This window comes from Streptomyces sp. NPDC003011 (assembly GCF_053591515.1).
The window spans coordinates 57071-114741 of record NZ_JBSFTY010000003.1 but is presented as its reverse complement, the minus strand read 5'-3'; the positions used below and the strand labels follow the sequence as shown (position 1 = coordinate 114741).

The following is a 57671-nucleotide window of genomic DNA, read 5'->3' as shown; positions in this document are numbered from 1 at the left end:
TCGAATCGTGGGTCCACCGCATCGAAGGCGACTTCAGCGCGGCTGCCGCGCAGCAGGCCCTGACCGGCATCGTGCGCCGGCACGAATCCCTGCGCAGCCGACTCCACATCGACGGGGACCGGGCCCGCCAGGAAGTCCTGCCCCCCATGCCGGTGCCCCTCACCCGGCGCCGGGTGTCCCCCGCGGACCTGCGGGCAGCGATACGTGAGGTGGTGTCCCGGCCCCTCCCACTGGACCGGCCTCCGCTGCTGCGCGCCTGCCTGCTGGAGGTCGGAGAACGAGACGCCGTACTGGCGGTGACCGTCCACCACGCGGTCGTCGACGGATGGGCACTGCACCTGCTCGACCAGGAGTTCAGCGACCTCTACCGCGCGGCACTGACCGGGCGCGCACCCGGCCTCCCCCGGCCACCGCTTCAGTTCGGCCCCTGGGCACTGCGGCAGCGAACGACCGCTGGCCTGCGGGACGTTGTCGACGCCTACTGGAAACCCGCCCTCGCCGACGCGCCGTCGGAGTCGACCTTCCCCCTCGATCACCCCCGCCCCGACGTTCCCAGCCACCGCGGCGGCCTGGTCGAGTTCACTCTCGACACGGAGCTCACACGCCGGCTGCGCGGCCTGGGCCGGCAGTTCAAGGCCACACCGTTCGTCGTGTACGCCGCCGCCGTCACCGCCCTGCTCGCCAGACACGGTCAGCAGGACGTCGTCCTGGGCACCCCGGTGTCGCGACGCGACGGCCCCGAGCTGGAACCGATGATCGCCTGCCTGACGGACGTCATGCCGCTGCGGCAGACCGTCGAGCCGGCCCGGTCGTTCGGTGAACTCGTGCTCCGCACGAAGGAGACGGTCCGCTCCGCCACCGCGCACAAGCACGTGCCCTACACCCTGCTGGTCCGGCGGACGGGAGCACCGCGCAGCCGTTCTCGCCTCCCCCTCTTCCAAGTGGTCCTGACCGTGGACGACGCACCCGCTCCGGGACTGTCCCTGCCCGGCGCACAGGCCGAGCGGCTGCACCCGCACAACGGGACGGCGAAGTTCGACGTCTTCTTCCATCTGATCCCGGAAGGCGACGGCTGGCGCGGGCGGCTGGAGTACGCCGAGGACCTCTTCACCCCCGCGACCGCCCGTCAACTGGCCGATCGTCTGCGGCTCTTGCTGGTCGACGCGGCGCACGACCCGGCTCGCGCGGTGGGAGACCTCACGGTGACCACCGCCGCCGACCGGTCGCTGCTCGGCGCCTGGGCGGACGGGCCGTCCCCGACGGGGACGCCGCTGCCGGCGCACCTGGCCGTGGCCCGGTCCGCCCGGTCGGCACCCGATCTGCCGGCGGTCGTCCACGGCCGCGAACACCTCACCTACGCACAGCTGGACGCCGCATCCGACGCGCTGGCCGCGCACCTGCTGACCGTGGCGCGCCCCGGCGACCGCGTCGGCATCCTGCTGGAACGGACGGTCCGACTGCCGGTCGCGGTCCTGGCCGTGCTGAAGGCCGGCTGCTGCTGCGTGCCCCTCGACGCGGCCTATCCCGCCGAGCGGATCGCGTTCATGCTCCGCGACAGCCGCCCCGGCGCCGTGCTGACCAGCCGCCGGCTCCAGCACCACATCACCCGGCTGCCGGACGTGCCCCCGCTGTTGCTGGACGAAGGCCGGCCGACGGCACCCGGCCACCGGCCGAGCCTGCCGGACGTTCGCCCACAGGACCCGGCCTACCTGCTGTACACCTCGGGGTCGACGGGCCGGCCCAAGGGCGTCGTGATGCCCCACCGGTCGCTGGCCCATCTCGTCCACTGGCAGTCCCGCCGGTCCGCGCGGGGAGCCACCACCGCCCAGTTCGCGCCGCTCAGCTTCGACGTCGCCTTCCAGGAACTGTTCAGTACCTGGGCGGCACGCGGCACCCTCGTGCTCGTCGACGACGGGGTACGGCGCGACCCGGCCCGACTGCTCGCACTGATCCGGACAGCGGCGGTCGAACGCCTCTTCCTTCCCTACGTGGCCCTCCAGCAGATCGCCGAGTACGCCGCCGTCGACGACTGGCACGGCCCCTCCCTCCGCGAAGTCATCAGCGCCGGCGAGCCGTTGTTCATCACCCCGGCGATCAGGGACTTCTTCGCGCACCGCACCAGCGCCTCGCTGGAGAACCAGTACGGTCCCACCGAGACCCACGTGGTCACCGCCGAACGCCTCCTGGGCGACCCCTCGGCATGGCCGGACCGCCCGAGCATCGGCCGCCCCGTGCCCGGGGCTCGGATCCGCATCCTCGACGACCGGCTTCGGCTCCTTCCCCCCGGAACGGTGGGCGAGATCTGCATCGGCGGAGAAAGCGTCGCCACCGGATACCTGGAACGTCCCGACACCACTCGCCAACGGTTCGTCCAGGACCCCCACGGCCCCGGCGCGGGCCGTCTGTACCGCAGCGGCGACCTGGGGAGGTTCCGGCCCGACGGCACGATCGAATGCGCGGGACGGCTGGACGGCCAGGTGAAGATCCGCGGGCACCGAGTGGAATGCGGCGAAGTCGAGGCCGCGGTGAAGTCCGTCCCCGGGGTCGCCGACGCCGTCGTGACGGTCGATGCCACCGTCGTCCACGACCAACGGCTGATAGCCCACTACATACCCGCCGGCGGTGCCGCCCCCGACACACGGGAACTGCGCCGCATCCTGCGCGGCCGGCTTCCCGAACACCTGGTTCCCTCCGTGTGCGTCGCGGTGCCCGCCTTCCCCCTGACTCCCAGCGGCAAAGTGGACCGCGCCGCCCTGCGCCCTCCGCCGGCACACCACCCGCGGTCCGCCGCGGTGGCTGCCGCACCCGGCCTCCAGGGCACGGAGCGTCGAGTGGCAGCGCTCTGGAGCGAGCTCCTGGGCACCACCCGGATCGGGCTGGACGACGACTTCTTCGCGCTGGGCGGCAATTCGGTCCTGGCCGTACGGCTGCTGCTCAGGATCCGGGAGGAGTGGGGGACCCAGCTCACCCTCGCGTCGGTGTTCGCCGCTCCGACGGTCGCGCGCTTGGCGGGACTGCTCGGCGACGACGCGCCACCGGTCGCGCCCGATCCGCTGACCGACACCGAACTCGACCTCAGGATCGCCCCCGCGGCCACCGTCACCCGGGTCGTACGCGATCCCGAACACGTGCTCCTGACCGGGGCGACGGGTTTCCTGGGTGCCTTCCTGCTCCGCCGGCTGCTCACCGCCACCCGGGCCACCGTGCACTGCCTGGTGCGGGCGAGCGGAACCGGCTCGGGAACGAAGCGGATCCGCGCGGCGCTCGAGCACTACCAGTTGTGGGACGACGCCTTCACCGAGCGCGTCGTGGCGGTCCCCGGCGACCTGGCACAGCGCCGGCTGGGCCTGTCCGAGGACACCTTCGCCCGCCTGAGCGGTCTCATGGACGCGGTCTACCACGCCGGAGCGAACGTCAACCTGACCCGGTCGTACCGGCAGCTGAAGAACGCGAACGTGCGCGGCACGGCCGAGGTGCTGCGCCTCGCCGCCTCCCACCGGTCGGTGCCCCTGCACCACATCTCCACCGTGGGCGTGTACGCGGGCGACCTGGCCGGCCGCACGCACATCCGCCCGGAGGACCCCCTGCCTGCCGCAGCCACCCTGTGGAACGGGTACGCGCAGAGCAAATGGGCTGCCGAGGTCGTGCTGGACCAGGCGAGGAAACGCGGGCTGCCGGTCTCGGTCTACCGTCCGACCCGCATCGCCGGAGACACCGCCGGCGGTCTGTGCCAGCCCTCCGACTATCTCTGGCTGCTGCTGAAAGGGTGCGTCGAGGCCGAACTGGCACCGGCCGACCCGGAGTCCGGCTTCGATCTCGTCCCGGTCGACCTCGTCTGCGACGCCGTGGTCGAACTGTCACTCATGCCGGAGGCGGCGTCCGGCACCTTCCATCTGGCCGGCGGCCGGAATCTCAAGCTGGCGACAGCGGTGGACTGGCTGCGCGGCATCGGCTACCGGATCACGGAGACCTCGTCGACCGCTTGGCGGGACACGCTGGCGCAGGACGAGACCAACGCGGCCTTTACGCTGCTCTCCCTCATCTCGCCGGAGGAGACGCTCGGGAGGAGGGATGCCGCCCCCTCGTTCGACGCGGAAAGCACCTGGGAGACGCTGCGGAAACGCGGAATCGGCCCGCCGGAGATGAACAGGGAGTACTTCGCCGCGCAGGTGCACGCGTTCGTGAGGGAGGGGTTCCTCCCGCCCCCCGCTCCGAGGGAGCGCTGAGCGTACGACGCCTCCGAGGGAGCGCTGAGCGTACGGCGCCGGTGGCGACGGAGCGTACGACGGCCGTGGCGGTCGAGGGCGCCCGGGGCCGGTTCAACCAGCCCCGGACCCGCCGCCGTCCGGCTGGAACGGGGCTTGGGACACCGCCCACACGCCGAGTGCCAGATCCGCCGTGCAGGAGGCCAGCCGCCAGCCTTCGAACCAGGTCCGGCCGAGCCACTGCGCCCAGGTGGCGGCGGCCAGTTTCTCGGCCTCCAGCAGGTTGGCGGCCATCACGAAGGTCATGGCCACCAACAAGGGCGGACTGGGGACGAGGCTGACGTGTTCCACCCCCGGCTGTGCGTCACGCCGGATCCGTTCGGTTGCCATGTCACAGAGCTGCTGAGCAGTTCCAGAGGCGGCCTGCCGGTCCGGCTGGAGGACAACCTTAATGGCGTACATGCGAAGAACATACGCACCTGTGAGCCCGTCGGCAGGCCATGGGCTCGGCCGCTTGCGGACATGACATTGAGATGCCACCGCACCGTTACAACCGCGGGGACCACCACGGCGTCCCGTGCGGCGCCACCCGAGGTGCCACATGGAGTGGCACACCGGGTGCCACATCGGGTGCCGCCTGGGGTGCCACGTCGGCGCCATGGACGAAGAACCGATCACTCATGTTGATCAGAACATGACTGTCAGTATGATGCGGCAGAATCGCGGCACTCGACCCGCCGCGAGAACGGGGGGGTACCGTCATGCTTGAAAGCGTCGGGCTGGCCATGAGGGATCAGAACGTCTACCGCACACTTCTCCTGCACCCGAGTTGGGACATAGACGACATACAGCAGCATCTCGGCCTGCCGCAGGAAGAGATCCGCGCGGCACTCGACCGGCTCGCCTCGCTGTCCCTGCTGCGCCCCTGTACGGACGCCGACCGCTTCGTCACCACCAACCCCGAGATCGAACTCAAGCCCGTCTTCGAGCGCATGGAGGCCGAGCTCGACGAGCAGCGGGCCAAACTCTCCCGCGACCGGGCGATGGTGGCGACGCTGGCCGCCGAGTACACCGCGCTGCGTCTCCAGGCGGGAGCACAGGGCCTGGAACGCCTTGAGGGCCTGGACAACGTCCGCATCCGTCTCCAGGAACTCGCCCAGAGCGCCACCTCCGAGGTCCGGGCCTTCATGCCCGGCGGCGCGCTGAGCCCGGGAGCGCTGGAGGCGGCTCGTCCCCTGGACGAGAACACCCTGGCACGTGGTGTGCGCATGCAGACGGTCCACCTGGACAGCGTGCGCAACGACCATTCCACGGTGGAGTACGCCGCGTGGTTCACGGCGCGGGGAGGCCGGACGCGTACGGTTCCCTCGCTGCCCATGCGCCTCATCCTGTGTGACCGCTCCATCGCCGTCATTCCGGTGAACCGGGAATCCAGCCAGGAGGGCGCGTTCGTCATCCACCTCTCCAGCGTGGTCGGGGCCCTCAACGACCTGTTCGACCTCGTCTGGGACCGCGCCACCCCGCTCGGCGACGTCCCGGTCCTCGACTGCGAGGGGCCCAGCGACCGCGATCTGACGATCCTGAAGATGCTGCAGGACGGTTTCACCGACGAGGGCATCGCACGCAAGCTGGGCGTCTCCATCCGCACGGTCCGCCGGCTGATGGCGGACCTGCTCAAGAGGCTCAACGCCCAGAGCCGCTTCCAGGCCGGCGTCGAAGCCGTACGCCTGGGCTGGCTCTGACGCCCCGCGGCCGAGGCCGGCTCAGCAGCGAGCCTCGGCCGGCCGGGAAGGTGACGACGGACATGCCCTACGCCCAGGACACGCTCGCCCTCGTCGCTGCATCAGTGACACCAGGCACCGATCGGGAGTCGTCACCTCATCAACCTCCGTACGGGCTGCGAACTACGCGGCCAGCGTCTCATCCTCCTGGGAGATGCCCACACGGCTCGCGCTGTACTGCTCCAGCAGCGCGTCGGCCGCGAGCAGCGCCTGTTCGGCGGTGCGGGCTCCGGTCATCACGCACAGCGTGTACGTGGAGTCCTCAAGATCCCGGCTGGTGCGACCGGTGGGGCGCACGTCGTGTTCGATACGCGCCTGAGCGAACCGGGCCAGTACAGCACGCAGTTCCTTCTCCGCCGGAATGATCACGGTGATACCTCTCCCTCAAAGCCCCTCCCGCGCGGCGGCCGACCGCACCGCGAGGAACTGGCTGCATCCACTCTGCCGCCACGGCTCACCACCGGGCACGTCAAGCAGGCTTTCAGGTGCCCCGCATCGAGAGGTCTATGCCATCGTGCCCGCTGACTTGTGGGCGCCCATCCGGGCCTGCCAGGCCGGCCGCCGTACGAGACCTCTGTTCGCCTTCCGACGTCACAAAACAAGGTGCGTGCCTGTCTCCCATTCCGGGGAAATCCGCTGCGGCGTCCGAAGCTCCGGCACATGCCAGCGTAAGAGTCCGTTTCGTCTACCTGCGATCACGAGGGCATGGCACGCGCTCGACACCCTCGCCCTGTGGCAACCTGCGGTTCAGCACAGTGACTTGGAGCCGGAGGTGTACCGAGCGTGGTGGCGAAACCCAATCCCACGGTCAGGAGACGTCGTCTGGGGGCTGAGCTTCGCCGACTCCGTGTGGCCAGCGGGCTCAAGAGCACAGAGGTGGCCAGGCAGCTCATGGTCTCCCAGCCCAAGATCAGTCACCTGGAGAACGGCAACCGTGCGGTCAGCCCGCGCGACGTCCGTGACCTGTGCGCCCTCTACGGCGTGACGGACCAGCCGGTCATCGACTCGCTGATGGAGATGGCCAGGGAGTCCGGCCAGCGAGGCTGGTGGCATCCCTACGGGGATCTGGCCGACAGCGTCTACATCGGCCTGGAGACGGACGCTGCGTCCCTCCACGCGTACGCGCCCATGATGATCCCCGGACTGCTGCAGACTCCCGCCTACGCCCAGGCCGTCATCGGGCAGACGATCCCTCCGCCCACCGCCGAACAGGCCGCCACGCGCCTCAAGGTGCAGCTGCGCCGCCAACACCGGATCTACGACCCGGCCCGCCCGCTGCGCCTGTGGGCCGTCGTGGACGAAGCGGCGCTACGGCGCGTGGTCGGCGGCCCGGACATCATGCGTGAACAGCTGGAGCACCTGAACGCACTGAGCGCCGAAGCGCACATCACGGTGCAGGTCCTCCCCTACTCCGTGGGCGCCCATCCGGGCCTGCCAGGACAGTTCTCCCTGCTGAGGTTCGCCGACAGCCCCGGGGCGGGGGTGGTGTACCTGGAACGCTTCACCAGCGACCTGTACCTGGAAAGGCCATCCGACGTGCAGCACTACACCGTGAGGTACGACCACCTCCAGGCCCAGGCCCTCGACCCCGCCGCCAGCGGCGACTTCATCACCGACATCGCCAAGACTTACATCGACGCGACCATGTCCACGGGCAGAGGCGACCGTTCCGCGCGGGTGTCCCCGTAACGGTGCAGACGCAGGCGGTACGTCCGCAGAACCGGTCCTGGTGGCCGCGGAGCCGCCGGACGCGGACCGCACACCACCAGTGGTGAGGTCACACCGTGGTGGAGATGACGACCATCTGCGTCACCGTGCCGTCCTCGCCGACCACGTCGCGCACGTGCCGGAAGCCCAGTCGTCGGCTCAGGGCGAGGCTCGCCGTGTTGCCGGCGCCCACCATGCCGTAGACCTCCTTCAGGCCGAGGTTGTCGGCCGCGTGACGCAGCAGGCCGCGCACGACCTCGGTGCCCATGCCCTGGCCCCAGTGGTCGGGTGCGAGGGCGAGGATGAGTTCGTGGCCGTCGACGTTGCCGGTCTTCTTCACCTCGGCGTGGCCGATGTAGGTGTCCTGCCGCCACACGCCCCACACGTCGAAGCGGTGCGTGGGGTAGACGTCGGTGAGGATGGCGCGGAACACCGCCCGCAGGTCGGCCTCCGGCGCCTGGTCCTGCCCCATCCAGCGGCACACCTCCTCGTTGCGCAGCAGGGTGACGAAGTGGTCCTCGTCCTCGGGGCGGTAGGGCGTGAACTCCAGTCGTTCGGTTCTCAGCGTGGGTGTCGTCCGGGTCATCGGCGGGCTCCTGGGGTGAGGCGGGACGAGGGCGCCGCGGACGGCGAGGCGTGGCTGTCCGCGGAGGCCGCCCTCGAAGGGTGATGCCGGCGCACGGGGCGGCGGTGTGCGCCGCCGCCCCGTGCCCGCGGCTCATGTCGGCGGGACGGTCACGCCTGCGCGTTCTCCATCCGCTCGCGCAGGCTGCGCGGACGCATGTCGGTCCAGACCTCGTCGACGTAGGCGGAGCACTCCTCCTCGGTGCCCTCCTTGCCGACGGGCTGCCAGCCCGCGGGCACCGCGATGTCGGCCGGCCAGAGCGAGTACTGGTCCTCGTCGTTGCGCAGCACCTGGTAGCGGGTGTTCTCGTCCATGTCGTGTTCTCCAGTCCTGGGTGGGATTCGTCCGGCCGGCCGCCGTCGGCGGCCGGGTCTGCTGAAGGCGCTCGAGGGGCGCAGGGTGCCCGGGCCGGCCGGGCGCCGGCGGAGCACGGTCCCCTCGGTCCGCCGTGGGCTCGCGGTGCCGGGGCACCGGGGCGGGATGTGGTCACACGCTCCCCCTCGCCTGCCGGGCGATGTGGCGCAGCGCTTCGGCGAAGTCCTCGGCGACGCGCCGCACGGTCGCCGTGCCGTACGTCCCGGAACGGTGGTGCCAGGTGAACGCGAGGCGCCCGTCCCGCACCGCGCCGACCACCTCCAGCGGATGCGATCCGCTGTCCCGGGGATCGTGGTCCTGGCCGAAGGAGCCGTGCTCGGCGCGGACCAGGCCGCCGCCGGAGGCCGCGGGGCGGGCGTCCCACTGACCGAGGTAGTTGAAGACCACCTGGCCGTGGGCCGCGGCGCCGAGCCGCTCGCGGGCCTCGGGCGGCCCGAAGGTGCGCAGGGCCCCGAAGCCCAGCCCGTTGCCGGGCACGGAACGCAGCTGGCGGCGCACCGACTTCACCAGGGAACGCCAGTTCCGGTCGGGGCCGAGGTGGTCCGGTTCGGGTACGTGGAGGGCGACCGGGTGGATGGTGGTGAACCAGCCGACCGTGCGGGAGAGATCCACGTCGTCGAGCAGGTCCTCGCGGCCGTGCCCTTCGAGGTCGAGGCGGACCCGGTCGCTGCCGGTCCAGCGGGCCAGCGCCAGCGCCAGCGCGGCCAGGAGGACGTCGTTGACGCGGGTGCGGTAGGCGGCCGGCGCGGCCCGCAGCAGTGCCGCTGTGTCGTCCTCCCCCAGTTCGACGGTGAGCGTGCCCGCCTCCCGCGCGGTCGGATCGGGTTCGGCGGCGACCGGGAGCCGCCCGGCGGCCACGGCCTCCTCCCAGTACGGCAGTTCGTGGTCCAGGCCGCCCTCGGCGACGTGCGCCGCGAGGGCGCGGGCCCACGCACGGAAGGAGGTGGTGCGCTCCCCCAGGCTGACGGGTTCGCCGCGCACGGCCTGCCCGTAGGCGGCCTCCAGGTCGTCGGCGAGGATCCGCCAGGAGACGGCGTCCACCACCAGGTGATGGGCGACCAGGAGGACGAAGGCCGAGCCGCCGTCGGCCTGTTCGTCCGCGCCCGGGGCTTCACCTGCGGCCGCGCCGGTGAACAGGGCCGCCTTCAGCAGCGGGCCCCGGCCGAGGTCGAAGCCGGTGTGCAGGTCATCGGCGGCTCTCTCCATGGCCGTGTGGGCGTCCTTCGCCGACAGGCCCGTCAGGTCGTGGCGGGCGAGGAACCCCTGGGTCTCTCCTGGCGGCGGGTTGAACTGGTGCCAGCCGTCGGCGTCCCTGGTGAAGCGCATACGCAGCGCGTCATGGTGTTCCAGCAGGGCGTTCAGGGCCCTTTCCAGGGCGGCGGTGTCGGGGGTGCCGTCGAGTTCCAGCAGCGCCGACTGGTTGAAGTGGGTGTGGTCGGCGCGCGGTGTGGTGAGGAACCACTCCTGGATCGGGGTGAGGGGGACCGTGCCGGTCGCCGGTCCGTCACCGGTGTGCTGGGGTGCGGCGCCGACCACGGTGGCCAGTTCGGCGACGGTCTGGTGGGTGAACAGGTCCCGGGTGGCCAGGTGCAGGCCCTCGCGCCGCAGCCGGGACACCACCTGCATGCTCAGGATGGAGTCGCCGCCGAGGTGGAAGAAGTTGTCGTCCACGCCGATGTCCTCCACGCCGAGGACGTCCGTCCAGACACGGGCGATACGGCGTTCGGTGTCCGTACGGGGTGCGGTGCGCGGGCCGGCGGCGGTGTGCGCGGGGCCGGGCGCGGGCAGGGCGCGCCGGTCCGTCTTGCCGTTGGGGGTCAGCGGCAGCCGCTGAAGCGGCACGAACACGGCCGGGACCATGTGCGGCGGCAGCAGCCCGGCGAGGTGCTCGCGCAGCGCGGCGACGGGCAGCCCGCCGAGGCTCTCCTCCCCGCCCTTCTCGCCGCTTTCGTCGGCGCTCTCGTCAGCGCTCTCGTCGGCGGGGACCACGTACGCCACCAGCCGTCCGGGACCCTCGGACGGCTGTCCGCCGGGACCGTCGGTGCGTACCACGACGACCGCGTCACGCACGTGCGGGCTGCGGCGCAGCGCGCTCTCGGTCTCCCCCGGCTCGATCCGGAAGCCGCGCAGCTTGATCTGGTCGTCCGCGCGCCCGACGAAGCGCAGGTCGCCCCCGGCACCCCAGCGCACCAGGTCGCCGGTGCGGTACATGCGGTCTCCCGCCGCGCCGAACGGGTCCGCGACGAAGCGCCGGGCGGTCAGGCCCGGCCGGCCGAGGTAGCCGCGGGCCAGGCCCGGCCCCGCCACGTACAGCTCCCCCGTCACGCCGGGCGGGACGGGCCGCAGGGCCGCGTCGAGGACGTACACGCGGGTGGCGCCGGCCGGACGGCCGATCGGCGGGGCCTCGCCCCCGGGGCTCAGCGGGCCGGTCCAGGTGGCGACCACGGTGGCCTCGGTGGGCCCGTAGGAGTTGATCATGCGGCGGCCGGGCGCCCACCGTTCCACGAGGTCGGACGGGCAGGCCTCGGCGCCGACGATCAGGGTTCGCAGGTGGGGCAGGGTGCCGGAGGTCTCCGGCGCCAGGGTGGCCAGCGCGGCCGGCGGGATCAGGGTGTGGCTGATGCGGCGTTCGGCGAGCACCTCGGCCAGCCGTTCGCCGACCAGCGGCCCCTCCTCCCCCGTCACCAGGGCGGCACCGCTGAGCAGGGAGACGCACAGTTCGAGGACGGAGGCGTCGAAGCTGGGCGAGGCGAACTGGAGCACCCGGTCGCCGGGGCCCGCCGCGTACCGCTCGGCGGCGGCCGTGGCGAAGCCCGCCAGGCCGCAGTGGGTCACCACCACGCCCTTGGGGGTGCCGGTGGATCCGGAGGTGTAGATGACGTACGCGGGATGGTCGGCGGTGAGGGCGGTGGTGCGGTCGGTGTCGGTGGGCGCGGTGTCGGGGCCGTCCGCCACCCAGACGTCCGCCGGATCCGCGAGAACCACCCGGGCGCCCGCGTCGCGCACCATGAACTCCCGCCGCTGTTCGGGGTAGTCGGGGTCGACGGGCAGGAAGGCGCCGCCCGCCTTGGCGACGGCGAGCTGCGCCACCACCGTCTCCGCGGCGCGGGGCAGGGCGACGGCGACGATCTCCTCGGGTCCGACGCCGCGGGCGATCAGCCGGTGGGCGAGCCGGTTGGCGGCGCGGTCGAGTTCGGCGTACGACAGCTGCCGTCGCGCGTCCTCCAGCGCCACGGCGTCGGGGGTGTCCGCCGCCTGCCGTTCGAACAGCTCGGGCAGCGTCGCCGCCGGGACCGGCCGGGCGGTGCCCCGTCCCTGGTCCAGCAAGGCCTTGAGGTCCTCGTCGGAGGCGAGCGGCAGGGCGCCGAGGGGGCGGTGCGGGTCGTCGGCCACGGCGGTCAGCAGGGTGGTGAGCTGGTCGGCCAGGTGCCCGGCGGTGGCCGCGTCGAACAGGTCGGTGTTGTAGGTGAGCAGGCCGTGCAGTGCGCCGGATTCCGTCTCGGCGAACTCCAGGGTGAGGTCGAACGCGGCGTGCTGGAGCTCCGTCTCGACGCCGGACACCTCCAGGCCTGGCAGATCGAGAGCGGCGGCCGGGGTGTTCTGGAGGACGACCATCACCTGGAAGAGCGGGGTGCGGCTGGTGTCGCGCACCGGTCGCACCTCGTCCACCACCTGCTCGAACGGCACCTCCTGGTGGGCGAAGGCGTCCAGCACGGTCCGCCGGACGTCGTCGAGGAACTCGGGGAAGGGACGGTCGGCGTCGACGTGCGAGCGCAGCACCAACGTGTTGACGAAGAACCCGATCAGCTGCTGGATCTCGGCCTGCTCGCGTCCCGAGGTGACGGTGCCGACGGTGATGTCCCGCCCGCCGCTCAGCCGGGCGAGGAAGGTCTGCGCGGCGGCGACCAGCGTGGTGAAGAGGGTGGCTCCGCGGTCCCGGCCGACCTGCGCGAGGCGGCGGGCGGTGCGGGGCGGCAGGGCGAGCGGGGCGGTCGCACCGGACCGGGTGCGGATCGGCGGGCGGGGCCGGTCGGTGGGCAGGTCCAACGGTTCGATGCCGGCCAACTGCTCTTTCCAGTAGGCCAGTTGTCGCTCGCTGCCGCTGGTGGTGCGCTGCCACTGGGCGTAGTCGGCGTACTGGACCGGCAGTGCCGGCAGTGGCCCGGTGGCCGGGTCCAGCTCGGCCCGGTACAGGTGGGCGAGGTCGCCGGTGAGGACGGCGGTCGACCAGCCGTCGGTGACGATGTGGTGCAGCGTGAGGGTCAGGACGTGCTCGTCGTCGGCCAGTCGGATCAGGCCGGTCCGCAGCAGGGGGCCCTCGCGCAGGTCGAACGGGCGGGCGCGGTCGGCCGCGAGCAGCTCCTCCAGGCGGGCTGTGCGGTCGCCCTCGGGCAGCTGGGACAGGTCGTCGAGCGGCAGCGGCACCTGCCGCGGCGGATGGACGATCTGCACGCCCTGGCCGTCCACCGTGTCGAAGGTGGTACGCAGCGACTCGTGCCGGGCCACCAGCTCGCCCAGCGCCGCCGCGAGGGCCCGGGGGTCGAGCCGGCCGCGCAGGCGCAGTGCCAGGGCGGTGACGTACTCGGTGCCGCCGGGCGCGAACTCCTCCAGGAACCACAGGCGTTGCTGCGCGTACGACATCGGTGCCGTCGCGTCCCGGTCCACCGGCACGATGGCGGGACGGGTCTCCTCGGCGGTCCGGTCCCCGGTGAGCAGCGCGGCGAGTGCGGCGGGCGTGGGATGGGTGAACACGGCGCGTGGGGAGAGGGTGGTGCCGAACTCCTCGGCCAGGCGGGAGGCGAGGCGGATGCTGAGGATGGAATCACCGCCCAGCGCGAAGAAGTCGTCGCTCACGCCGAGGGGTTGTCCGCCGAGCACCTCCGCGAAGACGTCCACGGTACGGCGTTCGGCCTCGGTGCGCGGTGCGCGGTGTGTGCCCCGTCCCGCGCCGGCGTCCGGCTCCGGTGCCGGGAGGGCCGCCTGGTCCACCTTGCCGTTGCCGCTCAGCGGGAGCGCCGTCAGCGCGACGAACGCGGAGGGCACCAGGTAGTCGGGGAGCGTGCGGCGGGCGTGTGCGCGCAGCTCCTTTGGGTGGTCCGCGGCCGGGCCGACGACGTAGGCGACCAGGCGGCGGGCGCCGGGCCGGTCCTCGCGGGCCACCACCGCCACGTCCACGACACCGGCGTGGGCCGCCAGGGCGGCCGCCACCTCGCCGGGCTCCACCCGGAAGCCGCGGATCTTCACCTGGTCGTCGGCGCGGCCCAGGAACTCGGCCGTGCCGTCCGGGCGGCGCCGGGCCAGGTCACCGGTGCGGTACATCCGGGCTCCGGGCGGGCCGGACGGGTCCGCGAGGAAGCGGCGGGCGCTCTCGCCCGGACGGCCCAGGTAGCCGCGTGCCACGCCCTCGCCGGCGACGTACAGCTCGCCCGCGCAGCCCGGCGGGACGGGACGCATCCGGGCGTCCAGGACGTGGACCCGCTTGTCGTCCAGGGGCCGGCCGATGGGCACGGTCTCGGGTACGGCCGTCGCATCGCCGAGCGCGTGGGCGGTGGCGAAGGTCGTGGTCTCGGTCGGGCCGTAGCCGTCCACGACGGTCAGGCCGGGGCAGGCGGCCAGCACCCGGCGCACGGCCGCCGCGGGGACCACGTCGCCGCCGGTCCACACCTGGCGCAGGCCCGCGAAGCAGTCCGGCGCGTCCTGGGCCAGGAGGCGGAAGAGGCCCGCCGTCAGCCACAGGGCGGTCAGCCCCGTGCCGCCGGTCAGCCGCCGCAGCAGGGCCGCGTCCACCGTCTCCCCGGGGGCCACGACCACGCAGCCGCCGGTGAGCAGGGGCGCCCACACCTCGAAGGTGGCGGCGTCGAAGGCGACCGGCGAGTGCAGCAGCACGCGGGCGCACACCCCGTCGGCGAACCGGCTGTCGGTGGCCAGGGACGCCACATCGCGGTGGCGTACCGCCACGGCCTTGGGCACTCCGGTGGATCCGGAGGTGAACATGACGTAGGCCAGCCGGTCGGGATCCGCCGGTACGGCGGCGGGGCCCGGCCAGGGAGCGTGGCGCGCCGCGGTGACGTCCTCGGCGGTGAGGCGGGCCCTGACGCCCGCCTGCGTGAGCATCGCCCGGCGCCGCTCCTCGGGGGCGCGGGTGTCGATCGGCACGTAGGCGCCGCCCGCCTTGAGGACCGCGAGCTGGGCGGCGACGAGTTCGGCGCCGCGGTCCATGAGCAGGGCCACCCCGTCCTCGGCGGCCAGACCGTCCGCGAGCAGGCGGGACGCCACGCGGTCGGACCAGTCGGCGAGTTCGCGGTAGGTCACCCGCCGGTCGCCGTCGTCCAGCGCGAGGGCGTGGGGGGTGCGGCGGGCCTGCTCGGCGAACAGGTCCACCGGGCTGCGCGGCTCCGCCCGGCGGGCGGTGGTGTGCCACTCCGCCAGCAGCCGCCGGTCCTCGGCGGTGAGCGGTTCGAGGTCGCCGACGTCACCGTCGAGGCCGTCGGCGAACCGTGTGAGCAGGACGGCCAGGCGAGCCGTCGCTTGTTCCACCGTGGCGCGGTCGAAGAAGGCGGGGTCGTAGGCCAGGTCGAAGCCGAGCCGGTCGGTCAGGTGGGCGCGCAGGCACAGCGGGAAGGTGGTGGCGTCGTCGGCCCGCACCTCCGCCACGCCCACGCCGGTCCGGGCGGCGGCCGACTCGTCGACCGGGTAGTTCTCGAACACCACCATGCTGTCGAACAGGGCTTCTCTGGGCGGGACGCCGGTGAGCGCCTGGACGCGGGCGAGGGAGAGGAAGTCGAAGCGCCGGTCCTCGCTCTGCCGCTCCTGAAGGCCGCGCAGCCAGGGCAGGACGCCGTCGCCCCGGACCCGTACCCGGGTGGGCACGGTGTTGATGAACATGCCGATCATGGTGTCGACGCCGGGCAGTTCGGCGGGACGGCCGGAGACGGTCGTGCCGAACACGACGTCGTCGCGTCCGCTGTAGCGGGCCAGGAGCAGCGCCCAGGCGGCCTGCACCACGGTGTTGACGGTCAGTCCGCCGCGGGCCGCCGTCTCCCGCAGCCGCCGTGACACGTCCGCGTCCAGCTCGTGGTGGACGGACTCGGCGGAGCGGGCCCGGTGTGCCTCGGCGGGGGTGCGGTCGTACGGCAGCGGGGTGCGCTCGGTGAAGCCGGCGAGGGCGTCGGCCCAGTGGCGTTCGGCCGTCCCTCCGTCGGCGTCCTGCTCGCGCAGCCAGTGCAGGAAGTCCGCGAACGGCCGCCGCGCGGGCGGTGCGGTGTCCTGGCCGCCGGTGAGCGCGGCGTACCGCTCGCACACTTCGGTGAGCAGCTGCCCGGAGCTCCAGCCGTCCAGGATCAGGTGGTGGGACGACCACAGCAGCAGGATCTCGTCGTCGGGCAGGGCGGCCAGTGAGATCCGGGTGAGCGGCGCGGCGGTCAGCTCCATGCCCGCCGCGCGGTCCTCGGCGAGCAGCTGGTCGGTCGCCTCCGCCCGCTGTCCGGGCGTCAGCCCGCGCCAGTCCAGGTGGGTGACGGGCAGCTCCACGCGGTGGTGGACGACCTGGACGGGGTGCGGCAGGCCCTGCCAGTGGACGCTGGTGCGCAGGGCCGGGGTGCGGTCGGCGACCTGCTGCCAGGCCGTCGCGAACGCCCTGGGATCGGCCACTCCGGTCAGCCGGACCGCCGTACGGTCGAAGTAGGCGCCGGCCGTGTCGACGAGGCCGTGGAAGAGCATGCCGGACTGCAGGGGCGTCAGCGGCAGGACGTCCGCCACCTGCCGTCCGTCGCCCACCAGCCGGTCGAGCTGCTCCTGGGTGAGGCCGGCGAGGGGGAAGTCGGAGGGGGTGCGGCCGCCCGCGTCCGGGTCGGCGCAGTGCGCCACGATGTCGCGGAGCGCCGCGCACATCTGTTCGGCCAGCTGCCGCACGGTGGACTCGTCGTAGACGGCGCTCGGGTAGGTCCAGCCGAGTTCGAGCCGGCCGTCCTGGACCACGCCCGTGATGTCCAGGAGGTAGGGGCGGGTCTCGTCCGGGTCGGTGTCGCGGCCGGCCGGCGGGAGCGCGGCCCTGAACAGGCCGTCCCCGGTGCCGCTGCCGGCGTCCCAGCGGCCGTGGTAGTTGAAGCCGACCTGCGGCGGCGGGGTGTCGGCGAGCGGGCTGCCGGGCAGCAGGTGGCGCAGGGCGCCGTGACTGAGGCCGTGCAGCGGCACCGCGCGCAGCTGCTCCTTCACCGACCGCAGGGTGGCGCGCCAGCCGGCGTCGGGCACGGTGGTCAGGGCGAGGGGGAACTCCGCGGTGAACCAGCCCACGGTCCGCGACAGGTCCAGGTCGTCGAAGAGGTCTTCCCGGCCGTGCCCTTCCACCCCGACGAGGACCGTGTCGCGCTCGCACCAGCGGGCCAGGGTGCGGCCGAGAGCGCTGAGCAGGACGTCGTTGACCTGGGTGCGGTAGACGTCGGGGACCTGGCGCAGCAGCGCCTGTGTCTCCTCGGGCGCCAGCGACACGGTGACGGTGGCGGCGGTGCCGTGGGTGTTGGCGCCGGGCCGGCCGGCGGGCAGGGCGGCCGGGGCGGCGGCGGTGCGGGTCCAGTGGGCCAGGTCGGCGTCCAGGGCGCCGGATCGCGTGTGCTGTTCCAGCCGCGCCGCCCAGTGGCCGAACGCGGTGCTCACCGGCGGGAGTTCGGCGGGCCGCCCGGCCGCGGCGGCGCAGTGGGCGGTCTCCAGGTCGCCGAGCAGGATGCGCCAGGAGACGCCGTCGACGACCAGGTGATGCACGGTGATCAGCAGCTGCGCGGGGTGTTCCGGGCCCCGGTCGAAGAGCAGGACGCGGACGACGCGGCCCGCGGTGGGGTCGAGTGAGCCCTGTGCCGCGTCCGCGGCTCGCTGCACCTCCGCCTCCAGTGCCGGGGCGTCGGGGTGGGCCACGGTGTGGCGGGTGAACACGCCGTCCGGCGCCTGCGGCAGCACCTCCTGGCGCCAGCCGTCGCCGGTCTGCCGGAACCGGGTGCGCAGGGCCGGATGGTGGCGGACGAGGGCGTCGACCGCCTGTTCCAACGCCGACAGGTCGGTGGCGGCGGCCAGTTCGAGGCGCTGGGTCATGGTGAAGCGCAGCGCGTCGCCGGGGCGGCGGCCGTCGAGGTACCAGCGCTGGATGGGCGTCAACGGTGCCTCGGCGGGCGGGCTGTCGTCCGTGCCGACCGCCGGCCGTGGCGCCGACTCGGCGACCCGCAGGGCGAGTTCGGCGATCGTCTGGTGGCGGAAGACGTCCTTCGTGGTCAGTGCGAGGCCCGCCCGGCGGGCGCGGGAGACGATCTGGATGCTGAGGATCGAATCACCGCCCAGCGCGAAGAAGTTGTCCCGGGCGCCCACCCGTTCCACGCCCAGCACCTCGGCCCAGATGGCGGCCAGTCGCTCCTCGGCTCCGGGCCGGGGTGCCACGTACGGTGTGCTGCTGTCGGGCTGGACGGGCGGGGCGGGCAGGGCGCGGCGGTCGGTCTTGCCGCTGCTGGTGCGCGGTATCCGCGTCAGCGGCACGAACGCGGCGGGCACCATGTGGTCCGGCAGGGTCCGCCGCAGCCGCACCCGCAGTTCGTCGGCGGAAGGAGGCCGCTCACCGACGGGCACCACGTACGCCACCAGCATGGCGCGCCCGGCGTGTTCGCGGGCGGCCACGGCGGCGTCGGTGACCTCCGGCAGGGCGAGCAGGGCCGCCTCCACCTCACCGGGCTCGATGCGGAAACCGCGGATCTTGATCTGCTCGTCGGCCCGGCCCAGGAACTCCAGCAGCCCGGACGTGTCCCAGCGGGCGCGGTCGCCGGTGCGGTACATCCGCTCCCCCGGCGCCCCGAACGGATCGGCGAGGAAACGGGCGGCGGTCAGGCCAGGCCGGTTCAGGTAGCCGCGGGCGACCTGCGCCCCGGCGAGGTACAGCTCGCCGGGCACACCGGGCGGGACCGGGCGCAGCGCGCCGTCGAGGACGTAGGCGCGCAGGTTGCGGCCGGGGCGGCCGATGACGGGGCGGCCGGGCCGGTCGGCGCAGCGGCCGTAGACGGCGTCGACGGTGGTCTCGGTGGGGCCGTACATGTTGTACGCGGTGACACCGAAGTCGGCCTGCGCCGCGCAGAGTTCGGCCCAGGTGTCGGGGCCGACCGCCTCGCCGCCCACCAGCAGCAGGCGCGGGTGGTGACGGCCGGGGGCGAGGAGTCCGGCGGCGGTGAGTTCGCGCAGGAAGGACGGGGTGACGTTCACCAGGTCCAGTTCCCGCCGGTCCACCTGGGCGCAGAACGCCTCCGGGTCCAGGCGTACGTCCTCGTCGACGAGGTGGACCTCCTGGCCGAGGGCGAGCAGCAGCGGCCCCTCCCAGGAGGTGTCGAAGGAGAACGAGGCGCTGAGCGCGGCCTTGAGCCGGCGCCCGTCGGCGGTGTGCGGGGCGACGAGTCCTTCCCGGTGGTCGTGGCAGAGGTTGACCAGGTGGCGGTGTTCCACGGTGACGCCCTTGGGACGGCCGGTGGAGCCGGAGGTGTAGATGATGTAGGCCGCGCTGTCCGGGTGCAGCGGGGCGAGCCGGTCGGCGTCGGTGGGGTCGTGGGCGGGCCGTCGGTCCCAGGGCGTCTCGCGCAGGGCGTCGGCCGTCAGGACCGTGTGCGGCGCGGCGTCCGCGAGGAGGAACGCGACGCGCTCCTCGGGGAGGTCCGGGTCGAGGCACAGCAGGGTGCCGCCCGCCTTGAGCACGGCGAACACGGCCACCAGCAGTTCCGAGGTGCGCGGCAGCCGCACGGCGACCACGCGCTCCGGGCCGACGCCCAGGGTGATGAGGTGGTGGGCGAGCCGGTTGGCGCGCTCGTTCAGGGCGGCGAAGGTGAGCGTTTCGTCCCGGGCCACCAGGGCGGTCGCGTACGGCGTGCGCGCCGCCTGCGTTTCGAACAGGGCGGGGAAGGCGGTGGCCGCCGCGGGCAGGTGGCCGCCCTGCCACTCGTCGAGCACCTGACGCTGTTCGGCGGCCGTCAGCAACGGCAGCGCGCGGGCGTCCCGGTGCGGATCCTCGGCCGCCGCCTCCAGCAGCAACCGCAGCCGTGCGGCGAGGCGTTCGGCGGTGTCGGGGTCGAACAGGCCGGTGTCGTACTCCAGGTAGCCGGTGACGCCGCCGTCGCTCTCGACGAAGTCGAAGGCGAGGTCGTAGGCGGCGTGCCGGACCGGCGGCGTGAGCGGTTCGACGGTCAGCCCCGGCAGACCGGGGACCTGGGCGCCCAGGTTGTGCAGTGCCACCATCACCTGGAACAAGGGGGTGCGGCTGGTGTCCCGTTCGGGCTGGAGGGCGTCCACCAGCTTCTCGAACGGCACCTCCTGGTGGGCGAACGCGTCCAGCACGGTGGAGCGGACCCGTTCCAGCAGGGCGCGGAACGACAGGCCGGCCTCCACCCGGTTGCGCAGCACGAGGGTGTTGACGAACATGCCGACCACGTCGTGGAGTTCGGGCCGCTCCCGGCCCGCCGTGACCGTGCCGACGGCGATGTCCTCCTGGTCCGCCCAGCGGGAGAGGAGGACCGTGCAGGCCGTCAGCAGGGTCATGTAGAGGGTGGCGTCGGCCTCGCGGCCCGTCTCGCGCAGCCGCTCGGTGAGCGGAGCGGGCAGGGTGAAGGTCACCAGTGCGCCTTCGCGGGTGCGGACGGCGGGGCGCGGCCGGTCGGTGGGCGGCTCCAGCGGGGTGATGCCGTCCAGGGTGTCCCGCCAGTAGGCGAGTTGCTTGTCCACGTGATCGGTGCGGGCACGCTGCCACACGGCGTGGTCCGCGTACCGGACGGGCAGGTGCGGCAGCCGGGGCGCGCGGCCCTCCAGGGCGGCCGCGTACAGCTCGCCCAGGTCCCGGCCGAGCACGCCGACGGACCAGCCGTCGGTCACGATGTGGTGCACGGCCAGGACCAGCACGTGCTCGTCGTCGGCCAGGCGCACCAGACGCGCCCGCAGCAGCGGTCCGGTGCTCAGGTCGAACGGGAGGGCGGCCTCGCGTTCTACGAGGGCGTCCAGCCGGTCGCGGGCGCCGGTGAGGTCGTCCAGCGGCAGCTCCACCGGGTACGGCGGGTGCACGATCTGCCGTGCCTGGCCGTCCTGTTCGGTGAACGTGGTGCGCAGCGCCTCGTGCCGGGCCACCAGGCCGCAGAGGGCGGCGCGCAGGGCGGTCTCGTCGAGCGGACCGCGCAGCCGCAGCACGGACAGCGTCGTGTACTCGGTGCTGCCCGGCTCGAAGCGGTCGAGGAACCACAGCCGCTGCTGGGCGTACGACAGCGGCGCCGGAGTGCCGGGATCGGCGGCCGGGATGACGTCGGCCGGTGTGCCGCCGTTCTCCGCCGGGTCACCGAGAGCCGCGGCCAGGGCGGACACCGTGGGGTGGGTGAACAGCAGCCGGGGCGAGACGTCCGTGCCGAAGGCGGCGCGCAGCCGTGAGACGACGCGGACGGCGAGGATCGAGTCACCGCCGAGGGCGAAGAAGTCGTCGTCGGCTGTCACCTCGCCGGTGTCGAGCACGTCCGTCCAGGCGGCGGCGACGGCCCGCTCGGCGGGGGTGCGCGGCGCGCGGCGCTCGGTGCTTGTGGCGAACCCGTCGGGTCCGGGGGCGGGCAGCGCGCGCCGGTCGAGCTTGCCGTTGACGGTCAGCGGCAGGGCCGCCATCGGCACGTAGGCGGCGGGCACCATGTGCGCGGGCAGCGACCGCTCCAGGTGGGCGCGGAGTTCGGCGGCTGACGGCGGCTCGGCGCCGGCGCGGCCGACGACATGGGCCACCAGCCGCCGGGTTCCGGAGCCGTCCTCGTGGACACTGACCGCCGCCTCCCCGATGCCGGGGTGGGTGTGCAGAGCCGCCTCGATCTCGCCGGGTTCGATGCGGTAGCCGCGGATCTTCACCTGCTGGTCGGCTCGGCCCAGGTACTCCAGTGTGCCGTCGGCCCGCCGTCGGGCCCGGTCGCCGGTGCGGTACATCCGCGTCCCCGGCACGCCGAACGGATCGGCGAGGAAACGCGTCGCGGTCAGACCGGGCCGGCCCAGGTAGCCCCGCGCCAGGCCCTCCCCCGCCACGTACATCTCGCCCACGGCTCCCGGCGGTACGGGGGCCAGGGCGTCGTCGAGGACGTGGACGCGCAGGTCGGGGATGCCGGTGCCGATCGGGCTCGCGGTGCCCGCGCCGGCCGTCGTGCGGTCCAGTGCCGCGTACGTGACGTGCACGGTGGTCTCGGTGATGCCGTACATGTTGACCAGGCGCGGCGCGGTGTCGGGGTGGCGGGTGTACCAGTCGGCGAGCCGGGCCACGTCCAGGGCCTCACCGCCGAAGACCACCGTGCGCAGGGCGAGCCGCGCGCCGAGTCCGGGGTGTTCGGCGTCCGCGCGGGCCAACGGGTAGAACGCGGACGGGGTCTGGCTCAGGACGGTGACCCGCTCGTCGGCGAGCAGGCGCAGGAAGTCCTCCGGAGAGCGGGCGGTGTCGTCGGGGACGACGACGAGCCGGCCGCCGTGCAGCAGGGCGCCCCACAGCTCCCAGACGGAGAAGTCGAAGGCGTAGGAGTGGAACAGCGTCCACACGTCGCTCTCGTCGAAGCCGAACCAGTGGCGGGTGCGGGTGAACAGGCGGACGACGTTGGCGTGCGGGACGACCACGCCCTTGGGGCGGCCGGTGGAGCCGGAGGTGTAGATGGCGTAGGCGGGACTCTCCGGCAGGGGGCGGCGCGGATGGTCCGGGCCGGTGGCGGGGCGGCGGGCGAGGTCGGTCCGGGTGCCCGGGTCGTCCAGGGCCACGACCGGGACGGCGGCGTCCCGTGCGCGTTCCGCGGCCTCGACGGTGGTCACCAGGGCCACCGGGGAGGCGTCGGCCAGCAGGTGGGCGACGCGTTCGGCGGGCAGCGTGGGGTCGATCGGCAGGTAGGCGGCGCCCGTCTTGAGGACCGCCAGGACGGCCACGACGAGGTCGGCCGAGCGGGGCAGGGCGAGGGCCACGAACCGCTCGGGGCCGGCGCCGGCCTCGGCCAGCCGGTGGGCGAGGCGGCCGGCCGCCGCGTCGAGCGTGGCGTAGTCGAGGCGGTCGGCGCCGCAGGTGACGGCGGTGGCGTCGGGGGTGCGGGCGGCCTGGGCCTCGAAGAGGTCCACCAGGGTCTGGGCCGGGCGGCCGTGCTCGGTGCCGTTGAGGTCGACCACCATCCGCCGCCGCTCCTCGGCCGTCGTCCACGCCAGGGCGCGCAGCGGCCGGCCGGGGTCCTCGGCGATCTCCGTGAGCAGCAGGCGGAGCCGGCCGGCGAGCGCTTGGACGGTGGCGGCGTCGAACAGGTGCGGGTCGTAGGCCAGGTCGAAGCCGAGCCGCTCGCCCTGGTAGGCGCGCAGCACCAACGGGTAGTTGGTGGCGTCCCGGGAGGTGACGTCCACCAGACGGATGTCGGAGCCGGAGGTGCGGGCCTCGTCGAAGGGGTAGTTCTCGAAGGCGACCATGCTGTGGAAGAGCGGGGTGCCGGACGGCACGTCGCTCAGGGCGGTCAGCTCGGCCAGCGAGGCGGCGGCGAACCGCCTCGACTCGGCCTGGGTGTCCTGGAGTTCGCGCAGCCAGGCGACGGCCGGGCGGTGGCCGTCCACCCGGACGCGGGTGGGCACCGTGTTGATGAACATGCCCACCATCGACTCCACGCCCGGCAGTTCCTCGGGTCGTCCGGAGACGGTGGTGCCGAACACCACGTCCGGCTCGGCGCTGTAGCGGGCCAGCAGCAGCGCCCAGGCGCCCTGCACCACGGTGTTCACGGTCAGCCCGGCATCGCGGGCGGTGCGGGCCAGCGTCGCGGACACCGCGTCGGACAGCTCGGCCGTGTGGACGTCCGTCGACCGGGCCTCGTGCGTGCCGGTCAGGGGCCGGTCGACGGGCAGCGGGGTGGGGGTGGCGAACCCGGCGAGGGCCTCGCGCCAGTGCGCCCGTGCGGCCTCGGCGTCCTGGTCGGCCAGCCAGCGCACGTAGTCGGCGAACGGACGGCGTACGGGCGGGGCCGAACCGGTTCCGGGGGTGAAGGCCGCGTGGTCTGCGGCGCTGGACGCCGCGTGGCTTCCGGCAGTGGGCGCCGTGAGGTTTCCGGCGAGCGCCGCGTGGTCTGCGGCGGTGGACGCCGCAGGGCTTCCGGCGGTGAGCGCCGCGTACTCCTCGCACACCTCGGTCAGCACCTGGGCCAGGCTCCAGCCGTCCAGGATGAGGTGGTGGGAGGTCCACAGCAGGTGCAGTCGGGTGTCGGGCAGCCGGACGAGGGTGAGCCGCATCAGCGGCGCCGCGGCGAGGTCGATGCCGCGGGCGAGGTCGTCGGCGCGGAGCCGGCCGAGACGGTCGGCGCGCTCCGCCGGGTCCATGTCCCGCCAGTCGAGCTGGGTGACCGGCACGCGGACATCGCGGTGCACGACCTGGAGCGGCACGGGCACGTCCTGCCACACCACCGAGGTTCTCAGCGCGGGCGTGCGGTCGGTGACCCGCTGCCAGGCCAGGGCGAAGGCCCGCGGGTCGGTCACGCCGTCCAGGAGCAGGGCGGCCTGGTCCACGTACACGTCGTCGGGGCCGCCGATCAGGCGGTGGAAGAGCATGCCCTCCTGGAGCGGGGTGAGCGGGAGGAGGTCCTCCACCGAGCGGCCGTCGCCCACCAGCCGGTCCACGGCGGCCTGGTCCAGGCGGGCCAGCGGGAAGTCGGAAGGGGTGCGGCCGCCCGCGTCGGGGTGGGCGCAGTGCTCGGCGATCGCGGCCAGCGCCGCCACCATGCCCTGTGCCAACTCCCGTACGGTGTCCGGGTCGTGCGCCTGGTCGCTGTAGTGCCAGGTGAGTTCCAGCTCGCCGTCGGCCACGACGGCCGAGATGTCGAGCAGATGGTCGAGGGGCGCGTCGGCGGCGATGTCCCGGCCGGGCACCTCGGCGGCCGGGGCGAAGTCCGCTCCGGCGGTCGTGTCCCACTGCCCGTGGTAGTTGAAGCACACCTGGGGCAGCGGTGTCTCCCGCAGCGCGCGGGCGGCCGGACTGGGCGAGCCCAGGCGGGCGAGCGCCTCGTAGCTCAGTCCGCGCCGGGGCACGCCCCGCAGCCGCTCCTTGACGGCCTTCAGCGTGCCGCCCCAGTCGGGGGCGGAGGGCGGTCCGGCCGGGGTGAGGGTGACGGGGTACTGGGTGGTGAACCAGCCCACTGTGCGGGACAGGTCCAGCCCCTCGTCCGGGTGCCGGCCCCCGCCGCCCCCGAGGTCCTCGCGCCCGTGGCCCTCCAGGGCGACGGTCACCCGCTCGGTGCCCGTCCAGTCGGCGAGGACCCGGCTCAGCGCGCTGAGCAGCACGTCGTTGACGCGCGTGCGGTACGCGGCGGGCACCCGGCGCAGCAGCGCCCCGGTGGTGGCGCGGTCCACCCGGGTGCGGACGGTGCGCACGGATCCGGCGAGCGGGGTCCCGGGGCGGTCGACGGGCAGCGGGGTGCGGGGCTCGGCGGCCTCGGCCGTCCAGTACGGCAGGTCGTCGTCCAGGTCGCCGGCCCGCACCCGGCGGGACAGGTGCGCGGCCCAGTCGGTGAACGGCGTCGCCACGGGCTCCAGGCGGATCGGTTCGCCCTCGGACGCCTGCCGGTAGGCCGACTCCAGATCGCCGAGGAGGATCCGCCAGGAGACGCTGTCCACGGCCAGGTGGTGCGCGGTCAGGAAGAGTTGGGGGCGCTCGCCGGGCGGGGGCAGCAGCAGGACGGCGCGCAGGAGCGCGCCGGTCTCCGGGTCCAGTGCCGCGCGGGCGGCGTCGAGGGCGGAGCGAGCGGCCGGGAGATCGGCGGCGCACGAGAGGTCGTGGCGGGTCATCAGCCCGACGGCCGGGCCCTCGCCGGGGTGCTGCCGCCAGGTGTCGCCGCTGCGGGTGAAGCGGGTGCGCAGTGCCGGGTGGTGGGCGGCCAGCGCCTCGACCGCCCGTTCCAGCGCGCCCTCGTCGACGCCGTACGGCAGGTCGAGCAGCATCGACATGCTGAACAGCCGCGGGCTGCCGTGCCGGTCGCCGTGCGTGGCGACGTACCACTCCTGGACCGGGGTCAGCGGGGCGGGCCCGTCCTCGCTCGGCCGGCGCGGCGCGGGGACCTCGGCGGTGCGCCGGGACGCGGCGGCGGCCAGGTCGGCGACGGACTGGTGGCGGAACACGTCCCGCGAGGTCAGGCGCAGGCCCGCCGCGCGGGCGCGGGAGACGGCCTGGATGCTGAGGATGGAGTCGCCGCCGAGTTCGAAGAAGTTGTCGGTGACGCCCACTCTCGCGACGCCCAGCACCTCCGCCCAGATCCCGGCCAGCGTCTCCTCGTCGGGCGTGCGCGGTGCGACGAACTCCCGCTCGCGCGGGGCCGCGTCGACGTCGGGGGCGGGCAGGGCACGGCGGTCCAGCTTGCCGCTGGTGGTCAGCGGCAGGACGTCGAGCACGGTGAACGACGAGGGCACCATGTGGTCGGGCAGGACCCGGCGGCAGGCCGCCCGCAGCTCCGAGGCGGCGGGCGCTTGCGCGCCCGGGGCGGGTACGACGTAGGCGGCCAGCCGCAGGTGGCCGTCCGCGTCCGCGACCGCGACGACGGCGGCGCCGGTGAGGTCCGGCAGGTCGAGCAGCGCCGCCTCGATCTCGCCCGGCTCGATGCGGTGGCCGCGCACCTTCACCTGGTCGTCGGCGCGTCCGAGGTAGTCGAGGCGCCCGTCGGCGGTCCAGCGGGCCAGGTCGCCCGTGCGGTACATGCGCGTCCCGGGCCGGCCGAACGGGTCGGCGAGGAAGCGCGCGGCGGTCAGCCCGGGCCGGCCCGCGTACCCGCGCGCCACCTGCTCGCCCGCCAGGTACAGCTCACCGCCGACACCGGGCGGCACCGGCTGAAGACCGTCGTCCAGGACGTAGGCGCGCACGTGCGGCAGCGGCCGGCCCACCAGCGGACGTCCGTCGCCCTCGATCCGGCAGGCGAGGGCGTCGACCGTGCACTCGGTGGGGCCGTAGAAGTTGTACGCGGCCACGTCCCGGTGGCCGGCCAGCTCCCGCCACAGGGCGGAGCCGATCGCCTCGCCGCCGAGCATCAGCACCCGCGGGTGGTGGCGCGGGTCGGTGAGCAGTCCGGCGGGCAGCAGCTGGCGCAGGTAGGACGGGGTCAGGTCGAGGAAGTCGATGCGGTGCCCGACGACGTACTCGACCAGGGCGGCGGCGTCCAGCCGGGTCGTCTCGTCGACCAGGTGCAGCGGGTGGCCGTCGGCCATCAGCAGCACGCCCTCCAGCGAGGTGTCGAAGGAGAACGACGCGGTCAGCGCCACCCGCAGCGGTCCGCCGCCCGCGTCGGCGACGAACCCTTCACGGTGCGCGGCGAGCAGGTGGGTGAGCGAGCGGTGCGTCACGGCGACGCCCTTGGGGCGGCCGGTGGAGCCGGAGGTGTAGATGACGTACGCGGTGGTGTCCGGGTCCGCAGGGCCGGCCGGGGCGGTGTCCGGCAGGGTGGCGGGCAGCGCGCGCAGGGCGGCCTCGTCCAGCAGCAGGGCGGGGCGGGCGTCGTCGAGCAGGAACCGGACGCGTTCCTCGGGCAGGGCGAGGTCGAGGGGCAGGTAGCCGGCGCCGGACTTCCACACGGCGAGCATCGCCACGATCAGGTCGGCGGTGCGCGGCAGCCGGAGCGCGACCAGGCGTTCGGGTCCGGCTCCGCGGGCGATGAGGTGGTGGGCGAGCCGGTTGGCGCGGGCGTCGAGCGTCGCGTAGTCGAGGCGGTCGTCCCCGGCGACCAGGGCGGTGGCGTGCGGGGTGCGGGCCGCCTGGCGGGCGAAGAGCTCCGGGCAGGTGAGGGCGGGGACGGGCGGCGCGGTGGCGTTCCACTCGTCCGTGACCCGGCGGGCCTGGTCCGGGGTGAGCAGGGGCAGTGTGCCCAGGGGGCGGTCCGGGGCGGTGGCCGCGCCCTCCAGGACGCGCAGCAGCTGGTCGGCCATCCGCTGGGCGGTGGCGGTGTCGAACAGGTCGGTGCGGTACTCCAGGAGGCCGGTCAGGCACTCCCCGCCCGGGCCGTCGGGGACGAACTCCACGCTGAGGTCGAAGGTGGCCGCCTGCCGGTCCACGGCGACCGGGGAGGCGGCCAGGCCGCGGAGGGCGGGCGCGGTGGGCGGGGCCGGGTGCAGCAGGACCATCACGTCGAACAGGGGGTTGCGGCCCGCCTCGCGGGTCGTGCCCACGGCCTCCACCAGCCGCTCGAACGGGGTGTCGCCGTGCGCGAAGGCGTCGTTGACGGTGGTCGCGGCGGCCCCGAGCAGGTCACGGAAGGAGCCGGTGGTGTCGACGGGGGTGCGCAGGACGACGGTGTTGGCGAAGAACCCGACGGCGCGTTCCAGGTCGGTGCGGGAGCGTCCCGGGGTCAGGGAGCCGACGGTGATGTCGTCCTGCCCGGACCAGCGGGCCAGCAGGGCCTGGCAGGCGGCGACCAGCGAGGCGAACAGGGTGGTGTGCTGCTCGGCCGCCAGCTCGCGCAGCCGTGCGGTGACGTCCGCGGGCACGGTGAAGGTGTGCACGGCTCCGGCCCCGGACTCCTCCCCGTCGCGGGGGCGGTCCAGTGGCAGCCGCGGCGGCACCGCACCGGACAACTGCTGTGTCCAGTACGTGAGTTCGCGCTCCAGGCGGGGGCCGGAGAGCTGTTCGCGCTGCCAGACCGCGAAGTCCGGGTACTGCGTCGCCACCGGCTTCAGCTCCGGCACCGCACCCCGGGCCAGGGCGTCGTAGGCGGTGCACAGTTCCTCCAGCAGGACGCCCATCGACCAGCCGTCGGTAATGATGTGATGGGCCGTCAGCACGAGGGTGTGCGCGGTGTCCGACTCGCGCAGGAGCAGGGCGCGCAGGAGCGGGCCGGAGCTCAGGTCGAAGGGGCGCTCGTACTCGGCGAGCAGGGCGCTCTCCAGGGCGTGCGGCGGTGTGTCGGTCACCGGCAGCGGCACCGGGGCCGCCGGCCGCACCCTCTGCGCGGGCCGTCCGTCGCTCTCCTCGAAGGTGGTGCGCAGCGCCTCGTGCCGCTCCACGACGGTGTCCAGCGCGCGGTTGAGGACGGTGGGCTCCAGCGGGCCCGTCAGGCGCAGGGCGACGGCGCTGTTGTAGCGGGAGTCGCCGGGGCGCAGCCGGTCCAGGAACCACAGCCGCTGCTGGGCGAAGGACAGCGGCAGCGGCCGCGAGCGGTCGGCGCGCGGGATGCCCTGGCGTGCGGCGGCGGCCCGGCCGGCGAGCCGGCGGCGCATCGCCTCCTGGAGGTCCTGGGGCAGGGCCTTGGTGCGGTCTCGCTTCGAAGACGTCATGGTCTGCCGGTCCTCACCGTTCGTCGTGGTCGCTGTCGCCGCGTGCGGCGTCTTCGAGTTCGCTGAGCACCTGTTCCTCCACCAGGTCCGCCAGGGCGGCGACCGTGCGGTGGACCAGGACGTCGCGGGGCGTGAGGGTCACGCCGAAGGCGTCGTTGGCCCGGGAGGCGATGAGCAGGGCGCGCAGGGAGTCGCCGCCGAGGTCGAAGTAGTCGTCCTCCGCGCCGACGGGCGTGTGCAGGGCCTCTTCCCAGAAGGCGGCCAGCACCTCCTCGGTGGCGGTGCGGGGAGCGATGTGCTCCGCCGTGCGCGGCGCGTCCGGTGCGGGCGCGGGAAGGGCGGTCCGGTCGGTCTTGCCGTTCTCGGTGAGCGGGAAGCGGTCGAGGACCACGTACGCCGTGGGCACCATGGCGCCGGGCAGGGTGGCGGCGGCCAGTGCCCGCAGTTCGGCGGCGGTGGGTGCTTCGGCGCCGGGTGCGCGCAGCAGGTGGGCGACCAGGCGCGGCAGCCCCGGTTCGTCCTCCCGGACGCTCACCACGGCGTCCAGCACGGCCGGGTGGCGCACGAGCGTGGCCTCGACCTCGCCCGCCTCGATGCGGTGGCCGCGCAGTTTGAGCTGGTGGTCGGTGCGGCCCAGGTAGTGCAGTTCGCCGCGGGCGTCGCGCCGTACGAGGTCGCCGGTGCGGTACATGCGGGTGCCGGGCGGCCCGAACGGGTCGGCGGTGAACCGGGTCGCGGTCAGGCCGGGCCGGCCCAGGTAGCCGCGGGCCAGCGCCGGTCCGCTCAGCCACAGTTCGCCCGGCACGCCGTCGGGGACCGGCCGCAGCCGGGCGTCCAGGACGTAGGCGCCGGTGGCGGGCAGCGGGCGGCCGATGGGCGGGGCGGTGCCGTCCGCCTCCAGCGGATCGGACCAGGTGGCGACGACGGTGGCCTCGGTGGGCCCGTAGGAGTTGACCAGGCGGTGGTGCGGGGCCCAGCGGGCGACCAGGTCGGCGCCGCACGCGTCGGCGCCGACGGTCAGGGTCTTCAGGTCGGGCAGGGTGCCGGGGGTGTCCGGCGGCAGGGTGGCGAGCGCCGCCGGGGGCAGCAGGGTGTGGGTGATGCGCTCCTCGCGCAGCACGTCGGCGAGTTCGGCGCCGAGCAGCGGGCCGGGCCGGGGAACGACCAGGCGGGCGCCCTGCGGCAGGGACATGCACAGCTCCAGCACCGAGGCGTCGAAGCTGGGGGTGGCGAACGCCAGCACCCGGTCGCCGGGCGCCACTCGGTAGTGCGCTGCCTCGGCGGCGGCGAAGGCCGCCAGGCCCCGGTGGGTGACCACCACGCCCTTGGGGGTGCCGGTGGAGCCGGAGGTGTAGATGATGTAGGCCGCGTCGTCCAGGTCCAGCGGGCGGGCGCGGTCGGCGTCGGTGGGCCGGTGGCCGGGTGTGCCGTCCGGCGGTGCCGTGAGCAGGGCGGCCACCTCGGCGGCGTCGAGGGTGACGGCGGGCGCCGCGTCCCGCAGCATCGCCGCGACCCGCTCCGGAGGGTAGTCGGGATCCACCGGCAGGAACGCGGCGCCGGTCTTGGCCACCGCCAGCTGGGCGAGGATCATCTCCGCCGAGCGCGGCAGGACCAGGGCGACGAGGGTGCCGGGGCCCGCGCCGCGCGCGATGAGCCGGTGCGCCAGACGGTTGGCCCGCGTCTCCGTCTCGGCGAAGGTCAGTGACAGGCCGGGTGCGCTCACGGCGGGGGCTGTCGGCCGGCGGTCCACCGCGGCCTCGATCAGGGCGGGCAGGGTCGCCGGGGGCACCGGTGCGAGCTGCGGGCGGGCGGGGCCGCGCAGCAGCCGTGCCCGTTCCTCCGGCGGCAGGGTGTCGAGCGCGTCCAGGCGGTCAGCGTCCGTGCAGGCCGCGAGCTCACCCAGGGTGTGCAGGAGCTGGGCGGCCAGGGAGCGCGCGGTGCTCGCGTCGAAGTGGCGCGGGTCGTAGCCGAGTTCGACGCCGAGCCGTTCGCCGGGTGAGATCACCACGGTGAGCGGGTAGTTGGTGGCCTCCCGGGCGTCGAGGTCGCGTACGTGGACGCCGTGGGCGCCGGCCGTGGCGTCGCCGACCGGGTAGTTCTCGAAGACCAGCAGACTGTCGAACATCGGCGTCCCGGCCGGCAGGCCGCTCCACGCCTGGAGGTCGGTCAGGGGCACGTGGTCGAAGCGGCGGTCCTCCGCCCGCGCGGCCTGGGTGTCCCGCAGCCAGGCGTCGCAGGACGCGCCGCCGTCCACGGTGACGCGGGCGGGCAGGGTGGTGATGAACAGGCCGGTGATGGTGTCGGCGCCGGGCAGGTCGGCGGGCCGCCCGGAGACGGTGGTGCCGAAGCACACCTCCCGCTCCCCGCTCCAGCGCGACAGCAGCAGTGCCCAGGCGCCCTGCGCGACGGTGTTGAGGGTCAGGCGGCCCCGGCGGGCGAAGTCCTCCAGCCGCTTGGTCTCCTCCGTTCCCAGCCACTGGGACAGCCAGGTGCCGGAGCGGGCCGCGGAGCTCTGGGCGGGCCTGCGGTCGTAGGGCAGCGGCGTGGGGGCCCTCAGGTCCGCGAGGACGCTCCTCCAGTGCTCCTCGGCCGGCGCGGTGTCCCGGGCGGCGAGCCAGGCGGCGTAGTCGGCGAACGGGCGGCGGTCCGGCAGCCGGGGTTCCTCGCCCCGGGCGAGCGCCGCCTGGGCGGTCATCGCGTCCGCGAGCACGTGGAAGACGCTCCAGCCGTCCAGCAGGACGTGGTGGAAGGTCCACAGGACCCGTACCTGGTCCGGGCCGAGCCGGATCAGGGCCAGGCGCAGCAGCGGGGCCCGGTCCAGTGCCAGGCCGCGGGACTTGTCCTCGGCGAGCAGCCGCTCCAGTGCCGCGTCGCGCCCGGCCGGGGCCAGGGCGGACCAGTCGTGCTCGGTGACCGGCAGGACCGCCGTGCGGTGGACGGCCTGGAGGGGGACGGGGACGCCGCTGAGCACCACGGTGGTGCGCAGGACGGGGGTGCGGTCGACCACGTGCTGGAAGGCGGCGGCGAGCAGGCGCGGGTCGCGCACCCCGTCCACGACGAACGTGATCTGCTCGACGTACATGCCCTGCCCGGGTGCGTCCAGCCCGTGCACGACCATGCCGCTCTGGGTGGGGGTGAGCGGGTACAGGTCGACGATGTCACGGCCGGTACCCACCAGCCGGTCCACCGCCGTCTGGTCCAGCGGTGCCAGCGGGAAGTCCGACGGGGTACGGCCCCCGGCGCCGGGCTCGGCGCAGTGCCGCACGATGTGCCGCAGTTCGTCGGCCAGTTCGGCGGCCAGCCGGGCCACCGTCTCCTGCCGGTGCACCTCGCGCGAGTACGACCAGGTGAACTCCAGCCGCTTGTCGACGACCTGTCCGAGGACGTCGAGGAGGTGCGGCCGGTCCGCCGCACGGTCGATACCGCCGGTCAGTCCGGCGTACGGCGTGTGCAGCAGGCCGCCCGCGGTGGCGTTCCAGTCCTGCTGTCCCAGGTAGTTGAAGCCGACCTGCGGCAGTCCCGGCAGGCCGAGCCGGTCGCGGTCGGGGTGCAGGTGGCGCAGGGCGCCGTAGCCCAGTCCGCCCCTCGGCACGGCCCGCAGGATCTCCTTGACAGCCTTCAGCGCCGCCCCGGTGCCCGCGTCCCCGGGCACGTCCAGGGCGACGGGGAACATGGTGGTGAACCAGCCGACGGTACGGGCGAGGTCGACGTCGTCGAAGAGTTCCTCCCGGCCGTGGCCCTCCAGCGCGACCGTGACCCGGTCCCGGCCGGTCCAGCGGGCCAGGACCCGGCCCAGGGCGCACAGCAGGACGTCGTTGACGCGGGTGCGGTAGACGTCCGGCACGTCCTGGAGCAGCCGCCGGGTCTCCTCGCTGTCCAGGCTCACCGTCACCGTCTCCTCGCAGGCGGCGGTGTTGGCTCCGGTGAGGTCGGTCGGCAGGGGCGCGGAGTCGGCGGACAGGGCCTGCCAGTGGGCGAGTTCGTCGTCGAAGCCGCCGGACGCGGTGTGCGCGGTCAGGCGCTGCGACCACGCCCGGAAGGAGGTGGTCTTCGCCCCGAGGTCCGCCCGCTCGCCGGCGCGCAGCGCCCGGTAGGCGGTCTCCAGGTCCTCCAGGAGGATCCGCCAGGACACCGCGTCCACCACCAGGTGGTGGGCGGCCAGCAGCAGCACCGGCCGCCGGTCGTCGCCGGTCCGGCACAGCGCGGCCCGCAGCAGCGGGCCGCCGGCGAGGTCGAACCCGGCGCACAGGGCATCGGCCAGGTCGCGCACCGCGGAGTCGCCGGCGCCCTCGGGCAGATCGCGCACCTCCAGCCGGGGCGTCTCCCCCGGCGCGGTGCCGTGCTGCCGCCACCGTCCGTCGCCGTCCTGCTCGAACCGCAGGTGCAGCGCGTCGTGCTGCTCCAGTACGACGGCCAGGGCGGCCCGCAGCAGGGTCTCGTCGGTGTCGGCGGCCAGGTGGAAGGAGACCGCCTGGGTCAGCCGCGCGGGGTCGCCGGTGAGCGTGTCGAACAGCCAGTGCTGGACGGGGGTGAGCGGCACATCCCCGACGACCGGGCCCTGTTCCGCCACCGGGCGCCGAACCGTCGAGTCCTGGGCCGCGGCGGCCAGTTCGGCGACGGTCTGGTGCTGGAACAGGTGCCGGGGTGTCAGGGCGAGGCCGGCCCGGCGGGCGGCGGAGACGATCTGGATGCCGAGGATGGAGTCGCCGCCGAGCGCGAAGTAGTTGTCCCGCGCGCCCACTTCGGGCACGCCCAGCACCTCGGACCAGATCGCGGCGAGTGTCCGTTCGGCCTCGGTGCGCGGCGCGCGGTCACCGGTGCCGCGCGGCGCGGACCACACGGGGTCGGGCAGCGCGCGCCGGTCCAGCTTGCCGGTGGCCCCCAGCGGCAGCCGCTCCAGCGGCACGACGAGTGCCGGGACCAGGTGGTCGGGGAGCGTACGGGCGAGGAAGGCCCGCAGGCCGGCGGAGTCGGGAAGCCCCGGGCCGTCGGGGACCGCGTACGCCACCAGGCGCTTGTGGCCGTCGTGTTCGACCACGCGGGCGGCCGCCGCGGACACCCGGGGGTGCCAGGTCAGCGCCGCCTCGACCTCGCCGAGTTCGATGCGGAAGCCGCGGACCTTCACCTGGTCGTCCGAACGGCCGAGGTACACCAGGTCGCCGTCGGCGGTCCACCGCACGAGGTCTCCGGTGCGGTACATGCGGTCGCCGGGCGGACCGAAGGGATCGGCGGGGAAGCGGGAAGCGGTCAGCCCCGGCCGGTTCAGGTAGCCGCGGGCCACACCGGTCCCGGCCAGGTACAGCTCGCCCGGCACACCGGCGGGCACCGGGCGCAGCCGGGCGTCCAGGACGTAGACACGGGCGCCGCCGACGGGCCTGCCGATGGGCGGGACGCGGTCGGGTTCGGCCGGGTCGCAGGTGAAGGCGGTGGCGTAGACGGTGGCCTCGGTGGGGCCGTAGATGTTCAGTACCCGGCAGCCGGGCACCGCCGCGCGCACCTGGCGCACGGTCCGCACGGGCAGCGCCTCACCGGCGAGGACGACGGTGTCGGCGCTGACGCGGACGGTGTCCTCCGCCAGCAGCCGGCCCAGCGCGGAGGGCACCGCGCTGAGCAGCCCGGCCCGCCACGGCTCCTCCCGCTCGGCGAGGGCCAGCAGGTCGTGCACGATCTCGACGCGGCCGCCCGCCAGCAGCGGCGAGAAGATCTCGAACACCGACACGTCGAAGTTGAGCGAGGTGGAGGCCACCACGTGCTCCAGGCCGCGCCCGCCGAACTCGGCGGCGGCCCAGTCGGTCAGCGCCAGCACCGACGCCTGCGCGACGACCACACCCTTGGGCCGGCCGGTCGAGCCGGAGGTGTGGATGACGTAGGCGGGGTGGTCCGGCAGCAGCCGTCCGTGCCGCTCGTCGTCGGTGATGCCGTCGCCGGACAGGGCGGCCAGGCGCGCGGCACAGGCGGGGTCGTCGAGGGCGATCCGGGTGAACGGCCCGTCCGGCAGCCGCTCGCCCGTCTCCGCGCAGGTGACGACCGCTTCGGGCCGCACGTCGTCGAAGAGGAAGGCGATCCGCTCGGCCGGGTGGCCGGGGTCGACGGGCAGGTAGGCGGCGCCGCTCTTGAGGACCGCCAGCAGCGCCACGATCAGGTCCGGGGTGCGCGGCAGAGCGAGCGCGACGAACCGTTCGGGCCCGGCCCCGGCGTCGATGAGCAGCCTGGCCAGCCGGTTGGCGCGCTCGTCGAGCTGCCGGTAGGTGAGCTGTTCCGTGCCTCCGAGCACGGCGACGGCGTCGGGGGTCCGTGCGGCCTGCGCGCGGAACTCCTCGGGCAGGGTCCGGTACGGCGCCTTCGCCACCGGCCCGCCGAAGCGTTCCAGCAGACGGCGGCCCTCGTCGCCGGACATCAACGGCAGGTCGGCCAGGGCGCGGTCCGGGTCGGTGGCCATCTCCGTCAGCAGCGTGCGCAGGCTCGCGCCGATGCCGTCGACGGTGGCGGTGTCGAAGGCGGCGGGGTCGTAGTCCAGGGTGACCGTCAGGGTGTCGCCGGGCGCGACGACCACGCTGAGCGGGTAGTTGGTCGGCTCCACGTCGCGTTCCTGCTCCATGGCCAGGCCGTGCCGGGCCAGGGCGTCCGCGTCGAACGGGTAGTTCTCGAAGACCACGATGCTGTCGAACAGGGCGGTGCCGCCCGGTACTTCGCTCCAGGTCTGGAGCTGGGCGAGGGAGACGAAGTCATGGCGCCGGGACTCCGACTGGGCGGCCTGGAGGTCGCCCAGCCAGTCCAGCAGCCGGCGCCGTCCGTCGATCCGCGCCCGGGTGGGCAGGGTGTTGATGAACAGGCCGACCATGGAGGTCACGCCCGGCAGGTCGGCGGGACGGCCGGAGACGGTGGTGCCGAACACCACGTCGTCCCCGGCGCCGTAGCGGGACAGCAGCAGCGCCCAGGCGCCCTGGAGGACGGTGTTGACGGTCAGGCCGGCCTCCTGCGCGGTACGGCGCAGCCGCGCCGACAGCTCGGCGTCGAGCGTCACCCGCACCGATCCCGAGGACGAGGTGCGGTGCGCCTCGGCGGGCCGCCGGTCACGGGGCAGTTCGGTGGCGACGGGGAAACCGGCCAGCGCCTCGCGCCAGTACCGTTCCGCCCGCTCGGTGTCCTGCCGGGCCAGCCAGTCCAGGTAGTCGCTGAAGGGGGCACGGTCGGGCACCTGCGGGCGCCGCCCGGCGGTGAGCGCCGCGTACCGCTCGCACACCTCGTCGAAGACCTGGGCCGCGCTCCACCCGTCGAGCAGCAGGTGATGGAACGTCCACAGCATCCGCACCCGCTCGGGCGAGAGCCGGATCAGGGCCAGGCGCATCAACGGGGCGGTCTCCAGGTCGAGTCCGGCCTGCCGGTCCTCGTCGGTCAGCCGGGCCAGTTCCGTCCCGCACCGCTCGGCGGACCATCCGGACCAGTCGTGGTGGGCGACGGGTACCCTCGCCTGCCGCAGCACCGCCTGGAGGGGTTCGGCGGTCTCCTGCCACACCGGACGGATCCGCAGCATCGCGTTGGTGTCCACGGTCCGCTGCCACGCCTCGGCCAGGGCGTGCGGATCGGTGACGCCGGACAGCACCAGCTGGACCTGGTTGACGTAGGTGCGGCTGGCGGGGTCCATCAGGCTGTGGAACAGCATGCCCGCCTGCATCGGCGTCAGCGGGTACAGGTCCTCGACGCTGCGGCCGTCACCCACGACCCGGTCCACGGCCGCCTGGTCGATCCGGACCAGCGGGAAGTCCGACGGCGTACGGCCCCCCGCGCCGGGGTCGGCGCAGTGCGCGACGACTTCCTCCAGCCCCCGCAGCATCCCGGCCGCGAGACCGGCGACGGTGTCCTCACGGTGCAGGTGCCGGCTGTAGTACCAGGTGACCTCCAGCTCGCCGTCCTCGACACGGGCGACCACGTCCAGCAGGTGCGGGCGCACCGACTCGGGCGCCTCGGCACCGTCCAGCCCGGCCGGGACGGAACGCACCAGCGCGCCGCCCTGGGCGGACCAGTCGAAGCGGCCCAGGTAGTTGAAGCTGACGCCGGGCATCGGCGCGTCGGCAAGCCGCTCGTCGCGCGCCAGGTGGCGCAGGGCGCCGTGGCCCAGGCCACGCCCGGGGACGGACCGCAGCTGCTCCTTGACGGACTTCAGGGCGGTGCCCCAGTCCCCGTCCGGGATGTCGAGGGCGACGGGGAACAGGGTGGTGAACCAGCCGACCGTCCGGGACAGGTCGATGTCGTCGAAGAGCTGGTCCTCGCGGCCGTGTCCCTCCAGGCCGACGGGGACGGTCCTGCGCCCGGTCCATCTGGAGAGCACCCGGCCGAGGGCGGTCAGCAGGACGTCGTCGACGCGGGTGCGGTAGACGCCGGGCACCTTCCGCAGCAAGTCGTCGGTGTGCCGCCGGTCCAGGCGTACGGTCACCGCGTCCACGTCGGCCATGGTGTTGCCGCCGTCGCCGTCCACCGGCAGCGGCGCGGCGCAGTGCCCGGCCACCGCCTCCCAGTGCTCGCGCTGCGCGGCGAAGCCGCCGGACGCGGTGTGCGTGTGCAGGCGCCGCGCCCACTCCTGGACGGAGGTCGTCCGGTCCGGCAGGCGCACCGGCTCCCCGGCACGGGCCTGCCCGTAGGCGGTCTCCAGGTCCTCCAGCAGGATGCGCCAGGAGACGCCGTCGACGACCAGGTGGTGTACGACGAGGAGCAGGCGGGCGCCGGTGCCCCTACCGGTTGCGGCGCCGTCACCGGTGCCGGTACCGGTTGCGGTGCCGGTGAACAGGCGGGCCGTGAGCAGCGGTCCGCTCGACAGCCGGAAGGCGGCGTGCGCCTCGGCCGTGACGCGGGCCTCGGCCTCCTCGGCCGCTTCCGCCGGGAGTCCGCCCAGGTCGCAGATCTCCAGCAGCTCGGGCGGCTCCTCGTCGGCTCCGGGGCACTCCTGGCGCCAGGAGCCGTCGGCGGATCGGCCGAAACGGCAGCGCAGGGCGTCGTGACGGGCGTACACGGCCGCCAGGGCGCGGCGCAGGGCCGCCGGGTCGACGTCGTCGGGCGTTTCCACGACGACGGACTGGTTGAAGAACTCCGGCCGCGGCGGCCCGGGATCGAGGAACCAGTGCTGGATCGGGGTGAGCGGCACCTCGCCGGTCACCGGGCCGGTCCCCGCGACGGGCACGGCGGTGCCGGTGTCCGCCGCTGCGGCCAGAGCGGCGATCGTCGGGTGCCGGAACAGGTCCCTCGGGGTGAGCGCGAGCCCGGCGGCACGGGCCCGGGAGACGACCTGGATGCTGAGGATCGAGTCACCGCCCAGCATGAAGAAGTTGTCGTCGGCGCCGACCCGTTCCGCTCCGAGCAGCTCCGCCCAGATCCCGGCGAGGATCCGCTCGGCCTCGGTGCGCGGCGCGCGGTACTCGGCGTCACCGGCCGCCGTCCAGTCGGGCGCGGGCAGCCGGCGCCGGTCGACCTTGCCGTTGGCGGTCAGCGGCAGTTCGGCCACCGTGACGAAGGCGGCGGGCACCATGTAGTCGGGCAGTTCGGCGACGACGTGCGCGCGCAGCTCGCTCGCGGACGGCACGGCGACCGCAGGGGCCGGCACGAGGTGGGCGGCCAGCCGCTTGCGTCCGGCGTGCTCGTACATCGAGACCACCGCCTCGGCCACGGCCGGGTGGGCGGTCAGCCGGGCCTCGATCTCGGTCGGCTCGACCCGGAACCCGCGGATCTTGACCTGGTCGTCCGCGCGTCCCACGAAGTGCAGTTCACCGTCGGCGCTCCACCGCACGATGTCGCCGGTGCGGTACATCCGTCCGCCGGGCGGGCCGAACGGGTCGGCCAGGTAGCGTGCGGCACTCGCGCCGGGCCGCCCGGCGTAGCCCCGGGCCAGTCCGGCGCCCGCCACGTACAACTCCCCCGGCACACCCGGCGGTTGCGGCTCAAGGGCGTCGTCCAGCACGTACACGCGGGTGTTGTCGAGCGGGCGTCCGATGGGCAGCACCGCGGGGAGCGGGTCACCGGCGCGGAAGACCCGCCGGGTGGCGAAGGTGGTGGTCTCGGTGGGTCCGTAGCCGTCGACGACGGTGAGGCCGGGGCAGGCGTCGAGTACGCGTCCCACCACCGCGCCCGGTACGGCCTCGCCGCCGGTCCACACCTCGCGGGCGCCCCGCAGGCAGGTGGGGTCCTCCTGCGCGAGGAGCCGGAACAGGCCCGCGGTCAGCCACAGGCAGCGCACGCCCCGCTCGGTGATCGCGCGGCGGACGACGGCGGCGTCCACGTCGGCCGGCGGGGCCAGCACGGCCGTCCCGCCGCGCAGCAGCGGCACCCACACCTCGTAGGTGGCGGCGTCGAAGGCGTGCGGGGAGTGCACCAGGACCCGGTCGTGCCCGGCGAAGGCGCGGTCGAGGGCGAGCGCGGCGACGTCCCGCTGGCGTACCGCGACACCCTTGGGGGTGCCGGTGGAGCCGGACGTGAACATCAGGTACTGGACGTTGTCGGGGTGGACCCGCAGGACGCCGGGCCGGATGTCGTCCCGCGTTCGCGGCGGTTCGCCCGCGAGGAGCTCGTCCACGCGCAGGACGGTGCCGTCGGGCAGCGTCTCTCCCGCGGTCCGCTGCCACTCGGCGTCGGTCAGCAGCAGTCGCGCGCCCGCCTCGGTGAGCATCCGGCGCAACCGCTCGTGCGGCGCCCTGCCGTCCAGCGGGACGTACACGCCGCCGGTGCGGACCAGGGCGAGCTGGACGACGACGAGATCGGCCGAGCGTCCCGTCAGCACGCCCACCGGGACCTCGGCCGTCACGCCGAGCGCGGCCAGTCGGCCGGCCAGCAGGGCGGCCCGGGCGTCCAGTTCCCGGTAGGTGAGCCGCTCGGTGTCCGATTCCAGGGCCACCGCGTCCGGGGTGCGCCGCACCTGCGCGGCGAACAGCTCCGCCACCGTGGCCTCGGATGTGCCGGTGGCGGTGTCGTTCCACTCCTCGATCACTTGTCGGCGGCGGGCGGCGGTGAGCAACGGCAGTCGCGCGGGCGGGAGTTCCGGGCTCGTGGCCATGCCCGTCAGCAGGACGGTGAGGTACTCGACCATGCGCTCGACGGTGCCGGCGTCGAACAGCTGCGGGTCGTAGCCCAGCCGTAATCCCAGTTCGGTGCCCGGATAGGCCACGAGGCTCAGCGGGTAGTTGGTGGTCTCGATGCCGTCCAGCGCGGTCAGCCGCAGTCCGTGCGCGGCGGCCAGGTCGTCGTCGACCGGGTAGTTCTCGAAGACGACGATGCTGTCGAACAGGGCGGCGCGCTCGGGGAGTTCGGTGAGCCCCTTCATCCGGGTGAGCGGCACGTGATCGAAGCGGCGGTCCTCGCTCTGGTCCTGCTGGAGTTCGCGCAGCCAGTCGAGCAGGGGCCTGTCGTGCGGCACCGTCACCCGAGTGGGCAGGGTGGTGATGAACAGGCCGGTCATGGTGTCGGCTCCCGGCAGCTCGGGAGGCCGCCCGGAGACGGTCGTGCCGAACACCACGTCGGCCGCGCGGGCCTGACGGCTCAGCAGCAGCGCCCACGCCCCCTGCACGAGGGTGTTGAGGGTCAGCCCCGCCGTCCTGGCCAGCTCCGCCAGGGCCCCGGTGGTGGCCGCGTCCACGGTGCCGCGGACCGCCGCCGTGGACTCGGCGCGGTGGCTCTCGCGGGGCTCGTGGTCGTAGGGCAGTGCGGTGGCCTCGGCCAGGCCGGCGAGGCGGCGGCGCCAGTGCCGGTCGGCCTCCGCCCCGTCGCGGTCGCGCAGCCAGGCCACGTAGTCCCGGAACGGGCGCCGGTCCGGCAGGGGCTCCCGGCCGGCCGTGGCGTGCCCGGCGAAGACGTCGGAGAGCACCTGGAACAGACTCCAGCCGTCCAGGAGCAGGTGGTGGAAGGACCAGACGACGCGTACGCCGCCGCCGGAGATCCTGGCGAGCACCAGCCGCTGGAGCGGGGCCCGGGTCAGGTCCACGCCCTGCTCGCGGTCCCGGTCCAGCAGCTGCCGCAGCCGCCTCTCGCGCTCCTCCTCGGTCAGGTCACGCCAGTCCAGGTGAGTGACGGGCAGGGAGGCGTGGCGCTGGACCACCAGCAGCGGCTCGGGCACGTCCTGCCAGACGACGCGTCCGCGCAGCACGGGCGTGTGGTCGCAGACGCGCTGCCAGGCCGCCGCGAGCGCGGCCGGTTCGGGCACGCCGTCCAGGTCGAAGGTGAGCTGCTGGAAGTAGACGCCCCGGTCGTCCTGGGAGAGCCGGTGGAACAGCATGCCGGTCTGGGTGGGGGTGAGCGGGTGGATGTCCTCCACCGCGTGGGGATCGTCCCCCGCGATCCGGTCCACGGTCGCCTGGTCGAGCCGGGCGAGGGGGAAGTCCGAGGGGGTGCGTCCGCCGCCGCCGGGCCGGCCGGCATGGCGGGCGATGCCGGCCAGCGCGCCGGCGAACCGCGCGGCCAGGTCGGCGACGGTCGTCCTGGTGTGCAGGTCCTCGGAGTAGAACCAGGTGAACTCCAGAGCGTCGCCGTCCAGTTGGCCCACCACCTCCAAGGGGTGCGGGCGGACGGCCGAGGGGTCGGCGTCCAGTTCCAGCGGACGGAACGTTCCCTCGTACAGGCCGCCGGGAGTGTCCGACAGCCCGAACCTGCCCAGGTAGTTGAAGCTGACCTGCGCTTCCGGCGCCCCGGGCAGGGACTTCGGGCAGTCCAGATACCGCAGGACGTCGTGCCCGACTCCGTGCCGGGGCACCGCCCGCAGCTGTTCCTTGACCTGCTTGAGCACGACGTCCCAGTCCGCGTCGGCCGGGACGGCGAGGGCGACGGGATGGCGGGTGGTGAACCAGCCGACCGTACGGCTGATGTCGACGTCGGCGAAGAGTTCCTCGCGGCCGTGTCCCTCGACGTCCACGAGGACCCGCTCGTGCCCGGTCCAGGCGCACAGCACCCGGCCGAGCGCGCTCAGCAGCACGTCGTTGACCCGGGTGCGGTAGGTGTCCGGGAGGGTGCGCAGCAGGGTCGAGGTGTCCTCGGGGGTGAGACGGACGGTCACCGAGCGCGCCGAGGCGTAGGTGTTGGCGCCCTCGCCCGTTCCTTCGCCCGGTCTCCCGCCCTGCGTGTCGGTCGGCAGCGTCGTCCGGACTCCGGCGGCGGCGTCGGTCCAGTACGCGACCTCGTCGTCGAAGCCGCCGTCGGCCGCGTGGGCGGACAGCCGCCGGGCCCAGTGCCGCAGCGGTGAGGACTTGGAAGGCAACGCCTGCTGTCCGTCTCGGCCTTCCCGGCGGGCGCGGTAGGCCCGGTCGAGGTCTTCGAGGAGCACCCGCCAGGAGACTCCGTCGACCACCAGGTGGTGGACGGCCAGGTGCAGCACGCGGGGCCGGCCGGGGCCGCGGTCGTGCAGCACGGCACGCAGCAGCGGGCCGTGGCGCAGGTCGAAGGCGCCGTGGTGCGGGGAGTCGGTGTCGGGGCCGGCGTGGTGGGCCAGCCGCAGGCGCGGGGCCTGGTCCTCGATACGCCAGGCGGCGCGCGGTTCCGCGCTCGTACCGTCGGGGCTCTCCTCGGTGAGGAAGCGTGAGCGCAGGGCGTCGTGGTGGGCGACGAGGTCGTTGAGGGCGTCCTCCAGCGCCACCGTGTCGACGGAGCCGGGGAGCCGGACGGACAGGGTCTGGGCGAAGCGGCCCGCGTGCTGGGCGGCGCTGTCGAACAGCCAGCGCTGGATGGGCGTGAGCGGCGCCGGGCCGGTGGCGGGCACCGAGGCCGGGACGGCGGGCCGGTGGCCGCCGGCCGCGTCGGCGCAGCGGGCGAGGGCGGCGATGGTCTGGTGGCGGTAGACGTCCCGGGAGGTGACCGTGAGGCCCGCCTGGCGGGCCTGCGCCACCACCTGGATGCTGAGGATGGAGTCGCCGCCCAGGGCGAAGAAGTTGTCGTCCACCCCGATGCGGTCCACGCGCAGGATGTCCGCCCAGATGGCGGCGAGGGTGTGCTCGGTGGGGGTGCGCGGGGCCACGCGGTACGTACCACCGCGTACCGGCCCGGGGTCCGGCAGGCGGCCCCGGTCCAGCTTGCCGTTGGGGTTGAGGGGCAGGCCGGCCAGGACCACGACGGCCGTCGGCACCATGTAGTCGGGCAGGGTGCGGCCGAGGACCCGGCGCACCTCCTCCGGCTCGACGCGGGCGTCCGGGGCGGGAACGACGTAGCCGACCAGACGGCGGTGGCCGTCTCGCTCCCGGACGGTGGCCGCCGCCTCCGTCACGCCGTCGACGCGGCGCAGCGCCTCCTCCACCTCGCCCAGTTCGATGCGGAAGCCGCGCACCTTGACCTGCTGGTCGGTGCGGCCGAGGTACTCCAGTTCGCCGTCGGTGGTCCACCGCACCAGGTCTCCGGTGCGGTACATGCGGTCCCCCGGCGCGCCGAAGGGATCGCCGACGAACCGGGAGGCGGTCAGCCCCGGGCGTCCCAGATAGCCGCGCGCCAGTCCCCCGCCGCCCAGGTACAGCTCTCCCGTCACGCCGGGCGGCTGGGGGCGCAGCAGGCGGTCCAGGACGTAGGCACGGGTGCGGGCCACGGGCCTGCCGATCGGCGGGGCCTGGTCCGGGGCGGCGCCGTTCGCGAACCACGCGGTGGCGTAGACGGTGGCCTCGGTCGGGCCGTAGATGTTGGCGATCTCGCAGTCCGGCATGGCCCGCTTCAGGTCGTGCACGGTCTGCGCGGGGAGCGCCTCCCCGGCCAGGACGACGGTGTCCGCCTCCACCACCGCGCCGCCCTCGGCGAGCATGCGGGAGATCACCGACGGCACGCCGCTGACCATTCCGGCCCGTCGGGGTCCGGTGGTGTCGGCGAGGGCCGGCAGGTCGGCGACCACCTCGACGCCGCCGCCCACGAGCAGGGGGCAGAGCATCTCGAACACGGACACGTCGAAGTTGAGCGAGGTGGAGGCCACCACATGGGCCAGCCGCCGGGGCCCGAAACGCTCCCCGGCCCACGCCGCGAGCGCCGCGACACTGCGGTGGGTGACCACGACGCCTTTCGGACGTCCGGTCGAGCCCGAGGTGTAGATGACGTACGCGGGATGCCCCGGGTCGAGAGGCCGCACCCGGTCGGCGTCGGTGAGATCGTCGTCGCTGAGGGCGCCGAGGGTGAGATCGCTGTCGGTGAGGTCGTCGGCGGCGGTGTCCTGGGCGAGGCAGTCCTCCAGGAGCAGCGGGGCGCAGTCCCCGGGCAGCGCGCCGGCGGTCTCGCGGGTGGCGACGACGAGGGCGGGAGCGGCGTCGGCGAGCATGAAGCGGACGCGATCGACCGGGTAGCCGGGGTCCACCGGGAGGTAGCCGGCGCCCGCTTTGAGTACGGCCCACAGCACCGGCAGCAGGTTCGCCGTCCGTGGCAGGCACAGCGCCACCAGCGTCTCGGGCCCGGCCCCGCGGGCGGTCAGCAGCCGGGCGAGCCGGTTGGCGCGCCGGTTGACCTCGGCGTAGTCCAGGCGTTCGGAGCCGCACACCACGGCGGTCCGGTCGGGCGTTTGGGCCACCTGTGCCTCGAACAGCGCGGGCAGCGTGCGGTCGGGCTCCCGGTGGGCGTCCGCGGGCCGCGGGTTCCAAACTTCCAGCACGGTGTGCCGTTCGTCGTCCGAGAGCAGGGCGAGCTCGCCCACCGTGCGGTGCGGTCCGTCCGCCATGCCCTCCAGCAGCCGGTGCAGATGACGGCTCATCCGCGCGACCGTCTCCGCCTCGAACAGGCCGGTGTTGTACTCGACGGTGAGCGCGCAGCCGCCGTCGGCGTGCGGCGCGAATTCCAGCACCAGATCGAAACGGGCGGCCGGGCGGGGCAGCGGGTGGTGCTCGATCCGCACCCCGCCGGCGCGCGGCGGGTCGCTCAGGGCGGTCTGCTGCACCACCAGCACCTGCACCAGCGGGGTACGGCTGGGATCCCGGGGCGGGGCCAGCTCCTCCACCACCCGGTCGAACGGCACCGAGTCGTGGGCGAAGGCGTCCAGCACCGTCGCCCGCATGCTCTCCACGAACCGGTCGACGGTCGCGGCGTCGTCCACGTCCCCGCGCAGCACGACCGTGTTGGCGAAGAACCCGGTCACGTCCTCCAGTTCACGGCGTCCCCGCCCGGTGGTGACGGTGCCGAAGACGACGTCCCGCTGCCCGGTGTAGCGGGAGAACAGCACCGCCGCCGCCCCGGCGAACAGGGTGAACACGGTCGCACCGCGTCCCCCGGCCAGGTGTCTCAGCCGCCGCACCAGCTCCGCCGGAAGGTGCTGCCGGTGCGCGGCGCCGGCCGTGCTGCGCACCGCGGGCCGGGGCCGGTCGGTGGGCAGTTCCAGTTGCGGCATGCCGGTCAGGTGGCGCTTCCAGTAGGCGAGGTGTTCCGCGTCGCCGTCGCCGGAGCGCTGTCGCCGCTCCCACACGGCGAAGTCCGGGTACTGCACGCCGGGTGCGGGCAGCCCGTCCTCGGTGCCACAGACCTCGGCCCGGTACAGGGCCGTCAGGTCACGGGTCAGGATGTCCACCGACCAGCCGTCGGTGACGATGTGATGCTGGGCCACCAGCAGCACATGGTCGTCGTCACCGTGTCGGACGAGCAGAGCCCTGGTGAGCGGGCCGGCCGCCAGGTCGAAGGGGCGCTTCAGCTCCTCGGTGAGCAGCCGGTCGGCGGCCTCCTCGCGCCGGGCGGCGGGCAGATGCGTCACGTCGGCCGTGCGCAGCGGCAGGTCGGCGTGCGGATGCACCCGCTGCACGCCCTGGCCGTCCTCGGTGGCGAAGGTCGTGCGCAGGGAGTCGTGGCGGGCGACCAGCCGGTCCAGGGCACGGCGCAGCGCCCCGGTGTCCAGCTCGCCGCGCAGCCGCAGCGCCAAGCCGGTGTTGTACTCGGCGCCGCCCGGGGTGAGGTCGTCCAGGAACCACAGGCGGCGCTGGGCGCTGGAGAGCGGAAGCGGCCGGTCGCGCGGGACGGCCGGGATCGGGTCCGGGGCCGCCTCGGCCAAGGGGGCGTCCAGCAGCCGGGCCAGGGCGGCGACCGTGCGCGCGGTGAACACGTCCCGGATGGACAGGCGGGCGCCGGTTTCCTCGCGGATGCGGGCGAGGGCACGGGTGGCGAGGATCGAGTCTCCGCCCAGGTCGAAGAAGTCGTCCTCGGCGCCGACGGCGTCGACGCCCAGGACGTCCGCCCACACGTCGGCGAGCACCCGCTCCTGCGGGGTGCGCGGCACCACGTGGTCCGGACCGGCCGCGTGGACGGGCGCGGGCAGGGCACGCAGGTCGGTCTTGTGCTGGGGGGTGAGCGGCAGGGCGTCGAGGACCACCACGGCGGACGGCACCATGTGCGGCGGCAGGACTGCGGCGACGGCCTCTCTCAACTGGTCGCTGCGGAGACCCTGTTGAGGATCGGCGGGGGTGACGTAGCCGACCAGCCGACGCCGTCCGGGTTCGTCCTCGCGCACCACGGCCACGGCGTCCCGTACTCCGCCGCAGCGCCGCAGCGCCGCCTCGACCTCACCGGGCTCGATCCGGAAGCCACGCAGTTTCACCTGGCGGTCGAGCCGGCCCAGGTACTCCAGTTCGCCCTGCTCGTTCCGGCGGGCCCGGTCGCCGGTGCGGTACAGCCGGGCTCCGGGCGGGCCGAAGGGGCTGGCGACGAAGCGTTCGGCGGTGAGGCCGGGCCGGTGGAGATAGCCGCGGGCCACTCCCGCCCCGCCGACGTACAGTTCGCCGTCGGTGCCGCGCGGCACCGGCCGCATGGCCGCGTCCAGTACGTGCGCCTCGGTGCCGGGAAGAGCGGTGCCGATGCCCGGAGTGCCGCTCCCGGCGGACAGCGGTCCGGTCCAGGAGGCCACGATGGTCGTCTCGGTGGGCCCGTACGAGTTGATCATCCGGCGGCCGGGCGCCCAGCGGTCGACGAGTGCCGCCGGGCACGCTTCGGCTCCCACGATCAGCGTGCGCAGGCCGCCCGGGTCGATCCGCGCCGGGTCCGGCAGGGTGGCCAGGGCGGCCGGCGGGATCAACGCGTGGCTGATGCGGTGCTCGTTCACCACGGCGGCCAGTTCGTCGCCCAGCCAGGGGCCGTCGGGCGGTACGACCAGGGTGGCCCCGGACAGGACGGAGATGAACAGTTCCAGTACGGAGGCGTCGAAGCTGGGCGAGGAGAACTGCAGCACCCGGTCGCCCGGGCCCACGGCGTACTGCTCGGCGGCGCCCGCGGTGAAGGCGGCGATGCCCCGGTGGGTGACGGTCACGCCCTTGGGCTTTCCGGTCGAGCCGGAGGTGTAGATGACGTACGCGGCCTGGTCGGCGTCCACCCGCGGTGCCGGCGTCGGGATGTTCCCGGCGGCCTCCATGGCGGCACGTACGCCGGCCACGTCGTCGAGGACCACGGCGGGTGCCGCGTCCGCCAGCATCAACGCGCGTCGCTCAGCCGGGTAGTGGGGGTCCACGGGCAGGAAGGCGGCACCCGTGCGGGCCACGGCCAGCTCGGCGGCGATCAACTCCAGCGAGCGCGGCAGGACCAGTGCCGTGATCCGCTCCGGCCCGGCCCCGCGCCGTACGAGGTCGGCGGCCAGGCGCCCGGTGCGCTCCGCCAGTTCCCGGTAGGACCACGTCCGCCGGCCGTCGGTCACCGCCGGCGCGTCCGGCGTCCGGCCCACCCACGCCTCGAACAGTTCGCCGAGCGGCCGGTGCGGCACCGGGGTGCCCGAGCCGGCTGTGGCGTCGGTGACGTCGTCCGCCCGGGTGGAGAGGGACGTCGGGTCGGGCGAGTTGTGCAGGTCCGTCATGGGGAGTCCTCGGGAGACGGTGACGATGCGGGTGCGCGAGCGCGGGGAGCCGCCCGGGCGCACCGGAGCCGCGCGGGGGCGGCTCTTCGGTGCGGGGAGCGGTGCGGCCGGATGAGGCGGGGCGCCGGAGGCCGGCGCGGCGTGAGGGCCGGGTCAGTCGGTGCCGACGCGGCGGGCCGTACGGCCGGAGATCTGCACGCGGTCGACGCCGCCGTCGACGGGATCGCGGTGGAAGCGTCCGCCGGGTTCGCGCCTGCCGGTGGCCGGGTCGACCAGGTCGCAGGTCAGATCGGGGTAGCAGATCAGGGGCAGCGGCAGATCGCCGCCGATGGACAGCGCGGGCAGGCCGTCCGCGTCGAGGCTGATCCGGTACTCGGTCGTCCCGTTGCGGTAGGTCCCGGCGCATTCGGGGAAGGCGACGGGGCCGCCCCGGTCGAGGCGCGCGGGAGCGGTGGGCACCCGCATGCCGGTGAGCCGGGTGAGCGTGTCGGCCAGGTCCCGCCACAGGGCGGTGGCGCCGCCCGAGTTGCCGGTGAAGGCGACCACGACGCCGCTGCGCGGCTCCGCACGCAGATGGCAGGAGGTGCCCTGGGCGTTCCCGTCGTGGCCGCACCACCACCGGTCGTCCTGCTGGTAGAGGGCGGCTCCCAGCCCCCAGGCGTCCGCCAGCGGGCCGGCTTCGCTGCCCTGTTCCGCACGCCGCATCAGCGTGGCGACGGCGGCCGGGACGACGGCGGACCGTCCGGTCAACGCCTTGCCCAGAGCGGCGAGATCGCAGGCGCTCGCCAGAAGGGCGCCGGCCGGCGCCTCCACGGGGGCCAGGTTCTGGTGGGCCGGCCGCATGGCGCCCGTCGCCGTGTTCATGGCGTGTCCGGTGGCGGCCGGGCGGCCCGAGGCGCTCTCGCCGAGGAAGGCGGGTGTGGTGCCCAGCGGATCCAGGAGCAGGACGCGGACGGCTTCCTGCCAGCTCATGCCGGTCACGGCCTCGATCAGCCGCCCTGCCGCCACGTAACCGGCGTTGGAGTAGGAGAAGTCCGTCCCGGGCGCGAACAGCGCGTCCTCGGCGGTGCACACCGTCGACAGGTAGCGGGAGGCCGTCATGCCCGCCGCGGTGTCCGAGTCGGGACCGGTGGGCAGACCGGCCGTGTGGGAGAGAAGGTGACGCACGGTCACTTTGGGTATCTCCTCGAACTCCGGCAGGACGTCGGCGACGGCCTCGTCCAGGTCGAGGTCCTCGTCGTCGACCAGCAGCATGACCGTGGCGGCCGTGTACGTCTTGGTGACACTGCCCAGCGGCACGGCCGTGTCGGTCGTGAACGCGGTCCCGCGGACGGCGTCGGCGGTGCCGGTGTGCACGCTGACGACCTCCGTCCCGGTGTCGACGGCCAGGTGAGCGCCGGGCACCCGGTGGGTTCGCGCGAGGGTGTCGAGACTGTCCTGCAACGCCTGGGCCAAGAGGGACGGTCGCGGGGCTACGACTGAAGCGGCGGTGGGGTACGGCATGTGAAGGGGACTCCCGGTGACTGCGTTCCATGAACGTGACACGAGGGCCATGGGGATGAGCGGTACGGCCCTGCGCGTCGGTGCGGGTGTGCGTCCGTGCGTGTTTCCGTGCGTGTCTCCGTGCGTGTTCCGTGCGTGTCAGGGCCTTGCGACCTCGACCGGCAGGTGGCGTACGCCGACGATGACGGCCGGGTTCTGGAAGGTGACCTCGTCGTAGTCGGGGACACCCAGACTGGAGAAACGTTCAAGCAGCATCCGCAGCGCGATCCGCGCTTCCAGCCGGGCCAGGGGGGCGCCGAAGCAGAAGTGGATGCCGTGACCGAAGGTCAGGTGGGGATTGGGATCGCGGCCCGGATCGAAGACGTCCGGTGCCCCGAAGCGGGCGGGATCCCGGTTGGCGGCGCCCAGATGGGCCACCACCATCGTGCCCGCGGGGAGGTCGTGACCGCCGATCACCACGGGCCGCGTGGTGCGCCGGCCGAGCTCCGCGAAGGGGGGAAGCCAGCGCAGCACCTCCTCGATGGCGCCCGGCAGCCGGCCGGTGTCGGCGCGCAGCGAGCGGAGCGTGCCGGGGTGCCGGTCGAAGGTGACCACGGCGTTGCCCAGCAGAGCCGTGGTGGTGATGTGCCCGGCGACGAGCAGCAGGGCGACGAACCCGACGATCTCCTGGTCCTCCAGGCGGACCCCGTCCACCTCGGCGGCCACCAGTTTGCTGGTCAGATCGTCTCCGGGGTGCGCTCGGCAACGCCGGATATGGTCCAGGACGTAGCCGTTCATCTGCCGCACGGTGGGGGCGATGGCATTCAGGGCGCGTTCCAGGTCGGCCATGTCGGGCGCTTCGCCGAGTTCGTCACCGCTGAAGAGGGTGGCCGCCCACTCCTGGAAAAGCTTGTGATCGGCGGCCGGTATACCGAGCAGTTCGGCGATGACGATGATGGGCAACGGGTAGGCGAGCGTGTCGACCAGATCGAACCGGTCGCGGCCGGCGACGTCATCCAGCAACCGACCGCACACAGCTTCGATACGCGGCTCCAATCCCTTCACCACACGGGGAGTGAATGCCTGGCTCACGAGAGTCCGGAACTTGCGGTGCTCCGGCGGGTCCATCCCGACGAAATTGCCTTGCCGGAAGAGTTCGAAGTCCTCCTGGGTGGGCGCGACGGACGAGAAGTCGGAGGAGTACGTCCCGGGGTCCGAGAGAATCGCGGCCACCGTCCGGTAGTCCACCACCTGCCACGCGCCCTGCCGTTCGTCGTAATGAGCCGGCCCGAATGCGCGTAAGGACTGCCACTGTCCGCTCAGTCTTTCGAAGGGTAAGCGCTCCTGTGTCGGCGGGTTGCCAGTCACTTTTTCTCCTTCGTGCGGAACGCGGGGACAGCGCATCCACAAGCGGACCGGTCGACGGTGGGCCTCGGGGCGGACACAGGTCTCGGGTACGACCTGGTCACGCCCGGCGGCAGCAGATCTACGCGGGTAGCGAAGTGGCCAACGGCTCAGAGCGGCGAGCGGTTGGAATGTCGCTTGGAATGCCGCGTCAAGGACCCCGGAACCCGACGCCGCTCCGGCTGGCTCGAACAGCCGTTTGCCATGCGTCACCGAGTTCGGTCAGGCGCGTCAACAAATGCATCGCGGACCATTTCGGCCCCACGCCCGCCCCTGAACGAACGGCGGTACTCGTCGTGCGCACCTAGCCGACATCACACATCTCCAGTGAACGTGCCGCGCAGCAGTCGCACGGCAAATCGCCCTTGCCTTTACGCATGTCCGGCCCTGGGCCAGACGTTCGAGAACTCAACGAGGCCACGTATCCCCCCCGACAGGGCAGGGCAGGGCCATGCGCATATCGAGCACCTTCGACCCGGTCGAACTCGGCGACAGTCTTCACGGTGGGTCAACCGAGGGCAACCCCCTCCACTTGAACGGGGGGTATACCGGCAAGCCATCTCGCGGAGCTTGCCGACAGCCCGAACCGAACCCATCGACGATGGCCCTGGCCTGCTTCACCGTCCCCACGCGTGCCCCGGGACATGATGGCTAAACAGCCACACATGCAGAACCTGTAATTCCCCTTGAGCGCACAGAGCTCGTAACTCGCCTCACCTGCGCAGAGTTTGTCCGTCACGGCCGCACAAGTACGACAAGAAAAACCGGAACACCTGATTCGGAGGCGGCCCGCCGCCGGGGGACGCCGAGCGCGACCCCGGCGGCCGGCTTCCGCCACCACGGACACCCGGCCGGGTCCCGAGAGCGATTTCGGCCGAATCCCGCCGGGGAGCACACGGGGAGCGCGCGGGGCGCACTCCTCCTGCGCGTGCGCGGGTACGCGCCCTGAACGCCGCCCGTGCCGGGCGAATACGGGACCGCGTTCACCACACCTACCAGCCAGTTCACCAGATGGACGCCTTGGCACCGGCGCCGGGCGACATCGACGGTGGGCGCGGACCTCGCAGCCGGCGAGGCGCACCCTCCCCTGCCGTCGGCACCCGACGGCGTACGGCCGGCAGCGGGCCGCCGCCCAGAACGAGCCGACGGGGCCGGCGCGGCGGACCGGCCGGGTGCCGCATGCGGGGTGTTTTGACGGTCGGCCGGTGACGGCGACATCCGGCGCGGCCCAGGACAGGCGGGTGACGGGTCACCACTGTGGGGTTTCGGTCGCACCGGCCGGAAGTGGCGTCCGGGGCGGGAAGAAGATCGTCGGGGTTGCGGCCCACCGGGGCCGGTCGGGCGGACCGGGAGGTGGACGCTGCGCCGCGCCACCGGGCCGCTCACCCGCACGTCGCCGACCGGCCGCGCCAGGCCCAGGACGACCATGCCCACGCGTCGGCCCAGGCGGACCCTCGAACCGCGGCCCAGCCGGTCCCTAGGAACCGGCCCAGGCGGTCCCTACCGACCGGCCCAGGCGGTCCGCGTGTGCGGCGACCCTTGGCCTCACCAGCCCCGGCACACGCCCGGAGCGACAAGAGCGCTTTGTCGACATAGGAGTGTTTTCCGTTACGCGGGGGACTTGAGGCGCATGTCGTCAGCCACCGAACAGCCGCCGCCCGTCACCTCCCCGTCGGGCCTCAAGCGGGCTCTCACCACTCCCCTGCTCTACTTCTTCATCCTGGGGGACGTCCTGGGCGCCGGGGTGTACGTCCTGGTGGGACAGATCGCCGCCGACGCGGGCGGAGCCGTGTGGGTGCCCCTGCTCGTCGCGCTCCTGCTGGCGCTGCTGACCGCGGCGTCGTACGCGGAACTCGCGACGAAATACCCCAAGGCGGGCGGTGCCTCCCACTACGCGACCCGTGCGTTCGGTCCTTTCGCCGGATTCATCGCGGGTTTCTGCATGCTGGTGGCCGGCATCGTCTCGGTCGCCGCCCTCGCCCGTGGTTTCGGCGGTGACTATCTGTCGGCCTTCGTCACCCTGCCCGTGGGTGCCGTCGTCGTGGTCTTCCTCCTGCTGCTCGCTCTCGTGAACGCGCGAGGCATCAAGGAGTCGACCCGGGCGAACGTGGTCGCCACCGTCATCGAGGTCGGCGGACTGCTGATCATCGTGGCACTCGGTGCGTGGCTGCTGCTGCGGGGTGACGGCGACCCAGGGCGGCTGACCCGGCTGGGCACACCCGAGAAGGGCGCTGCCGCAGCCGTTCTGAGCGGATCGGTGCTCGCCTACTACTCCTTCGTCGGCTTCGAGACGTCCGTGAACGTCGCCGAGGAGACCCGTGATCCCAGGCGCTCGTACCCCCGTGCGCTCTTCGGTGCTCTCGTCACCGCCGGAGCCGTGTACGTGCTGGTCGGCCTCGCCGCGTCCGCGGCCGTACCGACCGACCGGCTGGCGGCGTCGAGCGGGCCCCTCCTTGAAGTCGTCAAGGAGGCGGGCGGGGTGCCTGCCCGCCTGTTCAGCGCGATCGCGCTCGTCGCCGTCGCCAACGGCGCCCTGCTCACCGGCATCATGTCCTCGCGTCTCGCCTTCGGCATGGCCCGTGACGGGCTGCTGCCCGCCCCGCTGACCCAGCTGCTGCCGGGCCGCCGCACGCCGTGGGTCGCCATCGCGACCACGACCGCCCTCTCCATCCTCCTGGCGCTCACCGGGAGCGTCGCCACCTTGGCGTCCACCCTGGTCCTGCTGCTGCTCGTGGTCTTCCTCCTGGTCAACGTCTCCGTCCTCGTCCTGCGACGCGACCCCGGCGAGGACGACCACTTCCGCGCCCCGACCGTACTGCCCGTCCTGGGTGCGGCCTCGTGCGTCGTGCTCGCCACCCAGATCGAGGCCCAGGTGTGGTGGCGGGGGCTGGTCGTGCTCGGAGTGGGCATCGCGCTGGCCGTGGTCTTCCGCGGCGCCGCAGGCCGACGGCGCGCCTGAGCACGCGTTGGGCCGCGTCACCGACGTCGGCTCCGAGCGCGACCGGACTGGGCGAGGACGGCACCGTGCTGCTTCCCTGTTTCGTCACCCGCCGGTGTGTGCGGGGCTGTCGCGGGGAGTTCCACAGTGATGCGCATCCCGCCGCCAGGGCGCGGGGTGAGGGTGAGTGTTCCCCCGTGTGCGTGGGTGATGGTCTTGACGATCGCCAGGCCGAGGCCGACTCCTGCGTGGTCGGCGTGTACGCGCTCGGTGCCGCGCTGGAATGGTTCGGTGAGGGTCGAGGCCCGTTCTGGAGGGAGTCTCTCGCCGGTGTTCTCGACAGTGAGCGCCACAGTCTCGGGGCGGACGCCGGTATTGACCCACACGGTGCCCTGTCCGGGCAGGTTGTGGACGATCGCGTTGTGCACGAGGTTCGTGGTCAGCTGCAGCAGGAGCGCCTGCGATCCGATCGTGGGGGTGATGCCGCCGGAGGTCTCGATGGTGACGCCGTGCTCTTCCGCGAGGGAGAGCAGCGTCTCGGTGGCCTCTTCCACGAGCAGGGACAGGTCGACAGGTTCTCGGCTGAAGGACCCCTGGCTGGCGCGGCCGAGCAGGAGCAGTGCTTCAGTGAGGTTGATGGCCCGGGTGTTGACGACGTGGAGGCGGTCGATGACTTCGCCGGTGTCGTGGTGCGGATCGGTACGTGCCACATCGAGAAGCGCCTTCGAGATCGCCAGCGGGGTGCGCAACTCGTGAGAGGCGTTGGCTGCGAATCTCTGCTGTTCGGCGACGTGCGCTTCGAGCCGGGCCAGCATCGCGTCGAAGGCGTCGGCGAGTTCGCGGAACTCGTCTCCGCGGCCCGGCAGCCGGATCCGGTGGGAGAGCGATCCGTTCGTGGCCATGCGTGTGGCGCCCGTGATGCGGGTCAGCGGGGCGAGAATCCGGCCGGCGAGGATCCACCCTCCCCCGAGGCCGAACACCAGCAGGATTGCCGACACGGCGGCCGCCCTCGGAGCGAAAGCCCGCAGGAGGTTCGACCGGACGGGAAAGACACCACTGGTGAGGCCGTCAGTGGAACCGGGGACGATGAGCGCGCGGTCGGGGACGTAACGCAGGAGGAACACCCACACGGCCCCGAGCAGCAGGACGCCGGCGAGCATGAGGAAGCCGGCGTAACTGAGGGTGAGTTTGAGGCGAACGCTCATCCCGGGTGCCCTATCCACGCTCACCTGCCTCGCGCCTGGCCTCCGGTTGCGTGCCGATGCGGTAGCCGGCGCCCGGCACGGTGGCGATGATCCAGGGTTCGCCGAGGCGCTTGCGCAGCGCCGAGACGGTGATGCGCACGGCGTTGGTGAACGGGTCGGCGTTCTCGTCCCACGCGCGTTCCAGGAGCTCTTCGGCGCTGACGACACCGCCTTCGGCGGCGACGAGCACTTCGAGCACGGCGAACTGCTTCCTGGTCAGCGCGACGTAGCGGCCGTCGCGGTGGACCTCTCTGCGGAACGGGTCCAGGCGAAGACCCGCGATCTCCCGCACGGGCGGCCTGTTGTGCGCACGTCTGCGGTCGAGTGCCCTGAGCCTGAGCGCGAGTTCCCGGAGTTCGAAGGGTTTCGTGAGGTAGTCGTCGGCGCCGAGTTCGAACCCGGAGGCCTTGTCGTCGAGACGGTCGGCCGCGGTGAGCATGAGGATCGGCATGCCGCTGCCAGAAGCGACGACACGTCGGGCGATCTCGTCACCGGACGGTCCGGGAATGTCCCGGTCGAGGACGGCGATGTCGTAGGTGTTGGTGCCCAGCAGTTCCAGAGCGGTGTCGCCGTCGCCCGCGATGTCGGCCGCGATCGCTTCCAGGCGCAGGCCGTCGCGGATGGCTTCTGCCAGGTACGGTTCGTCCTCGACGATCAGCACACGCATGCTGTCGATGCTACGAGCCGGCGCATATGGCCGACGTATCGAAAAACGCATACGTGCCGGCAACACCGCACTGCCTTGACTGGCAGCATGGCTCAAGCCCCACCATCAGCACGGACAACGACCAGCCGGAATCAACGGCTTCATGCCATCGGCCTGACAGCGGTCATCGCAGCGATCACCGCAGCGATCACCGCAGCCGTCGGCTGCCAGTCGCAGAACTCCTCGGACTCCTCGGCAGCACCGCCCGTCACGCCCTCCTCGGCCGCACCACTCCCGGACTCCCCTTCGGCCCCGTCACCGCATGCTCATCGGGGTGAGCACCGTGGTGCGTCTGGCGAGGCGGTCGGTGCCGTTCCCGACGGCGTGACCGTCTTCGACGACGGGATTCCGGCTGTGGCCCATCTCGATCCGGATCTGCTCAGGGCCCTCCGCCGGGCCGCGACGGATGCCGCGGAGGACGGAGCCGAGTTCTACGTGAACAGCGGCTGGCGTTCCCCGGAGTACCAGAATCAGCTTCTTCGCGAGGCGGTCTCCACGTACGGGTCCGAAGACCAGGCCGCCCGATGGGTGGCCACCGCGACGACGTCGCCTCACGTGTCGGGGGACGCGGTCGACATCGGGCGCTCCGATGCGACGGCGTGGCTGTCCCGGCACGGTGCCGAGTACGGGCTGTGCCAGATCTACCGGAACGAACCCTGGCACTACGAACTGCGCACGGATGCGATGGATCGTGGTTGCCCGCGTATGTATGCCGACCCCGCTCAGGACCCGAGGATGCGGCGGTGACCGGCCGGGAGCGAGGACAGACGACGGCACAGGCGGACGCGGCGAGGACCGGGCAGGACGACGCCGGCCCCTGGGACACCGGCCCAGGTACCTGGCGCGCGGGCATCCGCCGGGTGATCCGCTTGGCCTCCCGGCCGGGTCCCTGGCAGCGGGGCCCGGTACTCGCGGCGCTGGCGCTGCTGTTGGGCCTGCTCATGCTGCTGCACGCGAAGATCCCGAACCGGATCGGGAACCTCGGCAGCCTGGCGGAGACCGTCCTGCCGTGGTTCGGCCTGTTCATCCCGGTGCTGCTGGCCGGTGCGCTGTGGCGCCGCTCCGCCTCCGCGACGGTCGCGCTGCTGCTGCCGGTCTCGGTGTGGCTGGCCCTCTTCGGCGGAGTGCTCAGTGACAAGTCCCAGCCGGACAGCGACCTCACCGTGGCCAGCCACAACGTCGGCGCCGACAACCCCGACCCGGCCGGCACCGCCCGCGACCTGGCCACCTCCGGTGCGGACGTGCTGGCCCTGGAGGAAATCACCCCGCAGGCGAAGCCGACGTACGAGAAGGAACTGGCGAAGGCGTACCCCCACCACACGGTGCGGGGCACGGTCGGACTGTGGAGCAAGCTTCCGCTGTCGGACACCCGGCCGGTCGACATCGAGACGGACCACGGGCCGCTGGCGGACACCAAACCGGTCGCCGTCACGATGACCTACAACCGGGCGCTGCGCACCACGGTGGCCACGGACCAGGGTCCGCTGGCGGTGTATGTGGCCCACTTGGGGTCCGCAAGGGTGAATCCCCGGGCGGGCTTCTGGACGGACACACGGGACAGAAACGCGCGGGCACTCGGCAAGGCCGTCACCGCCGAGCAGAACGAGCGAGTGGTGCTGCTCGGCGACCTGAACGGCACCCTGGACGACCGCGCGTTCGCCGGCCTCACCTCGCAGCTGCGCTCGGCCCAGGACGCGGCCGGGAATGGCTTCGGCTTCAGCTGGCCGGCGAAGTTCCCGGTGGTGCGGATCGACCACGTCCTGGTCCGTGGCGTGAACCCGCAGAGTTCGTGGTCGCTGCCGGCCACGGGCAGCGACCACCTGCCGGTGGCGGCCGGAATCAGCTGGTGACGCACCTTCCACGCGGACCGGCTCGTCCTCGCGCGCACCCAGCCCGTCCGGCCGGCCCGCCAGGCCGCCTTCGCGTCGCTGCCGCAGAGCGTCATCGAGGCGCAGCTGCTCGGCACCTGCGCCCGCGCACAGATCCCGAACCGCTGGGACCACACGGTCACCGCGGTCACCACGGTTCTCCCGGTTCTCCCGGTGTCGTGGTGCTCTCGCACGACGCCGGGGGCGGCCGCACTCACACCTCCGAACGTGCCCACGTCACCGCCACGGTCACCACCCCGGCCCCGGGGGAACACACGATCGAGGTCCCCTGCCTCATCTCCGTGGACGGCATCGGCTCCGCC

General features: G+C 73.7%; 16 protein-coding genes (1 of these 16 cut by a window edge). 6 read left to right on the top strand and 10 right to left on the bottom strand.

The annotated features are described in order from the left end of the window. Positions 1-4226, top strand: the 3' portion of a protein-coding gene (locus tag ACWD0J_RS02780; RefSeq protein WP_451493914.1) for a non-ribosomal peptide synthetase. It extends 121 nt beyond the left edge of the window; 4226 of the gene's 4347 nt are visible here — the last part of the coding sequence; its start codon lies beyond the left edge, outside the window; its stop codon occupies positions 4224-4226. Positions 4227-4319: 93 nt separating this feature from the next. On the opposite strand, the gene ACWD0J_RS02775 is transcribed toward ACWD0J_RS02780, so the two are convergent. Then, positions 4320-4667, bottom strand: coding sequence for a hypothetical protein (locus tag ACWD0J_RS02775; protein ID WP_451493913.1), 348 nt, complete (start codon positions 4665-4667; stop codon positions 4320-4322). Between the two features lie 299 nt (positions 4668-4966). Here ACWD0J_RS02775 and ACWD0J_RS02770 point away from each other — a divergent pair, with 299 nt between their 5' ends. Further along, positions 4967-5947, top strand: coding sequence for a LuxR C-terminal-related transcriptional regulator (locus ACWD0J_RS02770; RefSeq protein ID WP_451493912.1), 981 nt, complete (start codon positions 4967-4969; stop codon positions 5945-5947). A 162-nt stretch (positions 5948-6109) separates the two neighbouring features. Here ACWD0J_RS02770 and ACWD0J_RS02765 read toward each other — a convergent pair whose 3' ends face one another. Further along, positions 6110-6355 carry a DUF5133 domain-containing protein gene (locus ACWD0J_RS02765; RefSeq protein ID WP_451493911.1) on the bottom strand — a complete coding sequence of 82 codons (246 nt, stop codon included), beginning with the start codon at positions 6353-6355 and terminating at the stop codon, positions 6110-6112. A gap of 414 nt (positions 6356-6769) precedes the next feature. On the opposite strand from ACWD0J_RS02765, the gene ACWD0J_RS02760 reads away from it, so the two are divergent. Continuing rightward, entirely contained in the window at positions 6770-7675 is a 906-nt protein-coding gene (locus ACWD0J_RS02760; protein ID WP_451493910.1) for a helix-turn-helix domain-containing protein, read from the top strand. A gap of 88 nt (positions 7676-7763) precedes the next feature. On the opposite strand, the gene ACWD0J_RS02755 is transcribed toward ACWD0J_RS02760, so the two are convergent. The 6 genes from ACWD0J_RS02755 to ACWD0J_RS02730 form a co-directional block, all read right to left on the bottom strand. Then, the gene (locus ACWD0J_RS02755; protein ID WP_451493909.1) at positions 7764-8279 is read right to left on the bottom strand and encodes a GNAT family N-acetyltransferase; all 516 of its coding nucleotides are present in this window, start codon (positions 8277-8279) and stop codon (positions 7764-7766) included. 149 nt (positions 8280-8428) lie between these two features. Then, on the bottom strand, positions 8429-8632 hold the full coding sequence (locus tag ACWD0J_RS02750; RefSeq protein WP_451493908.1) for an MbtH family protein: 204 nt from the start codon (positions 8630-8632) through the stop codon (positions 8429-8431). Between the two features lie 172 nt (positions 8633-8804). Continuing rightward, a complete protein-coding gene (locus tag ACWD0J_RS02745; RefSeq protein WP_451493907.1) occupies positions 8805-28961 on the bottom strand; it encodes a non-ribosomal peptide synthase/polyketide synthase in 20157 nt (6718 codons plus the stop codon). Between the two features lie 13 nt (positions 28962-28974). Then, positions 28975-47706, bottom strand: coding sequence for a non-ribosomal peptide synthase/polyketide synthase (locus tag ACWD0J_RS02740; protein WP_451493906.1), 18732 nt, complete (start codon positions 47704-47706; stop codon positions 28975-28977). Between the two features lie 153 nt (positions 47707-47859). Then, entirely contained in the window at positions 47860-49209 is a 1350-nt protein-coding gene (locus tag ACWD0J_RS02735) for a serine hydrolase domain-containing protein (RefSeq protein WP_451493905.1), read from the bottom strand. A gap of 138 nt (positions 49210-49347) precedes the next feature. Next, positions 49348-50592 (bottom strand): cytochrome P450, encoded by a 1245-nt coding sequence (locus ACWD0J_RS02730; protein ID WP_451493904.1) that lies wholly within the window; start codon positions 50590-50592, stop codon positions 49348-49350. 1630 nt (positions 50593-52222) lie between these two features. Between ACWD0J_RS02730 and ACWD0J_RS02725 the strand changes: the two genes are divergently transcribed. Then, positions 52223-53551, top strand: a complete 1329-nt coding sequence (locus tag ACWD0J_RS02725; protein WP_451493903.1) for an APC family permease — start codon at positions 52223-52225, stop codon at positions 53549-53551. 17 nt (positions 53552-53568) lie between these two features. Here the strand turns inward: ACWD0J_RS02725 and ACWD0J_RS02720 are convergent, their stop codons facing one another. Together ACWD0J_RS02720 and ACWD0J_RS02715 are read right to left on the bottom strand one after the other, a co-directional pair. After that, positions 53569-54753 (bottom strand): sensor histidine kinase, encoded by a 1185-nt coding sequence (locus ACWD0J_RS02720; protein ID WP_451493902.1) that lies wholly within the window; start codon positions 54751-54753, stop codon positions 53569-53571. Continuing rightward, positions 54746-55441, bottom strand: a complete 696-nt coding sequence (locus tag ACWD0J_RS02715; protein ID WP_451493901.1) for a response regulator transcription factor — start codon at positions 55439-55441, stop codon at positions 54746-54748. The genes ACWD0J_RS02720 and ACWD0J_RS02715 overlap by 8 nt, the downstream gene beginning before the upstream one ends. An 87-nt stretch (positions 55442-55528) precedes the next feature. Here ACWD0J_RS02715 and ACWD0J_RS02710 point away from each other — a divergent pair, with 87 nt between their 5' ends. Both ACWD0J_RS02710 and ACWD0J_RS02705 read left to right on the top strand, forming a co-directional pair. Beyond that, complete coding sequence (locus ACWD0J_RS02710; RefSeq protein WP_451493900.1) at positions 55529-56227, top strand: M15 family metallopeptidase; 699 nt, start codon at positions 55529-55531, stop codon at positions 56225-56227. After that, positions 56224-57330, top strand: a complete 1107-nt coding sequence (locus ACWD0J_RS02705; RefSeq protein WP_451493899.1) for an endonuclease/exonuclease/phosphatase family protein — start codon at positions 56224-56226, stop codon at positions 57328-57330. Before ACWD0J_RS02710 ends, ACWD0J_RS02705 begins: the two co-directional genes overlap by 4 nt. Positions 57331-57671 lie beyond the last annotated feature (341 nt).

What these genes read in the sequence shown, in the direction of transcription:
- ACWD0J_RS02775 (WP_451493913.1), bottom strand. Translation starts at nt 4,667, where the DNA reads ATGTACGCCATTAAGGTTGTCCTCCAGCCGGACCGGCAGGCCGCCTCT.
- ACWD0J_RS02770 (WP_451493912.1), top strand. Translation starts at nt 4,967, where the DNA reads ATGCTTGAAAGCGTCGGGCTGGCCATGAGGGATCAGAACGTCTACCGC.
- ACWD0J_RS02755 (WP_451493909.1), bottom strand. Translation starts at nt 8,279, where the DNA reads ATGACCCGGACGACACCCACGCTGAGAACCGAACGACTGGAGTTCACG.
- ACWD0J_RS02750 (WP_451493908.1), bottom strand. Translation starts at nt 8,632, where the DNA reads ATGGACGAGAACACCCGCTACCAGGTGCTGCGCAACGACGAGGACCAG.
- ACWD0J_RS02745 (WP_451493907.1), bottom strand. Translation starts at nt 28,961, where the DNA reads ATGACGTCTTCGAAGCGAGACCGCACCAAGGCCCTGCCCCAGGACCTC.
- ACWD0J_RS02740 (WP_451493906.1), bottom strand. Translation starts at nt 47,706, where the DNA reads ATGACGGACCTGCACAACTCGCCCGACCCGACGTCCCTCTCCACCCGG.
- ACWD0J_RS02735 (WP_451493905.1), bottom strand. Translation starts at nt 49,209, where the DNA reads ATGCCGTACCCCACCGCCGCTTCAGTCGTAGCCCCGCGACCGTCCCTC.
- ACWD0J_RS02730 (WP_451493904.1), bottom strand. Translation starts at nt 50,592, where the DNA reads ATGCGCTGTCCCCGCGTTCCGCACGAAGGAGAAAAAGTGACTGGCAAC.
- ACWD0J_RS02725 (WP_451493903.1), top strand. Translation starts at nt 52,223, where the DNA reads ATGTCGTCAGCCACCGAACAGCCGCCGCCCGTCACCTCCCCGTCGGGC.
- ACWD0J_RS02715 (WP_451493901.1), bottom strand. Translation starts at nt 55,441, where the DNA reads ATGCGTGTGCTGATCGTCGAGGACGAACCGTACCTGGCAGAAGCCATC.
- ACWD0J_RS02710 (WP_451493900.1), top strand. Translation starts at nt 55,529, where the DNA reads ATGGCTCAAGCCCCACCATCAGCACGGACAACGACCAGCCGGAATCAA.